This is a genomic window from Bradyrhizobium sp. (assembly GCF_036009065.1).
Lineage (GTDB): Bacteria > Pseudomonadota > Alphaproteobacteria > Rhizobiales > Xanthobacteraceae > Bradyrhizobium.
This window is the reverse complement of the sequence record NZ_DASYMN010000287.1, coordinates 1-41,795: the sequence shown is the minus strand read 5'-3', so window position 1 is coordinate 41,795 and position 41,795 is coordinate 1. Positions and strand designations below refer to the sequence as shown.

33 protein-coding genes and 1 pseudogene are annotated in these 41,795 nt (G+C 62.5%); 16 read left to right on the top strand and 18 right to left on the bottom strand.

Annotation, left to right across the window (positions count from 1 at the left end):
* The 6 genes and pseudogenes from VGP39_RS17825 to gspM form a co-directional block, all read left to right on the top strand.
* Positions 1-108: pseudogene (locus VGP39_RS17825) on the top strand (type II secretion system protein GspH); the annotation flags it as partial.
* Positions 86-490: a prepilin-type N-terminal cleavage/methylation domain-containing protein gene (locus VGP39_RS17820; protein WP_327569420.1), complete on the top strand. Its 405-nt coding sequence runs from the start codon at positions 86-88 to the stop codon at positions 488-490. The pseudogene VGP39_RS17825 and the gene VGP39_RS17820, both read left to right, overlap by 23 nt.
* Positions 487-1,197, top strand: coding sequence for a hypothetical protein (locus tag VGP39_RS17815; protein WP_327569419.1), 711 nt, complete (start codon positions 487-489; stop codon positions 1,195-1,197). Before VGP39_RS17820 ends, VGP39_RS17815 begins: the two co-directional genes overlap by 4 nt.
* On the top strand, positions 1,197-2,111 hold the full coding sequence (locus VGP39_RS17810; RefSeq protein ID WP_327569418.1) for a type II secretory protein PulK: 915 nt from the start codon (positions 1,197-1,199) through the stop codon (positions 2,109-2,111). Before VGP39_RS17815 ends, VGP39_RS17810 begins: the two co-directional genes overlap by 1 nt.
* The gene (locus VGP39_RS17805) at positions 2,108-3,163 is read left to right on the top strand and encodes a PilN domain-containing protein (protein ID WP_327569417.1); all 1,056 of its coding nucleotides are present in this window, start codon (positions 2,108-2,110) and stop codon (positions 3,161-3,163) included. The genes VGP39_RS17810 and VGP39_RS17805 overlap by 4 nt, the downstream gene beginning before the upstream one ends.
* Positions 3,160-3,720, top strand: a complete 561-nt coding sequence (gene gspM, locus VGP39_RS17800) for a type II secretion system protein GspM (protein WP_327569416.1) — start codon at positions 3,160-3,162, stop codon at positions 3,718-3,720. The genes VGP39_RS17805 and gspM overlap by 4 nt, the downstream gene beginning before the upstream one ends.
* A gap of 84 nt (positions 3,721-3,804) precedes the next feature.
* Here gspM and VGP39_RS17795 read toward each other — a convergent pair whose 3' ends face one another.
* A complete protein-coding gene (locus VGP39_RS17795) occupies positions 3,805-11,379 on the bottom strand; it encodes an autotransporter-associated beta strand repeat-containing protein (RefSeq protein WP_327569415.1) in 7,575 nt (2,524 codons plus the stop codon).
* Here VGP39_RS17795 and VGP39_RS17790 point away from each other — a divergent pair.
* Positions 11,369-12,484 carry a hypothetical protein gene (locus VGP39_RS17790; RefSeq protein ID WP_327569414.1) on the top strand — a complete coding sequence of 372 codons (1,116 nt, stop codon included), beginning with the start codon at positions 11,369-11,371 and terminating at the stop codon, positions 12,482-12,484. The two genes, VGP39_RS17795 and VGP39_RS17790, sit on opposite strands and share 11 nt — an antisense overlap.
* Positions 12,485-12,501: 17 nt before the next feature.
* Here VGP39_RS17790 and rffA read toward each other — a convergent pair whose 3' ends face one another.
* Positions 12,502-13,644 (bottom strand): dTDP-4-amino-4,6-dideoxygalactose transaminase, encoded by a 1,143-nt coding sequence (gene rffA, locus VGP39_RS17785; RefSeq protein ID WP_327569413.1) that lies wholly within the window; start codon positions 13,642-13,644, stop codon positions 12,502-12,504.
* A 282-nt stretch (positions 13,645-13,926) separates the two neighbouring features.
* Between rffA and VGP39_RS17780 the strand changes: the two genes are divergently transcribed.
* From VGP39_RS17780 to VGP39_RS17765, 4 genes are all read left to right on the top strand, one after another.
* On the top strand, positions 13,927-15,384 hold the full coding sequence (locus VGP39_RS17780; protein ID WP_327569412.1) for a hypothetical protein: 1,458 nt from the start codon (positions 13,927-13,929) through the stop codon (positions 15,382-15,384).
* A 98-nt stretch (positions 15,385-15,482) separates the two neighbouring features.
* Entirely contained in the window at positions 15,483-16,580 is a 1,098-nt protein-coding gene (locus tag VGP39_RS17775; RefSeq protein ID WP_327569411.1) for a DegT/DnrJ/EryC1/StrS family aminotransferase, read from the top strand.
* An 88-nt stretch (positions 16,581-16,668) separates the two neighbouring features.
* The gene (locus tag VGP39_RS17770) at positions 16,669-17,148 is read left to right on the top strand and encodes an FdtA/QdtA family cupin domain-containing protein (protein WP_327569422.1); all 480 of its coding nucleotides are present in this window, start codon (positions 16,669-16,671) and stop codon (positions 17,146-17,148) included.
* Positions 17,145-18,179, top strand: a complete 1,035-nt coding sequence (locus tag VGP39_RS17765) for a hypothetical protein (RefSeq protein WP_327569410.1) — start codon at positions 17,145-17,147, stop codon at positions 18,177-18,179. The genes VGP39_RS17770 and VGP39_RS17765 overlap by 4 nt, the downstream gene beginning before the upstream one ends.
* Positions 18,180-18,184: 5 nt before the next feature.
* Here VGP39_RS17765 and VGP39_RS17760 read toward each other — a convergent pair whose 3' ends face one another.
* Positions 18,185-18,970, bottom strand: coding sequence for a class I SAM-dependent methyltransferase (locus VGP39_RS17760; RefSeq protein ID WP_327569409.1), 786 nt, complete (start codon positions 18,968-18,970; stop codon positions 18,185-18,187).
* Positions 18,967-20,160 (bottom strand): CgeB family protein, encoded by a 1,194-nt coding sequence (locus VGP39_RS17755; RefSeq protein WP_327569408.1) that lies wholly within the window; start codon positions 20,158-20,160, stop codon positions 18,967-18,969. The genes VGP39_RS17760 and VGP39_RS17755 overlap by 4 nt, the downstream gene beginning before the upstream one ends.
* A 176-nt stretch (positions 20,161-20,336) precedes the next feature.
* Between VGP39_RS17755 and VGP39_RS17750 the strand changes: the two genes are divergently transcribed.
* A complete protein-coding gene (locus VGP39_RS17750) occupies positions 20,337-21,260 on the top strand; it encodes an aldo/keto reductase (protein ID WP_327569407.1) in 924 nt (307 codons plus the stop codon).
* A 51-nt stretch (positions 21,261-21,311) separates the two neighbouring features.
* Here the strand turns inward: VGP39_RS17750 and VGP39_RS17745 are convergent, their stop codons facing one another.
* A complete protein-coding gene (locus VGP39_RS17745; protein ID WP_327569406.1) occupies positions 21,312-22,376 on the bottom strand; it encodes a hypothetical protein in 1,065 nt (354 codons plus the stop codon).
* A 275-nt stretch (positions 22,377-22,651) separates the two neighbouring features.
* Positions 22,652-24,178, bottom strand: coding sequence for a hypothetical protein (locus VGP39_RS17740; protein WP_327569421.1), 1,527 nt, complete (start codon positions 24,176-24,178; stop codon positions 22,652-22,654).
* A gap of 20 nt (positions 24,179-24,198) precedes the next feature.
* Between VGP39_RS17740 and VGP39_RS17735 the strand changes: the two genes are divergently transcribed.
* Genes VGP39_RS17735 through VGP39_RS17725 form a run of 3 tightly spaced genes read left to right on the top strand, consistent with a single transcriptional unit; the run spans position 24,199 to position 26,828 of the window.
* Entirely contained in the window at positions 24,199-25,260 is a 1,062-nt protein-coding gene (locus tag VGP39_RS17735) for a Gfo/Idh/MocA family oxidoreductase (RefSeq protein WP_327569405.1), read from the top strand.
* Positions 25,257-25,727 (top strand): acyltransferase, encoded by a 471-nt coding sequence (locus tag VGP39_RS17730; RefSeq protein ID WP_327569404.1) that lies wholly within the window; start codon positions 25,257-25,259, stop codon positions 25,725-25,727. Before VGP39_RS17735 ends, VGP39_RS17730 begins: the two co-directional genes overlap by 4 nt.
* A 3-nt stretch (positions 25,728-25,730) precedes the next feature.
* On the top strand, positions 25,731-26,828 hold the full coding sequence (locus VGP39_RS17725; RefSeq protein ID WP_327569403.1) for a DegT/DnrJ/EryC1/StrS family aminotransferase: 1,098 nt from the start codon (positions 25,731-25,733) through the stop codon (positions 26,826-26,828).
* A gap of 148 nt (positions 26,829-26,976) precedes the next feature.
* On the opposite strand, the gene VGP39_RS17720 is transcribed toward VGP39_RS17725, so the two are convergent.
* The 12 genes from VGP39_RS17720 to VGP39_RS17665 form a co-directional block, all read right to left on the bottom strand.
* Positions 26,977-28,209 carry a phenylacetate--CoA ligase family protein gene (locus VGP39_RS17720; RefSeq protein ID WP_327569402.1) on the bottom strand — a complete coding sequence of 411 codons (1,233 nt, stop codon included), beginning with the start codon at positions 28,207-28,209 and terminating at the stop codon, positions 26,977-26,979.
* A 127-nt stretch (positions 28,210-28,336) separates the two neighbouring features.
* Positions 28,337-29,176: an ABC transporter ATP-binding protein gene (locus tag VGP39_RS17715; protein ID WP_327569401.1), complete on the bottom strand. Its 840-nt coding sequence runs from the start codon at positions 29,174-29,176 to the stop codon at positions 28,337-28,339.
* Between the two features lie 164 nt (positions 29,177-29,340).
* Complete coding sequence (locus VGP39_RS17710) at positions 29,341-30,621, bottom strand: ABC transporter substrate-binding protein (protein WP_327569400.1); 1,281 nt, start codon at positions 30,619-30,621, stop codon at positions 29,341-29,343.
* A 56-nt stretch (positions 30,622-30,677) separates the two neighbouring features.
* The gene (locus VGP39_RS17705; RefSeq protein WP_327569399.1) at positions 30,678-31,751 is read right to left on the bottom strand and encodes a branched-chain amino acid ABC transporter permease; all 1,074 of its coding nucleotides are present in this window, start codon (positions 31,749-31,751) and stop codon (positions 30,678-30,680) included.
* Positions 31,752-31,757: 6 nt separating this feature from the next.
* A complete protein-coding gene (locus VGP39_RS17700) occupies positions 31,758-32,651 on the bottom strand; it encodes a branched-chain amino acid ABC transporter permease (RefSeq protein WP_327569398.1) in 894 nt (297 codons plus the stop codon).
* A 130-nt stretch (positions 32,652-32,781) separates the two neighbouring features.
* Positions 32,782-34,713, bottom strand: coding sequence for a long-chain fatty acid--CoA ligase (locus VGP39_RS17695; RefSeq protein WP_327569397.1), 1,932 nt, complete (start codon positions 34,711-34,713; stop codon positions 32,782-32,784).
* Positions 34,710-35,525 (bottom strand): ABC transporter ATP-binding protein, encoded by an 816-nt coding sequence (locus tag VGP39_RS17690; protein WP_327569396.1) that lies wholly within the window; start codon positions 35,523-35,525, stop codon positions 34,710-34,712. The genes VGP39_RS17695 and VGP39_RS17690 overlap by 4 nt, the downstream gene beginning before the upstream one ends.
* A 267-nt stretch (positions 35,526-35,792) precedes the next feature.
* Positions 35,793-36,488, bottom strand: a complete 696-nt coding sequence (locus tag VGP39_RS17685; protein ID WP_327569395.1) for an ABC transporter ATP-binding protein — start codon at positions 36,486-36,488, stop codon at positions 35,793-35,795.
* Positions 36,488-37,237: an ABC transporter ATP-binding protein gene (locus VGP39_RS17680; protein WP_327569394.1), complete on the bottom strand. Its 750-nt coding sequence runs from the start codon at positions 37,235-37,237 to the stop codon at positions 36,488-36,490. The genes VGP39_RS17685 and VGP39_RS17680 overlap by 1 nt, the downstream gene beginning before the upstream one ends.
* Positions 37,234-38,535, bottom strand: coding sequence for a branched-chain amino acid ABC transporter permease (locus tag VGP39_RS17675; RefSeq protein ID WP_327569393.1), 1,302 nt, complete (start codon positions 38,533-38,535; stop codon positions 37,234-37,236). Before VGP39_RS17675 ends, VGP39_RS17680 begins: the two co-directional genes overlap by 4 nt.
* On the bottom strand, positions 38,532-39,479 hold the full coding sequence (locus tag VGP39_RS17670; protein ID WP_327569392.1) for a branched-chain amino acid ABC transporter permease: 948 nt from the start codon (positions 39,477-39,479) through the stop codon (positions 38,532-38,534). Before VGP39_RS17670 ends, VGP39_RS17675 begins: the two co-directional genes overlap by 4 nt.
* A gap of 145 nt (positions 39,480-39,624) precedes the next feature.
* Positions 39,625-40,860 carry a branched-chain amino acid ABC transporter substrate-binding protein gene (locus tag VGP39_RS17665; RefSeq protein WP_327569391.1) on the bottom strand — a complete coding sequence of 412 codons (1,236 nt, stop codon included), beginning with the start codon at positions 40,858-40,860 and terminating at the stop codon, positions 39,625-39,627.
* Between the two features lie 291 nt (positions 40,861-41,151).
* Between VGP39_RS17665 and VGP39_RS17660 the strand changes: the two genes are divergently transcribed.
* Positions 41,152-41,795 (top strand): GDP-mannose 4,6-dehydratase (locus tag VGP39_RS17660; RefSeq protein ID WP_327569390.1); only part of this gene is annotated, 644 nt, incomplete at its 3' end.

Here is a 41,795-nt window from a genome sequence, read left to right as displayed (position 1 = left end):
ATGTCGTGCGGCGGCACCATCGCGCTGGCGCGGCCGGGGATGGGTTATGAGGTTCGCGTCAACTGGCTGACCGGAGGCGTCGAGATTGTCCAGAAAAAGCTGCTCTAACGGCGTTGCAGGATTCACCCTGATCGAGGCTCTCGTTGCCCTGGCGATCGTCGCCGCGGTGCTGGGGTCGATCGGTACGGTGATCGCAACAACCGTGAAGGGAACGCGCGGAATCGACCAGCGCCTGGCATTGGGTGGAACCGCCGAGACGCTGCTCGCGGCGCTGCCGTCGCGCACGCTGCTGAAACCCGGGCGCCAGTCCGGCGAACTGGCCGGCCATCGCTGGCGCATCGATGTCTCACCGATGAACGTCGCAGTGGCAACCGATGCGCCGCAGACCGGCCGCTTCGTGCCGCTCGCCGTCGCCGTTCGGCTGCAGTCGCCCGGCGGACCGGCGATGCAGGTCACCACGGTGCGTCTTGTGCCAAGGACCACCGAGTGAGCGGGCGGGCGCGACGTGCGGCGGCTGGTGAAGCGGGCTTCACGCTGATCGAAGTGCTGATGGCCACGCTGCTGATGACCGTGATCCTGGGCGCGCTGGCGACGGTGACGGCGCAGTGGCTGCCGAACTGGAACAGGGGCATGGCGCGCGTGCAGCGCGCCGAGCGGCTGGCCATCGGCCTCGAACGCATCGCCGCGGATTTTGCGGTCGCGGAGATGATGCCGATCAATGGCGACGCCAAGGCGCCGTTGTTCGAGGGTGCCGAGTTGTCGGTCACCTTCGTGCGCACCGCCGTCGGTCCCAACACGCGCCCGGGCCTCGAAATCATCCGGCTGATCGAGAAGGCCGACGACCAGGGTTTGGCGCTGGTGCGCGAGCGCGCGCCGTTCGTGCCGATGCCGGCCGATGCGCAGATCAGGTTCGCCGATCAGGTCGTGCTGATCCGCAGCCCGTTTCGCGTGTCGTTTTCCTATGCCGGGTCCGATCAGGTCTGGCAAAAAGAGTGGCGCGGGCAAAGGCAGCTTCCGAACATGATCCGCATCAATGTCCGCGATGTTGCGACCGGACAGGTGCTTTCGGTCTCCAGCGCCGCGGTCGTACACGTCGACGCGCCGGCCGAATGCGCGCGGGCGAAGAGCGCCGTGCAATGCCTGACGGCGCGGCTGAAGCCGGACGCTGACAAGGATAAAAAAGAGGAGCAGCTCTGATGCTGCTGCCGAGATACGATCGAACCAGCCGCGGCTTCATCGTCGTCGCCGTGCTCTGGATTCTCGCGGCATTGTCGGCGCTGGTGCTGATCTATCTGACCTTCGTCACCAACACCGCGGTGGTGGTGGCCGCAAGCACCGACCGGATTCAAGCTGACGCGCTGGTGACCGCCGGGGTCGAACTCGCCGCATATCAACTCACCGCGGTCGGGGCGGAGGCTCGCCCCAGCAGCGGAACGTTCAATGCCAGGATGGGCGCGGCGCGGGTTACCGTCACGTTCCGGTCGGAGGCGGCGCGCATCGATCTCAATGCCGCGCCGAAGGGGTTGCTGGCCGGTCTCATCATCGGGCTCGGCAGCGCGCCGGCCAATGCCGCCAATTATGCCGATCGCATTCTGGCCTGGCGCGCGCCTTCGGAAGCCGGCGAGGACGATTCGGAAACCTCGTCCTATCGTACAGCGGGAATCGCCTACGCGCCGCGCCATGCTCCGTTTCCAGCAGCCGAGGAATTGTGGCTGGTGCGCGGCATCCCGCCTGCGGTCGTCGAGCGGATGCTTCCCTTCGTCACCGCGTTCAGCAATATGGCTTCGATCAATATCCAGGACGCTGCACCGCAAGTAGTGGCGGCGTTGCCGGGCATGACGCCGGAACGCCTGCAGGCGGTGTTGTCGCAGCGCAGCGATCCGCGGTCCGACCCGCGCTCCCTGGTGGGACTGGTCGGCGGGGAGGGGGCCACGCTTGCGGCATCCAGGGCCTATCGGATGACGGTCGGAATCGATTTCGATAGCGGCCGCCGGACCGCCGCGGAGGTGGTAATCCTGCTTCTTGAAGAGGGCGATGAGCCTTATCGTGTATTGTCGTGGCGCAACGCCTCCGATGGGGCTACGGCGCCGCAAAGGGCCGCTTTACGATGAAGTTCCTGCAAACGATCGGTACGTTCTTCCGCGGCTGGACCGACAGCGTCGCCGCGTTAATGATCGCCGCGTTCGATCGGGTGTCGTCGCCGCGCGTCATCAGGCTGATCGAACAGGACAATGGCGGCTTCGCGGTGGAGGCGGCCAGCAAATCCGAAAACTTGCCGGCGCGTATTGCGTTCGCCGATGGCAGCCTGTCCGCGCCCAATCTGGCGGCGATGTTCCGGGGGAGCCGGGTCGAGATCGTGCTTCAGCCCAAACGTTTCCTGTTCCGTCCGCTCGAACTGCCGGCACGCGCTGCGGATTTCCTTGACGGCATCGTCCGCGCGCAGATCGACCGCCTGACCCCGTGGAGCGCCAGCGAGGCGGTATTCGGCTGCAGTCCTCCGATCGAGAGCGGATCCGAGAGCATCACCACGGTGATCGCGGCAACGACCCGCAAGGTGGCGATGACCTACGTTCAGGCGGTTTTGATATTTCACCCCGCCGCCGTTGCCGTCTGCACCGATGTCGCCGAGCGCAACGCGGGACGGGTCAAGGTATTCGAGCAAAAGGCCCGCGGCCACCTCGACGCAGCACGTTTGAGTCGCGCGCTGCTGGCGGGCCTCGGTGCAACGGCGGTTGGCACGCTGCTTGCGGTGATCGCGGCGACCTACGTCGCCGACAGTCTCGGCGCGCAGGAAGACGAATTGGCGCGGCAGATTTCGCAGCGCCGCGCCGCCATCCGCGCCAGCAGCGATGGTGGCGACCGCTCGCCGATCGCGGCGCTGGAGCGCCGCAAATACGAAACGCCGGCAAGCGTCATCGTGCTCGATGCGCTGACGCGAGTGCTTCCCGACCATACCTACGTCACCGAGTTGCATCTGGCCGGCAACAAGCTGCAGATCGTCGGCATCACCCGCGACGCGCCGTCGCTGATTCCGCTGATCGAACAGTCGCAGCATTTTACCCGCGCCACGTTCTACGCGCCGACGACGCGCTCGTCTTCCGATCCGGGCGAGCGCTTTCATATCGAAGCGCGGATCGAACCGAAGAACACGGCCGTCCCATGAGCACCGCCCAGGCCATCACCCGCACGCTGACGCGCTCGCCGCTGATCGCGGTGGTGCTCTATGTCGTCGTGATCGGCGGCTTGCTCGCGATGGCCGGCATGGCGGTCGCGAACATCCTCGATCACCAGCGCGCGCTGGCGCAAACCTCCGACTTGCTGGACCAGCTCCAGGGCCGGAGGGCGCGCGGCGCCGGTACCTCGCCGCTGGCCCCTCCGGGAACGCCGTTCCTGGAAGGACCGACGGTGACGGTGGCCGGCGCCACGCTGCTGCAACGGGTCGCCGCAGCCGTCGGCAATGTCGGCGGCACCATCCAGTCATCCCAGGTCGACGTGCTGGGCACCCAGGCCAAGGACGGTTTTGTCGGCCTGCTGGTGAGTTGCGAGATGGAGCAGCCTGCGCTGCAAAAACTGCTCTACGATCTGGAGGTCGGCATGCCGTTCCTGTTCGTCGACCAACTCGATGTCCAGGTGCCGCAAACCACCGCGGCGAACGAAGGCGGAGTTGGAAAAATCCGAGTAGTTCTAGGGGTTTCCGGCCAATGGCAGGGCAGCAAGTAAATATGGCGAAATTGCCCCGGGTTCGCCTCAAGCCGGCCGCAAGCCGTTCGGCGAACCCTCGTAACGCATCTTAAGCTTTGGAAATCACCACGTATATCTGGCGACGCCCTTGCCGGCATAGCTGGTGACATTGCCGGAGAACTCGCCTTCGAAGGTGGCTGCGAGCGAGAAGCCGCTCAACCATTTCATCTCGGCGCCGGCGCTGACCAGCGCGCCATCGGGATTGGCGCGCGCGCCGTTCACCACGAAGGCTGCGCCGGGAAGAGTCTGGAATACCGCCGTCACCGCGCGGTCGTTGTTGTAGTCGTGCGCCCAGGCCGCGCGGCCGCGCAGCGTGAAGATGCCGTCCTGCACCGCGAATGATTTGTCGCCGCGAAGTCCAAGTTCGGTGCGGGTCGCGGCGGTGGTCTGTGCGCCGTAATTGAGCGCGAAGGTGCCTATGCCGGCCAGCACCTGTTCGGCATAGGCCGGAAGGTTGAAGCTGACCGCTTGCGCCGCGACATAGGGCGTGATGCCGGCGAGCGGCGTTGCGAAGCGATAGCCGCCCTCGAACCGCGCCGAGAAGGTCTCGGCCTTGAAGCGGGCCTGCAACACATCGGCGCCGGCGATGGTCACGGTGCGGTTGGTGGTGACGTCCTGCCAGCCATAGGCCAGCGCGCCTGAAAGGTAGGCCGCGCCGATGTTCTGCCGTCCGAACACGCCGGCCTGGAACAAATCCGAGTTGCCGCTGCCCAGCGCACTGGCAATCGAGAAATTGGTGCCGCCGCCTGCCAGCGCAAAACCGATCAGTGCGTCCGGAGAGACCTTGTAATCCGCGCCGCCGACCACGCCGTAGGCGCGCGCCGTGGTGTCGTGCGAGCCGACGGTCGTATTGCCGTCGGTAGTGGCCGACCCGCCATAGGCCGCACCCCACACGCTCCAGCGATTGACCGGCTGCGGCGCGAGATAGGGCGCCTTGGTCGCCAGGGCATAGGCCGCGCGCTCGGCGGACGAGGCCTTGCGGTTGGCCGCGTAGGCTAGCGCCTCATCGTCGGCCGCGAACTGCGACGCCACGGGGCTCGACACAAAACCGCCGGTGCGGCCGGCCACCGACGGATCGAGCAGCAGATTGAGGAACATGTCGTTGGCCTTGATCGACGACGCGATGACGCCCGTGCCAAGCTCGCCCGACGCCTGCGTCAGTCCCGCGGGTGTCAGTGCGCCGAACGCCAGAGGAATGCCGCCAGTGCTGTTGAAGAAATTGACCAGGGTGTTGGCGACGTTCTGCTGATTGACGTTGAGGCCGCTGCCGAAGTTCGGCGCCGGGTTGGGGACGAAGTTCAGCGTCAGATTGATGTAGGCGTTGTTGGCGTCGCAGCTCAGGCTCGATGTGAAGTTCGCCGGCACGTTGGTGTTGACCAGGGGGCCGAACGTACCGCTGATGCCGCCGGCCGCGGTGAGGATGGCGTATTTCTTGGAGACGTAATTGCCGGCGAGATAGACCGCCGCTGCGCTGCCGTTGAGCGACGCGGTCCCGCCGACGCTGGCGAATGACGCCGTCGCCGGATTGAGCGCAACCAGATACATCGCGCCGGATTGGAAGGCGAGATTGCCGGCCACCGTCATCGATGAACCCGGCGTGCCATTGCCCGGCGCAAATATGCCGCCGGAAACCGTCAGGTTCGTAACCGTGCCCGAACCTGCGAACGTGCCGCCGCTTACGTTGGCCCCGCCGTTGAGCGCGCCGTTGTTCACCGTGGTTCCGGCGGTGTTGGTGAGCAGGCCGGACACCGTCGCGCCGGCGTTGTTGTTGAAGGCACCGGCATTCGACACTGTACCCGTCCAGGTCAGGTTGTTGCTGATCGTGCCGGCGTTCGAGGCGACGTTGCCGGTCCAGACGCCGCTGTTGGTGATAGCGTTGGTGTTGCCGAGGACGTTGCCGGTCCAGGTGCCGGTGGCGGCGTTGCTAATGTTGCCAGCGTTGGTGTTGGTGGCGACGTTGGCGATGTAAGCGCCGTTGTTGACGACGGTACTCGCGTTGTTGAGATCGTCCTTCACCGTGCCGCCGGCGGCAACCGTGATGCTGCCGCCGGCGTTGTTGGTCACGCCGCCTGTAGTTGCATCGAGCGTGGCGCCGTTCGCCACCGTCAGCGCGCCGCTGTTGGTGAGCAAACCTTGCAGAGTATAGGTCGCGGCGCCGATCGCCAGCGTAGCGCCCGCGGCGTTGGTGAAGGTGCTGTTGCTGGTCAGCGTGCCGGTCGTGGTGAAGATGCCGGCATTATTGGCGATGGCGCCATTCACGATACCCGCCGCGTTGACCGTGGCGCTATTGGTCAGGCCGCCATTGAGGACACTGGTCGCGGTATTGGTGTTCAGCGTACCGCCACGGATCGTTGCCCCGCCGTTGATGGTGCCGCTGTTGGTCGTCGTCCCTGCAATATTGGACAAACCACCATTCAGCGCACCGCTGTTGGTTGTCGTGCCCGCGTTGGTCACGAGGCCGGACACTGTTCCAGCGGCGTTGTTGTTGAAAATTGCCAAGCTGCCCTGCACCGTCCCGATGTTCGAAATGGTGCCGTTCCAGATCAGGTTATTGTTGATGGTGCCGTCATTCGATTGAGCGTTGCCGTTCCAGACTCCGTTGTTGGTCGTGTGACTGAGGCCGAGGTTGGCGGTCAGATTGCCATTCCAGATGCCGGTCGCATTATTGACGATGCCACCCGCGCCGCCAATCGTCACATCTGCGTTATAAGTGCCGTCGTTGCTGACTTGTCCGTTGTTGGTCAAGGCGCCGTTGATGGTGCCCTTGTTGGTGATCCCGCTCCCGAGTTGACCGTTGGTAATTCCCGCCGCCGTCGCCGTCAGGGTTGCGCCGGCAGCCACATTGACCACGCCGAAGTTGGTCACCGCTCCCGTCACCGTATAGGTGCCGACGTTGACGTTCAGAGTTCCGTTGCTTCCGTTTCTGAGCGTAGCGTCGCTCGACAGATCGCCGATCACGTTAAGGATGTTGGTGTTGTTCTGGATCGGGCCGTTGATCTGGCCCTGCGCATTCACCGTTGCGGCGTTGATCAGCCCGCCGGCGATAACGCTGGTTGCAGTAGTATTCAGCGTGCCGGCCCCGCTGTTGGAAACGCCGCCGTTGATCGTGCCGCTGTTTGTCGTCGTCCCGCCAACGTTGGTAACACCATTGGTAATCGTGCCGGTATTGCTTGCCGTTCCGTTACTGAACAGGTTTCCCGTCACCGTCCCGGCATTGCTGAAGGTGGCGGTGTTGTTGACATTGGAGGTGATGCTGCCGCCGGCGGCGATGTTCAGCGTGCCGCCCGAGATCGTGGTCCCGCCGGTATAGGTGTTCGTGCCCGACAATGTCTCGGTGCCGGCCGCCAGCGTGAAGCCGCCGGTGCCGCCGATGACGCCCGCGAAATTGCCCGACGCAGTGGTCAGCGTCAGCGTCTTGGTACCCAGCGCGACGCTGCCGGAGCCCGACAGCGACTTGATTGAGGTACCGGCGCCGGCAACGCTGGAAATATCGAGCGTGCCGTTGGCCAGTACGCCGCTCGAGCTGGCGATGCTGCCGGCACCGCTCAACGTCAGTGTTCCGGCGGCGATGGTGGTCAAGTCGCCATAGCCGTTGACGCCGGACAGGGTCTCGGTACCGCTCTGCAGGGTCACGCCGCCGGTGCCGCCGATGGCGCCGGCGAAATTACCGGACGCATTGGTCAAGGTCAGGATCTTGGCGCCAAGCGCGACGCTGCCGGATCCGGACAGGGTTTGGATCGAGGTGCCGGCGCCCGAGAGGCCTGATATGTCGAATGCGCCGTTGGCGACGACGCCACTCGAATTCGCGATGCTGCCGGCGCCGGCCAGCGCCAGGGTGCCGGCCGTGATCGTGGTTGCTCCGGTGTAGCCATTGACGCCGGACAGGGTTTGCGTTCCCGCGGCAAGCGTAAGGCCGCCGCTGCCGCCGATGGAGCCTGCGAAATTGCCCGCGGCATTTGACAGCGTCAGCGTCTTGGCTCCGAGCGCGACGCTGCCGGAGCCTGAAAGCGACTTGACCGACGTACCGGCGCCGGCAACGCCGGAAATATCGAACACGCTGTTGGCAACGACGCCACTCGAATTCGCGATGCTGCCCGCTCCGGTCAGGGCCAGCGTACCGGCCGAGATGGTGGTGAGGCCGCTGTAAGTCTCGAGCGCGGTCAGTGTGGTGGTGCCGACGCCGATCTGGTTGAACGCACCGGTGCCCGAGATCACGCCACCGAAAATGAATGCAACGGAGTGGTTGATCGCGAAAGTGCCGTTATTGATGACATCGCCAACAATCGACCCGCCCGCGCCGCCATTGCCGAGCTGCAGCGTGCCGCCGGATATCGTCGTGCCCCCGGTATAGGTATTCGCGGCGGCAAGGATCAGCGTGCCGCCGCCGACCTTGGCCAGGCTTTGCGAGCTGCCATTGACGATCGGCGCGTTGATGGTCGCGACAACGGCATTGTCGGTGTTGATGGTGCCGGTGCCGGACAGGCCGGCGAGTTGAAGCTGGCCGCCTGCGCCGGCATCGAGCACATAACCCGTCGTGCTGAACTGTAGCGTGTCGAATGCCTGGGCGCCCGCGACCGTGACGGTTCCTGCCGTACCCGTGAACACGCCGACCGAACTGCGCCACTGATCGTTGGTGGCGGCCTGCCCGGGCGCGCCGGTCCAGTTGGTATTGGTCGCGTTCCAGGTTCCGGTGCCGCCATTCACCACACCATTGCCGGTCTGGTCGGCGCCATCCCAGAACTGGAGGCGCTGGCCCGCCGCTGCGATCGAGAGGTTGACCTGGTTCGCAACGTTGGTCAGCACCACCGGAGTGCCGTTGCTGCTGCCGGTGATGGTATCGAAGTTGCTCGGCGTCAGCGTTCCGTAGTTGAACAGCCGGTAATAGCCGGCCGATGGTGCGTTGACCGACAAGGTGCCGCCCAGCGTCAGATTGCCGGTGACGTTGACGAGATCGTCGGTCGCGCCGCCAACCACACCGGCCGAACCCAGTTCGAAGACCGACGTCGAGCCGGCATCGAGGTTCAGTGCTCCGAGCGTGATCGTTCCCGGGCTTTGCCCTGCCGACAAGGTGCCGCCGGACTGAACGGTTACCAGACCGCCGACCGAGCCGATGCCTGACAGCGTAGCGCCGGACTGCACGGTAACGGGGCTTGCGACCGATCCGTTTACGCGCAGGTTGCCGTCGGCAACCGTTGTGGCACCGGTATAGCCGTTGGCGCCCGACAAGATGAACAGGCCGCTACCCTGCTTGACCAGACCGCCACCGCCGCTGATCACGCCCGCGAAGGCGCCGGCTGCATTGGTCAGGGTCAGCGTGTTGTTTCCGAGCGCGACGGTGCCGGCGCTGCCGCCCGACAGGGTTGTAATCGAGGTGCCGGCCGATAGCCCGGAAATATCGAACTTGGCGTTCGCCACCACGCCGCTCGAAGCGGCGATGCCGGCGCTGCCGGTTAATGCCAGTACGCCGGCGCTGATCGTGGTCGAACCCTGGTAGGTTTGAACGGCGGTCAGTGTCGTGGTGCCGGCGCCGAGTTGCTGGAATGCGCCGGTACCCGAGATCACGCCACCGAACGCAAAAGCGTCGGAATGATTGATCGCAAAAGTGCCGTTGTTGAGAACGTTGCCGGGAATCGAGCTAGTCGTGCCGCCATTGCCGAGCTGTAGCGTGCCGGCGTTAATTGTCGTGCCCCCGGTGTAGGTATTGTTGGCCGTCAGGATGGTGGTGCCGGTGCCATTCTGGACCAGGCTTCCGGCACTGGCGGGGCCGTCGCCGCTGAAATCGCTGATCACGCCGGCGAACGTGATGGTATTCGAGCGGTTGAACACCAGCGTGCCGCCATTCAAGGCGTCGCCAACGATCGAGCCCGTCGCTCCGCCATTGCCAATCTGCAGCGTCGTGGAAGCCATGATCGGGGTGCCATTGCCGTAGGTATTGTCACCGGACAGAATCATCGTTCCGCCGCCGGTGACGCTCACCGTCCCCGCCCCACTTATAACTCCAGAGAACTCGGAGCTGGTTGCGGGGTCCACAACAAGCGACAGATTGGTATTCCCAAACGTGCCAGTCACGACCGAACCAGCGCCGCCGAGGTTATGAATTGCGGCGCTGAAATCGTTGAGATCCAGCGTCGCCCCGGCGTTCACCGCGGTTGACTGGATCGTGCCCAGCGCGCTGCCCAACTGGAAGGATCCCGCCCGCAACGTGCCGCCGCCGACCACGATGGACGCGCTGCTGCTTGCACTGATGCCCGTTGGGTCGACCAAAACCGTTCCCGTATCAGTCGAGTTGCCAAATGTCGTCACCGAATCCAGGTCAGAATTGAGAAATATGCCGCCGGTCAGGGTGAGAGTGGTGCCGGCAGCGGCCGAGAGCGAGCCATTATTGAACGTGATGTCGTTGCCGAGCGTGCCGTTCACACTGGAACGCAATGCTCCCGCGCTGTTTACCGTGATGGTGCCGCTGCTGAGGGCGTCGATGGTGCCGCCGCTTGCATGCGCAGCCTCCAGCGTGCCGCTGTTGATTACGGTGCCCCCGGTATAGGTGTTGGCGGCTGAGAGGGTGGTAGCGAGACCGTCCTGCGTTACTGCCCCGCCGGTCAGGTTGGCCGAGATAAAGCCGCCCGCCAGCGTGTAGGCCGTGCTGTTGAGGGCGCCGTTCACGATCGAGCCACCGAACGTCGACAGCTCGCCGGTGACCTGGGTCGTGCCGCCGAGATCAAGAGTACCGGCCAGCACTTGCAACTGCGCGGTGGTGGCCCCCAGCGTGCCAGCCCCGGCGATCAGCAACGTGCCACCATTCACGACTGTGGAGCCCGTATAAGTATTGACTCCGCTCAAGGTCAGCGTGCCGGTGCCCTCTTTGAATAGGGAGCCACCCGATGTTCCAGAGGCGGCGCTGCATTCGTTTCCAGTCGGGCCGCACGCGCTGATCACGCCGCTGACGGTCGTCGTATCTCCATTGCCGCCGACATGCACGATGTTGTTGCCGAGGAAGTATCGACCGGAACCGGCGATAGAGCCGGCGGTAATGATGTTGAATCCGTCGAATCCGGCCGTATTGGAGAAGTCGACGATGCCGCTGCCATTGGTGGCGAATCGGGCGTTGCCGCCGTCGCTGTTGGCGGAGAATTGCGTGAGGCTGCCGGCGTTGGTGGTGATGGTCGAGCTGCCGGCGTTGCTGGAATCGGTGAATGACAAGAGGCCACCGCTGTTGGTGATGGTGGCCGTGCCGGCGGTGCTGAAGCCGGTAAAAGTCGTCGAGCCCGGCGTGTTGTTGATGATGGCGTTGCCCGCCGTCGCGGTATTATCGAATTGCAGCAGTCCGAAAGCATTGATCGTCGGTGCATTTGACGAGTTGTTGACGATGCCGTTCGCGGTGAACTCCAGGAAATGGCCACTCAGGCCGAACGTGTAGGCTGGTGCGCCCGCGTTGAACTGGAAGGTATCGACCGTCGTGCCGGTGGAAAACGTCAGCGATGTCGTGCCGGATGCGCCGAACGACGCGGTGCCGGACGGGCCGATCGGAGCCGCCATGGGTGTCCAGTTGGCGGGCGTGTTGTAGTCGCTCGACCCCGGGGCGAAATTCCAGGTTGCGTCCTGGGCCTGCGCCGATGACGAAACGATGCCAATGGCGACCAAAAACAGGGCTGTTTGCCAGGGAAATGTGTGTATCGCCGAACGGTTGCTTTCAGACAACCTCTGCAACTCGGTCATTTCGTCCAAACCCACCCCAGCCCATGGTGGCTGTTCCGCATTATCCCGGTGGCGATATCTCACGGCTGGGGAAGGCGTTGCAAAGCAACTTGCCACTTTAACGCGAGGTCTGGGAGAAGCTTGCTCGTATTGCGAGCGGCCGTGTCCCAGCCGCAACACCTTCAATCCGTTGAGGTTGCAGAACAAATCCGGCGTAAGCTTCGACGTGTCGGCGTGCGGCGGGTTGGCGCGGCAGGCAGCTGCTCTGATTCGTGCGTTGATGGCGGCGGCCGTTGCGGCTAGGCTCAGAGCCGTTCGGGTGTCGGCGCTTGCTGCCTGCGCCGGCTACAGGAAGAAAATGGTCGAGGTGCCCAAGATTATCGGTTTGGCTCTGCTTTCCAGCCTGATCCTGACGGCCGGCCGGGTACCCGTGTCCCTTGCGGCGACGTCGGCAACGCTGGATATCCTGCCGAACGAGGTTACCGGGGCTCCCGAGCGGGTAGAAGTCGGCAACCTCAAACCGCTGGCGGGACAGAAACGGGATACCGGCAAGCTTCCGGTTAGCGGCAACCCGCTATGGTCGGTGCCGCTCTCGGTGCTGACGGCCACGCAGGAGCGCCCGATTTTCTCGGCCTCCCGGCGTCCGCCGCCGCGCGCGGTGGCCGGGCCGCGCATCGAGCCGGTAATTGTGCCCGTCGCCAGCAAGCCGGCCGAGCCGGAGCGACCGGCCCTTGCGCTGATCGGAGCGGTAGTCGGCGACAGCGACGCCATAGCTGTTTTTATTGATCGCACCAACCAGAAGATCGTTCGCTTGCGGACGGGGGACACTCACGCGGGTTGGGTGCTGAGTTCTGTCCTGCGACGCGAAGTAACCCTGAAAAAAGACGAGCAGACCGAAGTCCTCGAGCTTCAGCCTCAGGACGGTCCGGGCTCTCCCGGAATGCCGGGTGCGCCCCCACCTATGCCAGCGGCTATCGGCGCGCTCGACGGCAATTATGCTCCCTTCGTTCCCCGTTCCACGCCGAAGAACGGCGAATCGGACGGGCTCTAAACAGCCGTTCCAAACAGTTATTTTTTGACGGCCGTGCCCAAAACCTCACACACCCGCTGCTGCTGAGCTTCGCTTAGGCCCATCCACATCGGCAGTCTGATCAAACGCTGCGACAATGAGGTCGTCAGCGAAAGATCGCCATGCGCGCGCCCGAAGCGCAGGCCTGCCGGGGATGAATGCAACGGCACGTAATGAAACACCGCGCCTATGTTGTTCCGCTTGAATGCATCGAGAACTTTTTGACGATCGATGTCGGGCGCCAGAACGATGTAATACAGATGCCCGTTATGCTGGCAATCGGCGGGCACGATCGGACGCCGAAGCAAACCTTGCCGCTCGAACGGGGCGAGCATTTCGTGGTAGCGCTGCCAGGTCGCGATCCGCGCGTCGGTAATTTGTTGCGCCTTTTGCAGTTGAGCCCACAGGAATGCCGCGGTGGATTCACCCGGCAGGAACGACGAGCCGACATCCTGCCAGGTGTATTTATCGACTTCGCCGCGAAAGAAGCTGCCGCGATCGGTTCCCTTCTCGCGAATGATCTCGGCCCGCGGAACCAGATCGGGATCGCTGACAAGAAGGCTGCCGCCTTCGCCGGAAATGATGTTCTTGGTTTCGTGGAAACTGAACGCACCGAGGTCGCCAATTGCGCCCAGCGCGCGGCCTTTGTAGCCCGCCATGATTCCCTGCGCCGCGTCCTCGACAATCCACAGATCGTGGCGCCGGGCGATCGCAACAATGGAATCCATCTCGCAGGAAACGCCGGCGTAGTGCACCGGCACGATCGCCCGCGTGCGCGGCGTGATCGCGGCCTCGATCAGCCGCTCATCCAGATTGAGGGTGTCTTCACGGATATCGACAAACACCGGAACCGCGCCACGCAACACGAAGGCGTTCGCCGTCGACACGAACGTGTAGGACGGCAGGATAACCTCGTCGCCGCTTTCGATGTCGAGCAGCAGCGCGGCCAAATCCAGTGCCGACGTGCAGGAGTGCGTCAGCAGCGCCCTGGCGCAGCCGGTTCGCTCCTCGATCCATCGATGGCAGCGCTTCGTAAAGGCGCCGTCGCCGGAAAGATGGCGATTGCGTTGCGCCTCGGCCGCGTAGACGAGTTCGTCGCCGGTCGAGTAAGGCCAGTTGAACGGTATCGGTTCGGTCGTCACTTTTCCAACTCTATGGCTTTTCAAATGGCCGTCGATACAAACTGGCGGTTTTTGCTGCGTGAATCAACGGTGGCCTATCGCGACCCGCCGTCAAGCCCGTCCCGCGCCGCTGAACTATCGACAACCCCGCATTTGGCTGGTAGCCGCTTGGGGTGCACGAGGGATTTCGACCTTGACCTTTGTCCGGTTGATGCGCGCGTCGATGCGGTGGTGCCGATGACGGTTTCGGGCCCAAGCCGCGCGCGACGACTGTTCGCCGGGTGGTCCGCGAATCTTGTGCAGATGATTTTGGGGATCACGCAGCAAGTCGCTCTGGTTCCTGTGTTTCTGCATTTCTGGACCAGCGACGTGCTGGCGGCCTGGCTTGCCATTTACGCCGCGGGAAATCTCGTCCTTATCGCTGATGCAGGTCTGCAGTTTCGCGCCATCAACCGGTTTCTCGGGTTCAAATCGAGCGTCGACTGCGACGGCCGTACCGCCCGGTTTTATGCCGCGATGCTGCGGGTCTATTTCGGGCTGGTCGGACTGCTCGTCGTGTTGTTGCTGACAGCGGCGCAGTTTCTGCCCGCGTCCGCCGCATTGGGATTTGAGGCGACCTCGCATTTCGATGCGGCCTTCATGGTCATGACCATTGGCATCGTGTTGACCCTGCCGAACAATCTCACCTCGGCACTCTATCGGGCGCGCGGCTTGTATGGCCGTGCGGTGAAGATTCAAAGCGCGGCCATGCTGGCCTCGCAGCTCGGTCAGCTGGCTGCGGTGGTCGCCACCGGAAGCCTGCTGGCGGTAACCATTGCCTATGTGGCGACTCAACTGGCTGTTTCGGCGTATTTTCTCGTGATTGATGCGCCACGGCTGTTTCCGTTCTTGCGCGGCGCGCGGGCCAGGCAGTCCTGGTCCTGGGTGATCGGCCAGTTTCGCATCGCCGCACCCTTTGTCGTCGGAAACGCAACGGAACTGGCGCTGCTCAACCTGCCGGTGCTGCTGGTCAGCGCCTTCGTGTCCGACCGCGTGGCCGTGGCGCAATGGGGTCTCACCCGCGTCGTCGCTGGCCTGTTGCGGGCGCTATGCGTTCAGACCACGCTTCCTTTGGCTGCCGAGCTTGGCCACGACTACGCCGTCGGCCTGAAGGAGCGGCTGCGCAACCTCTATGCGCGCGGGTCGGCATTTCTGGCCGTGCTGACCAGTCTGGTGGTTTCCGCGCTGTTGGCATTCTGGCCGGATTTCTTTGCGCTCTGGACCCACGGCGCCATTCCCTACGATCCGTTGCTTACGGTTACGCTGCTGATCGGCACCAGCGTGATCGCGCCGTCAATTCTGGCTCTCGGTTATGCCAATTACAGCAATCGTGGAAAACTGGTGGCGCGGACCAAGGGACTGCAGCTTGCGGTTTTCCTGATACTGTCGGTTGTGCTGATCCGGCCGATGGGACCGCTGGGTGCCGCAGTCGCCATCGTCGCGAGCGATTTGCTGGTGCAGTTCGGACTGCTGGGGGTCATCATTATCAGGCAGACGCTTCACCAGCCGCTGCGCCACATCGTTTTTCTGGCTGCGGTCATGGCCGTCGTGACGTTCGGCGGATGGGGTTTGGGAACGGTTATCCGGTCGTTGGCGCCTGGGGAGGGACTGCCGCGGTTTGTGCTGGAATGCGCGCTCTGGCTGATGATTGCAGCTGTCGTTGCGAGCCCGCTGCTGAGAAGAGATTTGCGCGAGCGGCTGATTGCGGCGGTCCCGCGCTAACGCACGCGCGTCGGGGCTTGCCTCCCGTCAAAATGGATGGCATTTCCTCTGCCTCGTCAAGCGAGAGTATTTTTCCGCACTCTGAAAGACGCTGATAAATGAACCGGCGTATCCCGCTGAACGACCTCGTCCGGCAGAACCGGCTGATTCACGAGGAGCTTGTGCGTTCAGCAAACCGAGTGATGGATCGGGGCTGGTACGTGCTTGGATCGGAAGGCGCGGATTTCGAAAAGGCGTTCGCGGCCTATTGCGGCGTGCCGCACGCGGTCGGCGTGGCAAACGGAACCGACGGGATCGAACTCGCGTTGCGCGCGGTCGGGGTTGAGGAGGGCCACAGCGTCGCAACCGTGGCGAATGCCGGTTTCTACGCCAGCACGTCGATCCATGCTATCGGCGCGCGCCCGCTCTATGTGGACGTTGTTCCAGATACCTACTTGATGAGCATCGCTTCGCTGAAGCGGGAACTCGCGCGAAACGCCGTACGGGCCGTCATCGTGACGCATCTGTACGGCCGTCTCGCCGACATCGAGGCGATCACCGCCATCTGCGCGCCGCTCGGGATTCCCGTTATCGAGGACTGCGCCCAGGCTCACGGCGCCACCCGGAACGGAAGGGCTGCGGGCAGCTTCGGCGCGGCCGGCTGCTTCAGCTTTTATCCGACGAAGAATCTCGGCGCGCTCGGCGATGGCGGAGCGGTGATGACAAGCGATGCCGGGATAGCCGAAAGCGTTCGCATGCTGCGTCAATACGGATGGAGCAAGAAGTATCAAGTCAGCCGTGCAGGCGGGCGAAACAGCCGGCTCGACGAACTCCAGGCGGCGCTTCTGTTGGCTAAACTTCCGCATCTTGATCGCTGGAACGAAGATCGGCGTACCATCGCGCGCAGGTACTCGAATGGAATCAAGCATGCGCGGGTCAAATGCCCGCAAGATTTCGGCGCCGACAACGCGGTCCATCTCTTCGTCATACGTTGCGAAGATCGCGACGGATTGCGCCGGCATTTGGAGGCGCACGGGATCGACTCGGACATTCACTATCCGATACCGGACCATCGGCAGCCGGCCTACACCGGTTGCAGCTTCGCTGAGCTGCCGGAAACCGAACGTCTGGCCGGGGAAATTGTTACCCTTCCATGTTTTTCCGAAATGGAAGAAGAGGAAATCAGCGGGGTCATCGACGCTGTAAACGCCTGGTAGCGAATGTACTCGGCTATCCATCTCGTTTATCGTGCCGACGCCGTTGAATTGCCGGTGCAGTTTCAGACGCCGGACGCGCAGGGTGAATATGCCAGAGCAAAATCCGATCAGGGTAGAGTCGGGGCCCGGTGAAACCAAGGTTTGCACCACGCCCACCGGCGTGCGGGGAGTCGATATCTATCAGTTTCCCTGGGTCAAAGACCCCCGTGGCGATCTAACGGTCGGGCAATTCGAAAATGGATTTCCATTTCGCCCGAAGCGTTATTTCATCATTTCAGGCGTCCCCTCCGGCGAGATCCGCGGCGAGCACGCCCACAAGCAGTGTCACCAGTTTCTGATCTGTGCCTATGGTCATTGCAGCGTCACGGTCGACGATGGAGCAAGCCGCCTTGAAGTCGTGTTGGACAAGCCAAGCATGGGACTCTACGTTCCTCCCATGATCTGGGGCAGGCAATGGCAATACAGCGCCGACGCGGCATTGCTGGTGTTTGCCTCGGAACTTTATGATCCGGACGACTACATCCGCGAATACGGCGCCTTTCTCGAAGCTGCCGGCGCTGCTGCGTGACAATGGCCGATCGCGTCTATTGCACCTACTTCGATCACAACTACCTGTCGCGTGGGCTTGCGCTCCATCATTCGCTGCAGCGCCACGCGCCGGGATCGCGCCTATGGGTGCTTTGCCTGAGCGAGGTGTGTCACCAGGCCCTCGCGGCGCTCGATCTGCCGGACGTCGTTCCGGTTCGGCTTGCGGATTTTGAAGCGGCCGATCCGGAGGTCGCCGCGACCCGGGCCAGCCGCAGCATCATCGAATACTACTTCACCTGCACGCCGGCCTGGATGCGTTTCGTGCTGGGGCGGGAAGCCGAAGCCGAGTGGGTGACCTATCTCGACGGCGATTTGTTTTTCTTTGCGCCGCCCGGGGTCATCTACGCGGAATTGCACGATGCCGCGGTCGCGATCATTCCGCATCGCTACACCGCCAGTCTTGCGAGGCTGCGAAAGTTTGGAACCTACAACGTCGGATGGGTAGGGGCCCGCAACGATCCGGATGGCATCACCGTCATTGAATGGTGGCGGGAGAAGTGCATCGAGTGGTGTCATGACGTCGTCGAGGGTGATCGCTTTGCCGACCAGGGCTACCTCGATTCGTTCCCGCGGCTGTTTTCGCGCGTGAAAATCATCGAGAACATCGGGGCAAATCTTGCGCCCTGGAATATCGGCAATTACCGGGTCGACTTTCGCGGCAACCGGGTGCTGATCGATGCGGTTCATCCGCTGGTATTTTTCCACTTTCAGGGTCTGCGAAAAGGACTGCGCTGGTTTATTTTCAACAGCCACCGTGTCTACCGCGCGCCTTTTTCCGGCGACGTGCGCGATCACATTTACAAGCCCTATGTCGACGAGTTGCTCGCGATCGAGCAAGCGGTCGATCCGATCTTGCAGGCCTCCGTGGCAAAGCCGCATCGCCGATCGGCGATCCTCGATGTCGGGCAATACCTCAAAAGCAAGGTGCGAAATGCCGGCGGTCGGGCATTCCAGTTGCTGGACATCGTCACCGGGCGGGCATTTTTTGTGTTTCGCGGCAGGGCGTATTAGCCTGCTCACACCGAGAACAGGTAAGTCTCGGTGGTCGATTGATGCCCGGTCGCCTCCGACACGTCATATGGAATGCTGGGCCATTCGCGCTCGAGGCGCAATCCGGCATCCCGGCATAATTGCATCAGCTCCTGCTTGCTGAAGACGACTTCGACCACCGGCGCGCCGTAGGCGTATTTTCGCAAGAACGTGGTCGGATGATCGTGGAACACCGGCACGGTATGAAAGACGCAGTAGCCCGCCGCAACCCGCGCGGTCTCGCGGATCGCGGCCTGATAGCCGATGATGTGCATCAGCGACACGCCGTTGAAGACGATGTCGAACGCGCCGTCGGCGTAGGGCAGTTTGGTCGCATCGGCAACCTCGAAGGCGGTTGACGGCGAGCGTGCGCGGGCGCGCGCGATCATGGCGTCCGAATAGTCGATACCGGTGTAGCGGACGCTGCCGGGAAGCAGCGTGGCAAACACGTCCGCATAGTAGCCGCCGCCGCAGCCGACTTCGAGCAGCCGCGGGTGTGCCAGCCCCGTTGCGGCAACGGCTTCCGCCGCGACCTTGAAATCGAGGCGCGGTTCGCCGCGCTTCATGGCGGCGATCAGGCCTTGATAGGCGCGCTCCTGCCGCGCCACGGTGCGCGCGGCCAGCCATCCGCCGGAGGAGGCGGTCAGGCCGCGCGCTTCTTCCAAGCCGCTCAGCACCCTATAGTCGGTCGAGCTCAGAACCTGACGCCGCAGGATCGGCGTAGCCTTGATGACGCGCTTGCCGATCTGCCTGACGAGACGGGGAAGCTTCATCCGCTTGCTCGCACGCCTTCGACGAAGCCGAGGATTTCGGTGGCGCGATGGCGATAGGTATGCTGCGCCATAGTCCTGGCCTGACCGGCGCGCGCGATTGCGGCGCGGCCATTGTCGTCGCCGATGGTTCGGCCGATAACGTCAAGGCAGTCCTCGATGGAACGCCACACCGCGACTTCCCGGTCCGGAGCGAACAGCGTATCCAGATTGTCCTTGAAGTCGGTCAGCAGAAAAGCGCCGACCCCGGTCGCCTCGAACAGCCGCATATTTCCGGCTTCCCTGCCGGCAAGGTCGATATGCGAGTTCAGCGTGATGCGCGAGCGCCGCAGCACCTGATACATGTCCGCTCCCCATACCTCGCCCTGAAAGCAACGGTGCAGCGGCGACGAGGCGGGAAGAGCCTGGGGACGGTTGCCCCACAGTTTGAGATCGTAACGCCCGGCGACCGCCTCCAGCAACGCGATCCGCTGCTGGTGGTCGACCGACACGGTGCCGACAAACGAGACCTCGATATCCGTCGCAGCAGCCTGGGGCAGGGCGTCGAGAATGGCCGGTTCGAATGCGAGATGGTTCAGTTTCGCCCGCACGCCCAGGGCCCGAAACGATCGCACCGTTGTCGGCAGCTGCGAAATCATCAGGTCGTAGACATCCCAGTCCTCGCCCCGGGAAGGTTGGATTCCAACCTGACCGATTATCGTCGGGCCGCCGATGCTCTTGATGCGCCGCATGAGGCTGGTGTCGACATGGAAGATATCCTGATTGATGATGAGGTCAGGGCGGAATTCCTCGAGCTGGGCGAGCAGGATCTTTTCGGCCTGGGCGTCGAGCCGCGGACTTAATCCGACCCTGCGCGCCAGCGGCCGCAGCAGTGGCTTGAACGGCTTGGCTGCGCGTTGCAGCCAGCGCGGAGGTTCCCGGCGCTCGGCGCCGCCCGGCGGCTGCGGAGCTTCGAATGCCATGCCGTGCTCGCGCGCCCACGCCGCCTGCAGCCATGGGTTGTTGACGTGGATCTCCGCCGCCTGATGTCCTAGGGCCGCAAAATTTCTCGAGTAAAAATCGGCGACGCCAAACAGGGTCGCGTTGCGCGCCGCCATTTGGGTCTCGTAAGCGGCGTCCTCGAGCCCGCTCTGGCGGCGATAGAACCAGGCCAGGAAGCGCGGATAGTCCGCGTTGAGCACGAGAATCCGCATGAACTAGTGGCTCGTTAGTTTCGATGCGTGAATCATCGTCATCGATCTTGCTTCCGGCTGATCGCCGTTGTCATCGCGACTCAATGGCCCGATTGGGCAGGTCATTTTCGCGCTTCACAACCCCGTTCAAGTTGCTATACCGCAAGAAGCCTCTGAATCAAGCCGGCAATCCGCGGATGCTCTATCGTTCCCTTGGCAATACCGGCCTGCGCGTTTCCGAAATTGGATTCGGCTGCGCGAGTTATTGGGGCAAGAAAGTTTTCGACGAAGCTGCCGCCATTCGCCTGGTTCACGCGGCCGTTGATCACGGCGTTACGTTGTTCGATACCGGCGCAAGCTATTCAGGCGGCAATGCCGAACCGCGATTAGGCAAGGCGCTTTCCGGCCTCAAAAACAAGCATGATCTGGTGATTTCGACCAAAGCCGGATCATACACCGATGAGCGAGGCAGGCGGCGCGAGGATTTCACCCCCGCTGGCGTGCGGCGGACCGTCGAGGCGAGTCTTGCGCGGCTTGGAATGGATGCGATCCCGTTACTGCACCTTCATGGCCCTGAAATTGCCGACCTGACCGAGGATTTGCTCGATACCCTTACCAGGCTCAAAAAGGAAGGAAAGGTTCTGCATCTGAGCGCCAACAGCTTCGATGTTAACGTCATCGAACATGTCATGACCCTTCCGCTGTTCGGTGTGGTGATGATCGACTACAATGTTCTTCGGCCGGAGCGGGAACCGATCATTGCGAAGCTGGCCGCGCGGCACTTAGGAATTCTGGCCGGCATGCCGCTTGCCGGAGGCCTGTATCGCAAGAATAGATTTCGTATTCGCGGCGTTCAGGATCTCTGGTACATCGCCCGGGCTTGGAAAAATCATCGTTCCGATATCGCGCGCGGTCGCAGTCTTCGTTTTCTCGAAGACGAACAGCGGCTCACGGGGGCAGAGATCGCGCTCGCGTGGGTGCTGCGCAAGCCTGAAGTAAGCTGCGCTGTCTTCGGCACAACCAGAATGTCTCATTTGCTCGGCAACCTGCGGGCTTCCGGCGCAACCCTCGGCGATGAGCTTTTGCAGAAAATAAGCCGGGCTCAATTGAGTTTTGCCTAGAGTTCGCTGCGGCTTTGATGCCGAGCGCAGCGTGGGTCCGGATCCGCCGGATCAAGCGGTGTCGGCAGCATCCGGCTCGAACATCGTGCGCGGCGTGATGTACCAGAGCAGGAACAGAACCGCGCCGCCGTGTGTGACCAGCGCCACCGAGAGCGGTACGTTGAGCAGGATCTGGGGGAAGACGGCCCCGGAGACCAGAATAAAGCCTGGAGGCAGGCCGGCGGACAGTCGATTGCCGAGAGCGATCACAAGCCCGCAGCCAAACAGCGCGATCGGCGCCAGCCATAATCCCATCGAGGCGATGCCTTCGGTCGCAAACATCGAGGCGTTGAAATTGCCGAGCTTGTAGGCTCGCTCCATCACGATCGACATTTGATCCTGATAGGGGCAGGCGACGAACCGTTTCAAAAACGATATCTGGCAAAAATGGGTGAGCTCATGCTTGGAGAAAAAATCGCTGTAGACGTCCATCGCCGCCGCCGGAACGGCGAGGATGCGGAAATTGACCGTATAGAAATAGCGCACTGCGTCCGTGATCGGGATTGTCGCGTCCGCGGTCTTGTGCACGACCAGCAATAGGCCGGCGAGCAACGGTAGCAGCAGGGAGAGAATCACGGCCGTTCTCGCTTCGACCAGCCGCGCAAGCAACGTCATCGCGACAAGCCAGGCGGGAGTAAAGAATGCGAGCTTGCTCAGGGTAATGGGATAATAAAGCAGCAGCAGGAGCAGGACGGCGGCGGCCAGCCAGTAGTTTCTGCGGGCAATAAAACAGGCGTAAGCGAACGGCAACAAGGCGGCGGACGCTATTCCGATCGAATAACTTATGAACGTCGGAAAATCGAGTTGTTCGCGGAAATTGTAGATATCTTCTATGCCGACCAGGCGGAAGTTGTAGAGGGCGGCAACGGCCATGGTTGCGGCGGCAAACAGCAGGATAGATATCAGGAGGCGGCCGAGCAGCTCCTTCGAGAGCACGTATCGCTGGCGTATTGGCGAGGAGGTAAAAAGCGCCGGCAGGAGGAATGCAATGGCCGATACCGCGGCCGAAAACCCGCCCAGCCGGTGATCATACTCGAGGGTCGAGAAGCAGTTTATCCAGAGATAGCCGAAGATCATCGAGTAAAGATAGAATCCGACAAGGTACCCGAAGCTGAAACGCGCAAACGTGAACAGAATTGAAAGCAGCGCAAAAGCGGCGACCACGACGACGACGATGTGCAGCCGAGACGGGTCATAGAAAATATGAAACAGCGTCGCGTTGAAATAATCCCCCTCCTTGAAACGCGCTATATAGGCTAGCGACGCGCAGCATAGCGCGAGATGACTGAAAATCAGGATGGTCAGCCGGACAGGTGTCTCGGAGTTCATGGCCAGCCACTTAGCCTTCGCAGTCATTGGCGGGCCTGCAGCGCGGCCAGCCGGTCATCCGGCCCGAATATCGTCCGCGGCGTAACGGACCACAGCAGGAACAAGATCGCTGCGCCGTGCGTGAGCAGGACGATGGAAAGCGGGACGTTCAGCAGAACGATGGCAAGCATGGCGCCGGAAATAAGGATGAACGGGGCCGGTAGGCCCTCCGACATGCGATTGCCGAAGGCCATGACCAGCCCGCACGCGAACGCCGAAACCGGCGCCCACCACGGCCCCACCGACGCAACGCCCTCGGTCGCAAACAATGAGGCATTCAGGTTGCCCAGATTGTAGGCCTTCTCCATGATTTCCCAAAGCGGCTCCTGATAAGGGCAGGACATGATCCGCTTTAAAACCGATATCTGGCAAAAATAGGTGAAGTCATGCCGGGAGAAATAGTCGTAATAGACATCCAGGGCGTCCGAAGGAATCGCGATCATTCGAAAGTTGACCATCCCGAAATAGGCGGCGGTCTGCCTTCTTAACACAACATGCAGGATCACCCCGGCGAGCATCGGCACAAGAAGCGACAGCACGACGGCCGTTCTGCCTGCGAAAAACCTTGAAAACAGCAACATGGCCAGCAGCCAGAACGGTGCAAGAAGCGGAATCTTGCTCAAGGTGATTGGATAGAACAGAAGCAGCAGAAACAGCACGGCGCCGGCCCGCCAGTAGGCTCGGCGCGCCACCAAACCGGCGAACGCGAACGGCAGTAATGCGTTCGAGACGATCGTCACCAAGTAGTTGAGAAGTTTCGGCGCCTCCAGAGCATTGCGGAAATTGTAGATTTCCCCCAGCCCGACCAGACGAAAGTTATAAATCGCGCCGGCCGCGATGACGGCGATTGCAAGCAGCAGAATGCCGGTCAGAAGCCGGTCAAATCCCCGCGGCGACAGAGTGAAGGGCCGGGGGATCGGCAGCGTGACGAACAGCGCGGCCAGCAGAAAGGCGACGGCGGATACCGCGGCCGAAAACCCGGCTAACCGGTGATCGTAGTTAAGGTCGGTGAAGCAATTCAGCCAGAGATAGCCGAGGATCATCGTGTAAAAGCAGAATCCGACGAAATAGCCGAAGCTGAAGCGCGCGATCACAAAAAGCACCCCGACGAGGGCGAAGGCTGCAATCGTCGCAATCGCAATGTGCAATCGCGCCGGATCAAAGAAGATGTGAAACGTCGCGGGGTCGGCGACCACCGGATCGGTGTTGTCCGCGAGAAAGATCAGCGATGCGCAGCAGACGACGATGTGAAGGCTGATCAGCAACATCAAGCCGTAACGCTCTCGAAATTGCCGTGGACCGTAAACCATCTGTTGTTTCGCCTGCATCAAGGCGGGATTTCGTTCCGCCCACCGGTTACCCCAATAGCCGGTGCGGTACAACTTGCAAGCCGGAAAAAGCCGCCAAGTACCTTGATTTGCGGTCGCTTTTGTTAATATAGCACTTGGTTCACATTGTGCCGGCTGCACCGTCCGCATTCGCGATGCCAGATCTCGCCAGCCGTCGATCACGGCCAACAAGGAAGGTTTCGATGATCAGATTTGGCCTGCTCGGATGTGGACGCATCGCAAAGCGTCACGCCGATCTGCTGGGCGGCGGGCATATCGGCGGGGCCAGCCTTGTCGCGGTCTGCGATTCCGTTCACGCGCGCGCCGGCGCCGTCGCCTCGAAGTTCGGCGTTGCCGCCGATTACGATATCGAGGCCTTTCTCGCGCGGCGGGATATTGACGCGGTCGCGGTGCTGACGCCGAGCGGAATGCATCCCGAGCACGTCATCGCCTGCGCCAGGGCCGGCAAGCACGTCGTGGTCGAAAAACCGATGGCGCTGCGGCTGCAGGACGCCGACGAGATGATGCGGGCCTGCGACGAAGCGGGGGTCAAGCTGTTCGTGGTCAAGCAGAACCGCTTCAACGTTCCGGTGGTCAAGGCGCGCGAGGCCTTGGAGGCCGGCCGGTTCGGCAAACTCATTCTCGGCACCGTGCGGGTGCGCTGGTGCCGGGACCAGAGCTACTACGATCAGGACGACTGGCGCGGTACCTGGGCCTATGACGGCGGCGTGCTGACCAATCAGGCCAGCCATCATGTCGACATGCTGGAGTGGTTTTTCGGCGACGTGGTCAGCGTTCATGCCCGGGCGATTACCGCGCTTGTCGACATCGAGACCGAGGACACCGCGGTCGCGACGCTGAAATTCCGCAACGGCGCGCTGGGAATCATCGAGGCGACCACCGCCGCCCGCCCCAGGGATCTCGAAGGTTCGCTCTCGATCCTGGGCGAGAAGGGCAGCGTGGAAATCGCGGGCTTTGCCGTCAACCAGATCAGGCACTGGGCTTTCGTCGACGAACTGCCCTCGGACAAGGACGTGATGGAAAAATTTTCCGTCAATCCGCCCAACGTCTATGGCTTCGGTCATCAGGCCTACTATCAGCACGTGGTCGATTGCCTTATCCATCAGCGCGCGGCGCTGGTGGATGGTCTCGAGGGCCGCAAGAGCCTCGAACTCATTTCCGCGCTTTATGAATCGATCGAGACCGGCCAGGAGGTCGCGCTGCGTTTTGCACCCCGGTTGAGCCGGCTCGGTGCCGCATCATGAACCAGCCGGAACTGCATCGGGCCGGCATACGCGACGTCGAATTCGGCGCGCGGGTGAAAATCGTCGAACCCTGCAACCTGTATGGCTGCAAGATCGGCGATGACTGCTTCGTCGGACCGTTTACGGAAATCCAGCGCGGTGTTGTGGTGGGCGCCCGCACCCGGGTGCAGTCCCATGCCTTCATCTGCGAACTTGTGAGCATTGGTGAAGACTGTTTTGTCAGCCACGGCGTGATGTTCGTCAATGATCCGTTCTCGACCGGCGGTCCGGCCCGCGGCCGCAGGGAGTTGTGGCGGGAGACGGTGATTGGCAATCGGGTTTCCATCGGGTCCAATGCTACCATCATGCCGGTGCGTATCGCCGACGATGTCGTCATCGGCGCAGGCTCGATGGTGACCAAGGACATCACCGCCGCCGGGACATATGCGGGCAACCCGGCGCGCCTGCTCGAATTAGGAGGCAGATGACCGATGCCGGTGCCCTACGCGGATCTGCAGCTTCAGTACCAGACGATCAAGAGCGAGATCGATGCGGCGATCGCCGGGGTGATCCGCGACAATGCATTCATTCGTGGATCCTATGTCGATGCGTTCGAGCGGGAATTTGCCGGCGCGGTCGACGTCGCGCATTGCGTATCCTGCGCCAATGGCACCGACGCGCTCTATCTTGCCATGGCCGCGCTGAAGGTTCAGCCCGGGGACGAAGTCATCACCACGGCGCATTCGTGGATCAGCACGTCCGCGATGATCACGCACGCAGGCGCCACCGTCGTGTTCGTGGATACCGACGACAGCACCTTCACCATCGATCCCGCGGCGATTGAAGCAGCCATCACGCCGCGCACCGTCGGCATCATTCCGGTGCATCTCTATGGCCAGCCGGCGGACATGGACGCCATCATGGCGATCGCGCGCAAGCACAGACTGTGGGTGATCGAGGATTGCGCCCAGGCGCATCTGGCGCGCTGCAAGGGCCGGCAGGTCGGCACCTTCGGCGCGGCTGCGACCTATTCGTTCTATCCGGGCAAGAACCTTGGCGCGATGGGCGACGCCGGCGCGGTCGTGACCAATGATGGCGGGCTGGCCGAGCATATGACCATGCTCGCGCGCCATGGCGGCCTGACCAAGCATCAGCACCATATCGAGGGCATCAACAGCCGCCTCGACGGCATGCAGGCGGCGATCCTGTCCGCCAAACTACCGCATCTGCCGCAATGGACCAGAGCGCGCCAGCAGGCCGCGAAGGTTTACGACGCCGGCCTCAACCAGATCGAGAACGTCGTGGTGCCATCCGTGGCGCCAGACCGCGAACACGTCTATCATCTCTATACGATTCAGCATCCGCGCCGCGATGCGTTGGCGGCGCATCTGAACGCCAACGGCGTTCAGACCGCGGTCAACTATCCGGTCGCCCTGCCGTTTCTTGCCGCTTACGGCCGGCTCAATCATCGCCCCGAGCAGTTCCCGAATGCGCATCGCCAGCAAAGCAGGATCCTGTCGCTGCCGATGTTCGCGGAGATCACGGCGGAGCAGCAGTGCACGGTGATCGATCTCATTCGCGCGTTCTAGACAGGATCGAAGATCCCGTCATTGCGAGCCAACGGGTCGCGCGAACGCGCGCCCGATGACAGGCTCCGCGAAGCAATCCAGTGTTGCAAAGAGCTGGATTGCTTCGTCGCAAGAACTCCTCGCAATGACGGAAGCGCCGGACGAACGATCAACCTACCGGCCGTTCGTCCGCAATCACCTTGCCGTCGTTCGGCAGTGAGCCGGGCGCGACCAGTTCGACGCCGCCGCCAAGCTTGGCGACCGCGCGCAGCGATGCCGTAACCTGTTCGCGCAATGCATCGGAAGGCGCCGCGCACTCCGCCTTCAGCGTCATCACATCGGTCTCGCCCTTGCGCGTGACTACCAGGCGCAGCCGGCCAAATTCGGGATGCCGTTTGCCGATTTCCGCGACCTGTTCGGGCCGCACGAACATGCCCTTGACCTTGGTGGTCTGGTCGGCGCGGCCCATCCAGCCTTTGATGCGCATATTGGTGCGTCCGCACGGACTTGGGCCCGACAGCGCGGCCGTGAGATCGCCGAGCGCGAGACGAATCCAGGGATGGTCGGGGTCGAGCGAGGTGACGACGATTTCGCCGACATCGCCTTCCGGCACGGGATCACCGGTGCCGGGTTTGACGATCTCGAAGATCAGGTCTTCATTGACGACCATGCCCTCGCGCGCCGATGTCTCGAACGCGATCAGGCCGAGATCGGCAGTGCCGAAGGCCTGACAGGCGTCGACGCCGCGCGATTTTACTTCATCCTGCAGCGATTTCGGAAACGCCGCCCCGGACACCAGCGCGCGCTTGATCGACGAGATGTCGCGCCCGCCACTGGCAGCCGCATCGAGCAGAATTTTCAAAAAGTCCGGCGTGCCGCTGTAGCCGATCGGCCGGTACGCCTCGATCAATTCGAATTGCGCTTCGGCATTACCGGGTCCTGCCGGGATCACGGCGCAGCCCAGCGCGCGGGCGGAGGAGTCGAAAATAAAACCGCCCGGCGTCAGATGATAGCTGAAGGTGTTCAGCACCACGTCGCCCGGACGAAAGCCCGCGGCGAACAACGCCCGCGCCCCGCGCCATGGGTCGCGGTGCGCCGTCTCGGGCTCGAAGATCGGGCCGGGCGATGTGAACAGGCGGGCGAACGATCCTGCGGGGTCGGTGACAAATCCGCCGAACGGCGGCGCGGCCTTGTGCAGCGCGGGCAGCTCGGATTTGCGCAGGACTGGCAGGTGCGCCAGCGCGGCGCGGCTGGTGATATCAGCCGGATCGATGCCTTTGAGGTGTTCGGCATAGGCCGGCGCCGCCATCGCCTTGCGCAATACGTCCGGCAGCCGCGAAAACAGGTCGGCCTCGCGTTCGGCAGGGGCACGTGTTTCGAGGGTGTCGTAGTGGTCGTTCATTGGCGGTCTCTGAATTTCGGCTCGTCATGCCCGGCCTTGTGCCGGGCATCCACGTCTTTCTGAGGCGCGGCAGACAGGCGCGGATGGCCGGGACCGGCCCGGCCATGACGAACGAGAGGCAGCATCCTTACAGCCACCGCTTCCTGCGCTTGAAGCTCTTCAGGTTCTTGAAACTCTTGCGCTGGTCGCCGGCGCCGCCGAGGTAAAACTCTTTGACGTCCTCGTTGTCGCGCAATTCGTCGGCGCTGCCGTCGAGCACCACCTTGCCTTGTTCCATGATGTAGCCGTGGCTCGCGACCGAGAGTGCCGCGCGCGCGTTCTGCTCGACCAGCAGGATGGTGACGCCGAGATCGCGGTTGATCGCCTTGATGATCCCAAATACTTCCTTGACCAGCAGCGGCGACAGTCCCATCGACGGCTCGTCCATCAGGATCATCTTCGGGCGCGCCATCAGCGCGCGGCCGATCGCGAGCATCTGCTGTTCGCCGCCCGACAGATAGCCGGCTAGCCCGGTGCGCTCCTTCAGGCGGGGGAAATAATTGTAGACCATGTCGATGTCGGCGCCGACCTCATTGTCGCTGCGGGTGAAGGCGCCGAGCTTCAGGTTTTCCAGCGATGTCATGTCGGCGATGATGCGGCGGCCCTCCATCACCTGAAAGATGCCGCGGCGCACGATCTTGTCGGGATCGATGCCGTCGATGCGCTCGCCGTTGAAGATGATCTCGCCGCGGGTGACTTCGCCGTCCTCGGTCTTGAGCAGCCCGGAGATCGCCTTCAGCGTGGTCGACTTGCCGGCGCCGTTGGCGCCGAGCAGGGCGACGATCGATCCCTGCGGCACCTCGAGGCTCAGGCCCCGCAGCACCAGGATGACGTTGTCGTAGACCACCTCGACATTGTTGACGGCAAGCAGCGGCGGCGCAGTGGTGGCGGCGGCTGGCGTATGAACAATGTCGGTTGCTTCAGTCATGTCTGGTTCCGAACCGTCGCCCCACTTACCGCCGTCATCACCCGCGAAAGCGGGTGACCCAGTATTCCAAAGCGCCAGCGATAAATCGCGATGCTGCGGCGTACTGGGTCCCCGCTTCGCGGGGATGACGGTCGCGCATGTATGCCCGCTTGCGAGCTACCAGCTCACCAGCCGAGCCAATCAGCCTTGCGCGGCAGGTCGATGGTCTTCACCTTTTCGAGTTTGATGCCGCCGTTCTTGACCAGATCGTTCAGCGGCGCATCGGTCGCGCCTGCGACCTTCATGCGATAAAGATCGACCTTCAAAGTGCCGCGATGGTCCTTGTCGGTCCAGGTCGAGGGGTTGCAGACCCCATCCATCCCGGCCGGAACCCAGTCGGCCTTCTGGTAGAAGCCTTTCTTGACGTTCTCGCCGGTCGCGCCGCCATTCTTGGCGGCCCATTCGACGGCTTCCTTCATGTAGAGCGCGGTGCAGACGCCCGCGATGTAGTGCACCGGCCGGTAAGCCGTTCCGGCCGCGTCGGACATCTTGGAGATATCCATCACGGTCTTCATCCCGGGGGCGTTGCCGCCCCAGGCCACTGCGGTGCGCAACGGGAACACCACGCCATCGGCGGCGGCGCCGGCGGCTTTGGCCGCATTCTCGTCCATACCCCAGACGTTGCCGAGGAACTGGACGTCGACGCCTGCCGCCTTGCAGGCGTTCAGCACCGAGATGTTGGAGCCTGCGGTGTTGCCGAGATAGGCATAGTTCGCGCCGGAACTTTTCAGGCTCAGGCACTGCGCGCTGTAGTCGCCGGGCGTCAAAGCGAACACGATCGGCGGCAGCAGCTCGAAGCCGAGTTCGGCTGCCATGGCTTCGCCCGCCGCCTTGGGCGCGTTCGGGTAGGGATGGTTGGCGCCCATGTGGACGAATTTCGGCTTGCCGGGCTTGCCCTTGGCCTTCCAGTCATCCGCGGCCCAGGTCAGCATGCCGCGAACGGCATCGGAATAGCTCGGGCCGTAAAAGAAATTGTAAGGGGCAGGTTTGGCCTTTCCGCCCGCGCCGGTAGGATCGGAGAGGGCTGCCGCGTAGGACCCCGAGATGTCCGGGATCTTGTCTTCCGCGAGGAAGCCGGTGAGCGCTTCGGTATCGGCCGTTCCCCAGCCGAGAATGGCCGCGACCTTGTCGCCGCCCGACCACTTCTTGTACTGCGCGATCGCGCGCGGCACCTGATAGCCGTAGTCGACGGTATCGACGTTGACCGGCTTGCCGCCGATGCCGCCGTTCTTGTTCACATAGGCGAATGCATCCGCAACGCCCTGTCCGAACGGCGTTCCGACATCCGACGTCGGGCCTGAATAGTCGGCAAGATGCCCCAGAGCGATCTGGGCCTGCGCCGTCCCCGCCGTGGTGCCGAGCAACAACGCCAGCGAAGCCGTACTCAATAAGGTTTTCATCGTCATAAGCCTAATCCTCCGGTTTCCTCTCGAGGTCTTCTTATTGTCGTCCCGTTCCGACCTCAATGCGAGAACGGGTAGAGTTTCCAGTAAGCCTTGATCTGTCGCCATCGGTGCGCGAGTCCATCCGGCTCAAAAACCAGAAAGACGATGATGATGACCCCGATGGCCACTTCGCGCAAGAACGCGATGTTGTTCTTCAGTCCCAAAAACTGGTCGATCGGCCCGTCGCGCAGCGCGACGCTGAGCCATTCCATCGATTCAGGCAGCAACACCATGAAGGCCGTGCCCATCAGCGTGCCCATGATCGAGCCGAGGCCGCCGATGATGATCATGGCAAGGAATATGATCGAGCGGTCGATGCCAAAACCTTCGTTGGAGACCACCTGATTGTAGTGCGCGTAGAGCGCGCCGCCGACGCCCGCAAAGAACGCGGCGAGGCCAAACGACAGCGTGCGATACTTGGTCAGGTTGATGCCCATGATCTCGGCGGACAAATAGTGATCGCGCACCGCGACCAGCGCGCGGCCGTCGCGCGAGCGCATCAGGTTGGTCACCAGCAGGTAGCAGACCACGACATAGGCCAGCACGACATAGAAATATTTTCTGTCGCCGCGCAGCGAATAGCCGAAGATCGAGAACGGCTCGGCGCTGGCAGGAACGCTGCCGCCGGTGAACCATTCGGCGCGCGCGAAGAAATCGAGCAGGATGTATTGCGCGGCCAGCGTGGCGATGGCGAGATAAAGCCCCTTCAGGCGCGCGGCGGGAAGGCCGAAAATCAGCCCGACGCCCGCGGTCACGACACCGGCGAGCGGAATACAGAAAAATACCGGTATTGCGAACCTGTTCGATAGATAGGCGGAGGTGAACGCGCCGAAGCCGAAGAATGCGGCATGGCCGATGGAGATCTGCCCGGTGAACCCTACGACGATATTGAGGCCGAGTGCGGCGATTCCGAAAATACCGATCTGGATCAGGATGCTAAGCCAGTACGACGTCAACACATAAGGCGCGAAACAAATCAGGACGATGCCGACCATCATCGCGTTGCGGCTGGTGACGGTCGGGAACACGGTGGTGTCGACCGCGTAGCTGGTGCGGAAATCGCCGGCGGGAATAAGGGTCTGGCCTGCCATGACTGACTACACCCGCTCGATGTCTTTGGTGCCGAACAGGCCGTACGGCTTGATCATCAGGATGATGATCAGCGCATAGAACGGTGCGATCTCGTAGAGATTGCCCCAGTGCAGATATTCGCTGTCGAGAAAGTGCGCGAAGTTTTCCAAAAGACCGATGATGATGCCGCCGAGCACGGCGCCGCCGACGCTGTCAAGACCGCCGAGAATCGCCGCCGGAAACACCTTTATCCCGTAGGCGGAAAGGCCCGCCGAGACGCCGTTGACGACGGCCACCACCACGCCGGCGACGGCGGAAACCGTCGCGGAGATCGCCCACGCCATGGCGAATACGCTCTTTACCGAGATGCCGAGCGATTGCGCCACCTGCTGGTTGAACGCCGTGGCGCGCATGGCGAGGCCATATTTGGAGAAGCGGAAGAACCACGCCATCCCCATCATCATCGCCAGCGAAACCGCAAGACTCATCAGATAGACGGTCTGAACCTGTAGCCCGAGGATATTCACGTTCTGGGTGGTGAAGACACGCGGAAACGGCTGAAGATTGACGCCGAATATCCATTTCATCAGCGCGGAAAATACCGTGGACAGGGCGATCGTCACCATGATCACCGAAATGATCGGCTCGCCGATCAGCGGACGCAGGATCACCACCTGGATGGCGATGCCGAACACGAACATGAAGACCAGGGTGATCGGCATGCCGAGATAGAACGGCACCTGATATTTGGTGAGCAGCCACCAGCAGACCCAGGCGCCGATCAGCAGCAATTCGCCTTGCGCGAAATTCACCACCTGGGTCGCCTTGTAGATCAGCACAAACGACATCGCGACCACGCCATAGAGCGTGCCGACCACGAGGCCGTTGACCAGAAGCTGGATCAGAAGCTGGGTGTTCATGCGGCGGAGCCCACAACGTGCATCGTCATTGCCGGGCTTGACCCGGCAATCCATCCCTTGAAAAGATTCTTGCGAAAAAGATGGATGCGCGGGTCAAGCCCGCGCATGACGATCGTGGAAATTGGGGACCTCATTCCGCCGCCTCCTGCGCGACCGCATCGCGGGCGAGGTCGACCACCGCCAGCGTGGTGCGGATGCGCTGGGTGGTGCCGTCCTGGAAGCGGATCACGGTGTCGATCGGAATGTTGCGCTCGCCGCCATAGATCGCGTCGATAATGGTGGCGTATTTCTCGTTGATGACGCTACGGCGCACTTTGCGGGTGCGGGTCAGTTCGCCGTCGTCGGCGTCGAGTTCCTTGTAGAGCAGCAGGAAGCGCGAGATGCGTTGCGCCGGCGGCAGCGTGGCGTTGACCGCCTCGACTTCCTTGCGCAGCAGCGCATACACTTCCGGCCGCGAGGCAAGATCCGTGTAGGTCGTGAACGAAATCCGGTTCTTCTCCGCCCACTTCGAGATAATGGAAAAGCGGATGCAGATCATCGCCGCCAGCGCCTCGCGGCCGGCGCCAAGCACCACGGTCTCGGCGATGTAGGGCGAGAATTTCAGCTTGTTCTCGATGTATTGCGGCGAGAACCGTTCGCCGCGCGCGGTCTCCGCCAGATCCTTGATGCGGTCGATCACCACGAGCTGCTTGTTGGCGTTGAAATAACCGGCGTCGCCGGACTGCATCCAGCCGTCCTTCATGTCGGCGGCCGACGCCTCCGGGCTCTTGTAATAGCCGAGGAACATGTTGGGGTGGCGAACCACGATCTCGCCGACGCCGTGGACGTCCGGATTGTCGATGCGGATTTCGATGTCATCGGCCATCGCCACCCCCGTGGTGTCGGGATCGACCTCGCCAACAGGATGCAGCGTATAGGCGCCGAGCAGCTCGGTCTGGCCGTACAGGGTGCGCAGCGGCACGCCCATGGCCTGGAAGAATTTGAAGGTGTCCGGTCCCAGCGCGGCCCCGCCGGTCGCCGCGGAACGCAGCCGCGTAAAGCCGAGCCGGTCGCGTAGCGCGCGGAACAGCAGCTTGTCTGCGATCATCGAATGCTTGCCTTGCGCCAGCGCCGATAATCCGGTCTTCATGCCGAGTTCATAGAGGCTTTGCTTCAGGGGCGACGAATCCATCACCCGCGCCCGCACGTCGGCGGCGATGCCTTCCCACACCCGCGGCGCGAACAGCACGAAGGTCGGCGCGATCTCGCGGAAATCGTTCATCATGGTGTCGGGCTGTTCGACGAAGTTGACCTTCATCCGGCACAGCAGGCCTTTGCCCAGCGCGTAGACCTGTTCCATGATCCAGGGCAGCGGCAGCACCGAGACGTATTCGTCCTCCGGTCCCTTCGGATCGAAGGTCAGGTAGGTCGCGCAGTGCCGCAGCACGCGGCCGGCGGCGAGCATTGCCAGCTTCGGATTCGCCGTGGTGCCGGAGGTGGTGCAGAGGATCGCAACGTCCTCGCCCTTGGTGGCATCCACCAGTTTGTTGTAGAGGCCGGGCTCGCGCGCGGCGCGGTCGCGGCCTAACGATGCGAGCTTGTCGGCCTCCATCAGCCGCGGGTCGTCGTATTTCCGCATGCCGCGCGGGTCGGAGTAGACGATGTGCTTCAGATTGGGCACACGATCGGCGAGCGCCAGCAGCTTGTCGACCTGCTCCTCGTCCTCGGCGAACACCAGTTTCGCTTCGCCATAGCTGAGCAAATAGGCGGCTTCCTCGTCGAGCACGTCGCGATACAGGCCAAGACTCATCGCGCCGATCGCGTGGGTGGCGATTTCGGCCGACACCCAGTCCGGCCGGTTGTCGCCGATGATGCCGATCACGTCGCCACGGCCAAGCCCGAGCTCGATCATGCCCAGGGCAAAATCATGCACGCGGGACTGGTAATCGTTCCAGGTGAAGACGCGCCACAGTCCAAAATCCTTTTCGCGCAGCGCGATCTCGCCGCCATGTTCCTTGGCGTTAAGGCGCAGCAGTTTTGGATAGGTGTCTGCCTGAGCGACGCGGCCGGCGTAATCCATCATGCCGCGGTCTCCGAAGGCACATCGTCGGGATCGACCAGCACTTCGTCTTCTTCGCCGAGATAGGCGCGCTTCACATGAGGATCGGCGAGCACGGAGGCGGGATCGCCCTCGGCGATCTTGCGGCCGAAATCCAGCACCATCACGCGATGGGAAATATCCATCACCACGCCCATGTCATGCTCGATCATGACGACGGTCATGCCGAATTCCTCGTTGAGGTCGACGACATAGCGCGCCATGTCCTCCTTTTCCTCGAAATTCATGCCGGCCATCGGCTCGTCGAGCAGGATCAGTTTCGGTTCCAGCGCCATCGCGCGGGCGAGCTCCACGCGCTTGCGCAGGCCGTAGGGCAGGGTGCCGGCGGTTGCCTTGCGCACCGACTGCAGGTCGAGGAAGTCGATGATCTCCTCGACCTTGCGGCGATGCTCTAATTCTTCCTTTCGCGCGCCGGTCAGCCAGTACAGCGACCCGGTGATGAAATTGTTCTTCAATAAATGGTGCCGCCCGACCATGATGTTGTCGAGCACGCTCATGTGGTGAAATAGCGCGAGGTTCTGGAAGGTGCGGCCGATGCCGAGCGAGGGGCGGGCGTTCGGATTGAGGCCGGTGATGTCGCGGCCGTGATAAAACAGTTGGCCTTCGGTCGGCTTGTAGCGGCCGGAGATGCAGTTCACGATCGAGGTCTTGCCGGCGCCGTTCGGACCGATGATGGAAAACAATTCGCCGTCGTTCACGCCGAAAGAAACCTCGGTCAGCGCACGCACGCCACCGAAGCGCAGTGACACCCCGCGCACTTCCAAAGCGTGTTCCACGCAATCCCTCCGTCAGCGCTTCCGCGCTTAAATTATCCCGGTCTTTTAGCTTACCCTATTCGACTAACGGCAGGTGGGCCAGTGGGCGTACGTCACCTCTCCCCGAAGGGGAGAGGTCGCCGCGCATCGTCAGATGCGTGGCGGGCGAGGGGACTCTCCGCGAGTCCGGTGCGCGTGGATAGACCCCTCACCCGGATTGCATCTGACGATGCAATCCGGCCTCTCCCCTGCGGGGAGAGGCAAGGTGCGCGCGCCGCTCGTCCGCCCTCACACCTCCAGCCATTCCTTGCGGATGGCGGCGTTGGCCTTGAGGTCGGCGGGGGTGCCTTCGAATACGATGCGGCCGTGGCCCATCACGTAGAGCCGGTGCGAGATACGCATCGCGATCGACAGTTTTTGCTCCACCAGCAGGATTGCCACCCCGCGCCGTGCAATCTCTGCGATCAGGTCGCCGACCTGCTGCACGATGATCGGCGCCAGCCCTTCGGTAGGCTCGTCGATCATCACCAGTTCGGGGTCGCCCATCAGGGTGCGGCAAATTGTCAGCATCTGTTTCTCGCCGCCGGACATTACGCCGGCCGCGGTATCGGCGCGCGCGGCGAGGTTGGGAAACATTTCCAGCATGTCCTCCAGCCGCCATTTACCGGGCTTCTTCGGGTCCTTGATGCCGAGCATCAGGTTTTGCCGCACCGTGAGGCCCGGGAAGATGTCGCGATGCTCCGGCACATAGCCGAGGCCGAGATGCGCGATGCGGTAGCTCGGCAGGCCGGCGATATTGCCGCCCTTGAACAGGATGGTCCCCTGCGGCGGCACCTCGCCCATGATGGCCTTGACCGTGGTGGAGCGGCCGACGCCGTTGCGCCCAAGCAGGCTCACGACCTCGCCGGCGTCGATATGCATGTCGACGCCCTGCAGGATGTGACTCTTGCCGTAATAGGCGTGCAGATCCTTGACCTCCAGCATCAGGCCGCCTCCTCGCCGAGATAGGCTTCCTTGACTTTTGGATTGCCGCGGATTTCCTCCGGCGTGCCGGACGCAATGATCTGGCCGTAGACCAGCACCGAAATGCGGTCGGCCAGCCCAAATACCACGCTCATGTCGTGTTCGACGATCAGCAGCGTGCGGCCTTCGGTGAGGCGGCGGATCAGCGCCACCGCGCGCTCTGTCTCCGCATGGCTCATGCCCGCGGTCGGCTCGTCCAGCAGGATGACGTCGGCGCCGCCGGCGATGGTGATGCCGATCTCCAGCGCGCGCTGTTCGGCATAGGTCAAAAGGCCCGCGGGCACGTCGCGCCGCGGGGTCAGATTGATGTCCTGCAGAATCCGCGCGGTGCGGTCACGCACTTCGGGCAGATTGTCGATGTTCTTCCAGAACGCATAGCGATGGCCGGCCGCCCACAGCACTGCGCAGCGCAGGTTTTCCCATACGCTCATATTGGCGAAGACGTTGGTGACCTGAAAGCTGCGCGACAGCCCGCGGCGGTTGATCTGGTAGGGCGGCAGGTTCGAGATCACCTCATCGCGCAGCAGGATGCTGCCGACGGTCGGCATCATGTAGCCGCTGATCAGGTTGAACAGCGTGGACTTGCCGGCGCCGTTCGGTCCGATCAGCGCGTGGCGCTCGCCCTGCGCCACCGTCAGATTGACGTTGCGGATCACCGACGTAATGCCAAAACTCTTTTCGACGCCGCGCAGTTCGATCGCGGTGCTCATGCGGTCACACCCTTTTCGCGCGCTACCGTCGTCGCGTCATCCCAGGCGTGCCCGACCATCGTCCAGGTCTTGCGCGCCACCAGAAAGCCGCCGATCAGCAGGATCGCCGCTATCGCCCAGATGTATGGACTCGCCGCGTCGAACGGGACGCCAAACGCCTTGATGTGCGAGTCGTCGCCGGGGTTGACGGTGAAGTGAACGATGGTTTCGATCGCGAGCATGAGGCCCGCGATCATCGCCAGGGTTGGAACGAAGGCGATCAGATAGCTCGGCAGCACTTTTGTCAGCGTGCCGGCCTTTAACAGCGGACGATGCATCATCAACAGGCCGGTAATGCCGCCGGGCGCGAACACCACCACGGCGATGAAGATCAGCCCGAAATACAGTTGCCACACCGGCGTTACGTCGCTGAGGCTGAGCGACAGCAGCGTGACGAAGACCGCGCCGACGATCGGGCCGATGAAGAAACCGACGCCGCCGATATAGGTGGCGAACAGCACCGTTCCCGACTGCACCGCGCCGAGATAGGCCGAATTGGCGATCTCGAAGTTGATCGCGGCCAGTGCGCCCGCAATGCCGGCAAAGAACCCGGAGAAGCAGAAGGCGAGATAGCGTACGACATGCGGATCGTAGCCGACGAACTGCACGCGCTCGGGATTGTCGCGCACCGCGTTGCACATCCGCCCGAGCGGCGTGCGGGTCAGCGCGTACATGGCGATCACGGCGATCAGCGTCCATGCCGCGACCAGGTAATAGATCTGGATCTGCGGCCCAAAGCTCCAGTCGAATACGCGCAGCAGCTTGGTGCGATTGGCGGAGATGCCGGCCTCGCCGCCGAAGAACGTCCGCAGGATCAGCGCCGAGGACGCGATCAGCTCGGCGACGCCGAGCGAGATCATCGCAAACGCAGTGCCGCTGCGCTGAGTCGAGACCCAGCCCAGCAGCATCGCGAAGGCGAGCCCGGTCAATCCGCCGATCAGCGGCACCAAAGGCAGCGGAATCGGCCACTTGTTGGCGCCGATGATGTTGATGGCGTGGATCACCAGGAAGCCGCCGAGGCCGTAATAGACCGCATGGCCGAACGACAGCATGCCGGTCTGGCCGAGCAGGATATTGTAGGACAGCGAGAAGATGATGGAGATGCCGATCAGGCTGAACGTGGTCAGCGATCCACCGGAGGAGAAAATCTTCGGCAGCAGCAGCAGCGCGATCGCGGCTGCGACCCACAATCCATAGAATTTGAGTTTTTCGGCGGTGGCCCGAACTGGAGGGGCAACGCTGGAGGTGAGTTCGCTCATGTGTCGCGCGTCCCGAGCAGGCCCATGGGGCGGAAGATCAGGATCAGCACCAGCAGCAAGTAAGGCATGATCGGTGCGATTTGCGCGACGGTGACGCCCCAGATGTCGGAAAGCCACGTCGCCGCATAGGCGGGGCTGAGCGGACCGAACGCGCCGGCGAGCGAGCCGTTCATCGAGACCGCAAAGGTCTGGACCAGGCCGATCAGCAGCGAGGCGACGAAGGCGCCGGGCAGCGAGCCCAGCCCGCCGACCACGACCACCACGAACAAAATAGGCCCAAGCAGTCCGGCCATGTTGGCCTGCGTCACCAGCGCGGGCCCGGCGATCACGCCGGCGACCGCGGCAAGCGCGGTGCCGACGCCGAACACCAGCATGAAAATGCGCCCGACATTATGGCCGAGGTGACCGACCATGTGCGGATGCGTCAGCGCCGCCTGCACGATCAGGCCGATCCGGGTCTTTTTCAGCGTAATCAGCAATGCCGCGAAAATCGCGATCGACACCAGCAGCATGAACATCTTGTAGGCGGGATAGTTGGTGGAAAAGATCGTGAAGGCCGGAAAGTCCAGCAGCGGCGGCACGCGGAAATCCACCGGGCTCTTGCCCCAGATGATCTGCACCACTTCCTCGATTGCAAATGCGAGGCCGAAGGTGAACAGCAATTCGGCGACATGGCCGTTCTTGTGCACGCGGCGCAGGCCGAAGCGTTCGACGCCGGCGCCGATCGCGCCGGCCAATAGCGGTGCGATCAACAGCGCCGGCCAAAACCCGAACCAGCGGGCGATCTGAAATCCGAAGAAGGCGCCGAGCATATAAAAACTCGCATGCGCGAAGTTCAGCACGCCGAGCATGCTGAAGATGACGGTAAGGCCGCTCGCCATCAAGAACAGCAGCATGCCGTACAGCACACCGTTGAGCGTGGAGATAACGATCAGTTCAAGCATCGTGGTCCCGGGCCTATTGCACGATTTTAGAGTTCGTCATGGCCGGGCTTGTTCCGGCCATCCACGTCTTTCGTAACTCAAGCGCGGGAAGACGTGGATGCCCGGGACAAGCCCGGACATGACGCTTGTCGTTTGTCGTTATCTTCTAGTTCGGCCGGTCCATCTTGCAGGTGGTCGGCAGCACGGTCTGGTCGGCCTCGATCTTGTCCACCGTTTTCCAGCCCCAGCCGGTCTTCTCCTCGTCGAACGGCTCTTTCTCGGTGCGGTCGCCAAACGACGCGATGTACATCGGCTGGAAGAACTGGTGATCGTCCTTGCGCATGGTGCCTTTGCCGCCGTCATAGACGTCGAACACCATACCTTCGAGGGCGGCGGCGACCTTCACCGGCTCAAGCGACTTGGCCTTGTCCGCTGCAGCCGCAAACATCCGCATCTCATTCACGGCGCGCGGATAGACCAGGCTGAAGTCGTATTTCGCCCGCAGCGCCTTTTCAAAAGCGTCGGCCGGCGCATAGCCGAGATTCGGAAAACCCTCGCCGATGGCAAAGACCTGATGATTGAGGTTGGCCTGCTTGATCGCCGTCGGACCGCCGGTACCGCCCGCATAATAGGTGTACCAGTTCACCTTGAGCCCGGCGTCAGCCGCGGCTTTCAGCAGCAGCGAAAAATCCTGGCCCCAGTTGCCGGTCACCACGCTGTCGGCGCCCGACGCCTTGATCTTGGCGATGTACGGCGCGAAGTCGGTGATCTTCAGCAGCGGATGCAGTTCGTCGCCGACGATCTTGATGTCCGGCCGCTTGGCGGCGAGCATCGCCTTGGCGGTGGTGCGGACCGATTCACCGAACGAATAATCCTGATTGATCAAATAGAGGTTCTTGATCGCCGGCACGGTCTTCATGTAGTTGGTGAGCGCTTCCATCTTGATGTCGGAATTCGCATCCCAGCGGAAATGCCAGAAGCTGCATTTCGCGTTGGTGAGAACCGGGTCGACCGCGGCATAGTTGAAGTACAGCACTTCCTTGCCGGGATTGCGCTCGTTGTACTTGGTGACGAAGTCAGACAGCGCGCCGGCGACCGAGGAGCCGTTGCCTTGCGTGATGTAGCGCACGCCGGCGTCGATGGCCTTCTGCGCCTGGATCAGGCTTTCCTGCGGATTGGTCTTGTTGTCGAGCCCGACGATCTCGACCTTCTTGCCCTGAATGCCGCCCTTGGCGTTGAGCTCATCGGCGATGAACTGAAAGGTTTTCAAGCCGACTTCGCCAATACTGGCGCCGCCGCCCGACAGCGGATCGATGTAACCGATCTTGACCGTCTCCTGCGCCATCGCCGCGCCGCTGAACATCGGCAGCGTCAAGGCCGCAGCCATCATGAGTTTACGCATGTCATTCCTCCCTGGATTGGCATTTCTTGGAGGGCCGGACGCCGGGTGACTGAAAATCTCGGCCGATCGTCCGCCTCGCGTGGCTTGATTGTGGTCCAAGGCTCCATATCCCGCAAGTCGGGGGGTGCCTAGCCTCAATTTGCTTGTATTAAGGATGCCATGATAAGGGTTTGGGCGGTCCGGCTTGCGTCCATGGGGACCGAGTGTCCGCGGGCTGGTTCAGAGCATTGTTGGCGGTTTGTCGGCGTCCGGCTGCTTTCAGGCCGTTCCGGGCGCGTTGTTGGAGCGAATATGGTTGCCGAAGACTCGAAACGGCGCGTGGCGCTGATCACCGGCGTCACGGGACAGGACGGCGCCTATCTCGCGGAGTATCTGCTCGGCATGGGCTACACGGTGCACGGCATCAAGCGCCGGTCGTCCTCGTTCAATACCGCGCGCGTCGATCACCTCTACGAGGACCCGCACGCGGGCAATGTGCCGTTCCTGCTGCATTACGGCGACATGACGGATTCGACCAACCTGATCCGATTGATGCAGCAGATCCGTCCGACCGAAATCTACAACCTCGCCGCGCAAAGCCATGTCGCGGTCAGCTTCGAGACTCCTGAATATACCGCCAATGCCGATGCGCTCGGCGTGCTCAGGTTGCTGGAGGCGATCCGGATTCTCGGTATGGAGAAGGAGACGCGGTTCTATCAGGCGTCGACGTCGGAGCTTTACGGTCTGGTGCAGGAAACCCCGCAGAAGGAAACCACGCCCTTCTATCCGCGTTCGCCCTATGGCGTAGCCAAGCTTTATGGCTATTGGATCACCGTCAATTACCGCGAAGCCTACGGCATGTATGCCTCCAACGGCATCCTGTTCAATCACGAGAGTCCGATCCGCGGCGAAACCTTCGTGACGCGAAAGGTCACGCGCAGCGTCGCGCGGATCGA

Excerpts from the sequence above, each read along its gene's own strand:
- VGP39_RS17810 (WP_327569418.1), top strand. The coding sequence starts at position 1,197 with ATGCTGCTGCCGAGATACGATCGAACCAGCCGCGGCTTCATCGTCGTC.
- VGP39_RS17805 (WP_327569417.1), top strand. The coding sequence starts at position 2,108 with ATGAAGTTCCTGCAAACGATCGGTACGTTCTTCCGCGGCTGGACCGAC.
- gspM (WP_327569416.1), top strand. The coding sequence starts at position 3,160 with ATGAGCACCGCCCAGGCCATCACCCGCACGCTGACGCGCTCGCCGCTG.
- VGP39_RS17790 (WP_327569414.1), top strand. The coding sequence starts at position 11,369 with ATGGCGACCAAAAACAGGGCTGTTTGCCAGGGAAATGTGTGTATCGCC.
- VGP39_RS17780 (WP_327569412.1), top strand. The coding sequence starts at position 13,927 with ATGATTTTGGGGATCACGCAGCAAGTCGCTCTGGTTCCTGTGTTTCTG.
- VGP39_RS17775 (WP_327569411.1), top strand. The coding sequence starts at position 15,483 with ATGAACCGGCGTATCCCGCTGAACGACCTCGTCCGGCAGAACCGGCTG.
- VGP39_RS17770 (WP_327569422.1), top strand. The coding sequence starts at position 16,669 with ATGCCAGAGCAAAATCCGATCAGGGTAGAGTCGGGGCCCGGTGAAACC.
- VGP39_RS17760 (WP_327569409.1), bottom strand. The coding sequence starts at position 18,970 with ATGAAGCTTCCCCGTCTCGTCAGGCAGATCGGCAAGCGCGTCATCAAG.
- VGP39_RS17755 (WP_327569408.1), bottom strand. The coding sequence starts at position 20,160 with ATGCGGATTCTCGTGCTCAACGCGGACTATCCGCGCTTCCTGGCCTGG.
- VGP39_RS17750 (WP_327569407.1), top strand. The coding sequence starts at position 20,337 with ATGCTCTATCGTTCCCTTGGCAATACCGGCCTGCGCGTTTCCGAAATT.
- VGP39_RS17745 (WP_327569406.1), bottom strand. The coding sequence starts at position 22,376 with ATGATCTTCGGCTATCTCTGGATAAACTGCTTCTCGACCCTCGAGTAT.
- VGP39_RS17735 (WP_327569405.1), top strand. The coding sequence starts at position 24,199 with ATGATCAGATTTGGCCTGCTCGGATGTGGACGCATCGCAAAGCGTCAC.
- VGP39_RS17730 (WP_327569404.1), top strand. The coding sequence starts at position 25,257 with ATGAACCAGCCGGAACTGCATCGGGCCGGCATACGCGACGTCGAATTC.
- VGP39_RS17725 (WP_327569403.1), top strand. The coding sequence starts at position 25,731 with ATGCCGGTGCCCTACGCGGATCTGCAGCTTCAGTACCAGACGATCAAG.
- VGP39_RS17720 (WP_327569402.1), bottom strand. The coding sequence starts at position 28,209 with ATGAACGACCACTACGACACCCTCGAAACACGTGCCCCTGCCGAACGC.
- VGP39_RS17715 (WP_327569401.1), bottom strand. The coding sequence starts at position 29,176 with ATGACTGAAGCAACCGACATTGTTCATACGCCAGCCGCCGCCACCACT.
- VGP39_RS17710 (WP_327569400.1), bottom strand. The coding sequence starts at position 30,621 with ATGACGATGAAAACCTTATTGAGTACGGCTTCGCTGGCGTTGTTGCTC.
- VGP39_RS17705 (WP_327569399.1), bottom strand. The coding sequence starts at position 31,751 with ATGGCAGGCCAGACCCTTATTCCCGCCGGCGATTTCCGCACCAGCTAC.
- VGP39_RS17700 (WP_327569398.1), bottom strand. The coding sequence starts at position 32,651 with ATGAACACCCAGCTTCTGATCCAGCTTCTGGTCAACGGCCTCGTGGTC.
- VGP39_RS17695 (WP_327569397.1), bottom strand. The coding sequence starts at position 34,713 with ATGATGGATTACGCCGGCCGCGTCGCTCAGGCAGACACCTATCCAAAA.
- VGP39_RS17685 (WP_327569395.1), bottom strand. The coding sequence starts at position 36,488 with ATGCTGGAGGTCAAGGATCTGCACGCCTATTACGGCAAGAGTCACATC.
- VGP39_RS17680 (WP_327569394.1), bottom strand. The coding sequence starts at position 37,237 with ATGAGCACCGCGATCGAACTGCGCGGCGTCGAAAAGAGTTTTGGCATT.
- VGP39_RS17675 (WP_327569393.1), bottom strand. The coding sequence starts at position 38,535 with ATGAGCGAACTCACCTCCAGCGTTGCCCCTCCAGTTCGGGCCACCGCC.
- VGP39_RS17670 (WP_327569392.1), bottom strand. The coding sequence starts at position 39,479 with ATGCTTGAACTGATCGTTATCTCCACGCTCAACGGTGTGCTGTACGGC.
- VGP39_RS17665 (WP_327569391.1), bottom strand. The coding sequence starts at position 40,860 with ATGCGTAAACTCATGATGGCTGCGGCCTTGACGCTGCCGATGTTCAGC.